55 protein-coding genes, 2 tRNA genes and 1 other RNA gene (2 of these 58 running past the window's edge) are annotated in these 56,255 nt (G+C 71.3%); 28 read left to right on the top strand and 30 right to left on the bottom strand.

All coding sequences use genetic code 11. The features are described 5' to 3' along the window. The 3 genes in view from ASG91_RS15110 to ASG91_RS15100 are tightly spaced (at most 56 nt apart) and all read left to right on the top strand, a layout consistent with a single transcriptional unit that may run on beyond the window. Window positions 1-1,234: the 3' portion of a replication initiator gene (locus tag ASG91_RS15110; RefSeq protein WP_157581850.1), read on the top strand. The gene continues 293 nt to the left of window position 1, outside the view; 1,234 of the gene's 1,527 nt are visible here — the last part of the coding sequence; the start codon falls outside the window, past its left edge; the stop codon is at window positions 1,232-1,234. Window positions 1,235-1,290: 56 nt separating this feature from the next. After that, window positions 1,291-1,470: an AlpA family transcriptional regulator gene (locus ASG91_RS15105; RefSeq protein WP_235543631.1), complete on the top strand. Its 180-nt coding sequence runs from the start codon at window positions 1,291-1,293 to the stop codon at window positions 1,468-1,470. Between the two features lies 1 nt (window position 1,471). After that, complete coding sequence (locus ASG91_RS15100) at window positions 1,472-2,587, top strand: site-specific integrase (protein ID WP_056923465.1); 1,116 nt, start codon at window positions 1,472-1,474, stop codon at window positions 2,585-2,587. A gap of 25 nt (window positions 2,588-2,612) precedes the next feature. On the opposite strand, the gene ASG91_RS15095 is transcribed toward ASG91_RS15100, so the two are convergent. Beyond that, window positions 2,613-2,686, bottom strand: a tRNA-Ile gene (locus ASG91_RS15095). 223 nt (window positions 2,687-2,909) lie between these two features. Here ASG91_RS15095 and ASG91_RS15090 point away from each other — a divergent pair. Both ASG91_RS15090 and ASG91_RS15085 read left to right on the top strand, forming a co-directional pair. Continuing rightward, window positions 2,910-3,425: a DUF3145 domain-containing protein gene (locus tag ASG91_RS15090; protein ID WP_082592443.1), complete on the top strand. Its 516-nt coding sequence runs from the start codon at window positions 2,910-2,912 to the stop codon at window positions 3,423-3,425. A 94-nt stretch (window positions 3,426-3,519) separates the two neighbouring features. Next, window positions 3,520-4,164 (top strand): hypothetical protein, encoded by a 645-nt coding sequence (locus ASG91_RS15085; RefSeq protein ID WP_056923464.1) that lies wholly within the window; start codon window positions 3,520-3,522, stop codon window positions 4,162-4,164. A 68-nt stretch (window positions 4,165-4,232) separates the two neighbouring features. Here ASG91_RS15085 and ASG91_RS15080 read toward each other — a convergent pair whose 3' ends face one another. The 6 genes from ASG91_RS15080 to ASG91_RS15055 all read right to left on the bottom strand — a co-directional run bounded on the left by ASG91_RS15080 (window position 4,233) and on the right by ASG91_RS15055 (window position 9,947). Beyond that, window positions 4,233-4,742 (bottom strand): hypothetical protein, encoded by a 510-nt coding sequence (locus ASG91_RS15080; RefSeq protein ID WP_162257546.1) that lies wholly within the window; start codon window positions 4,740-4,742, stop codon window positions 4,233-4,235. A 156-nt stretch (window positions 4,743-4,898) separates the two neighbouring features. Beyond that, a complete protein-coding gene (gene fabF / locus ASG91_RS15075) occupies window positions 4,899-6,143 on the bottom strand; it encodes a beta-ketoacyl-ACP synthase II (RefSeq protein WP_056923462.1) in 1,245 nt (414 codons plus the stop codon). A gap of 132 nt (window positions 6,144-6,275) precedes the next feature. Beyond that, window positions 6,276-6,524, bottom strand: coding sequence for an acyl carrier protein (locus ASG91_RS15070; protein ID WP_056923461.1), 249 nt, complete (start codon window positions 6,522-6,524; stop codon window positions 6,276-6,278). A gap of 92 nt (window positions 6,525-6,616) precedes the next feature. After that, window positions 6,617-7,636, bottom strand: a complete 1,020-nt coding sequence (locus tag ASG91_RS15065) for a beta-ketoacyl-ACP synthase III (RefSeq protein ID WP_056923460.1) — start codon at window positions 7,634-7,636, stop codon at window positions 6,617-6,619. 1 nt (window position 7,637) lies between these two features. Then, window positions 7,638-8,606, bottom strand: a complete 969-nt coding sequence (locus ASG91_RS15060; protein WP_056923459.1) for an ACP S-malonyltransferase — start codon at window positions 8,604-8,606, stop codon at window positions 7,638-7,640. Between the two features lie 132 nt (window positions 8,607-8,738). Then, a complete protein-coding gene (locus ASG91_RS15055) occupies window positions 8,739-9,947 on the bottom strand; it encodes a CdaR family transcriptional regulator (protein ID WP_056923458.1) in 1,209 nt (402 codons plus the stop codon). 126 nt (window positions 9,948-10,073) lie between these two features. Here ASG91_RS15055 and ASG91_RS15050 point away from each other — a divergent pair, with 126 nt between their 5' ends. Continuing rightward, window positions 10,074-11,255: a glycerophosphodiester phosphodiesterase gene (locus ASG91_RS15050; RefSeq protein ID WP_056923457.1), complete on the top strand. Its 1,182-nt coding sequence runs from the start codon at window positions 10,074-10,076 to the stop codon at window positions 11,253-11,255. Window positions 11,256-11,287: 32 nt separating this feature from the next. Here the strand turns inward: ASG91_RS15050 and ASG91_RS15045 are convergent, their stop codons facing one another. The 11 genes from ASG91_RS15045 to ASG91_RS14995 all read right to left on the bottom strand — a co-directional run bounded on the left by ASG91_RS15045 (window position 11,288) and on the right by ASG91_RS14995 (window position 24,244). Next, a complete protein-coding gene (locus tag ASG91_RS15045) occupies window positions 11,288-12,175 on the bottom strand; it encodes an NAD(P)-dependent oxidoreductase (RefSeq protein ID WP_056923456.1) in 888 nt (295 codons plus the stop codon). Window positions 12,176-12,323: 148 nt separating this feature from the next. Further along, complete coding sequence (gene aceE, locus ASG91_RS15040) at window positions 12,324-15,089, bottom strand: pyruvate dehydrogenase (acetyl-transferring), homodimeric type (RefSeq protein WP_056923785.1); 2,766 nt, start codon at window positions 15,087-15,089, stop codon at window positions 12,324-12,326. Between the two features lie 190 nt (window positions 15,090-15,279). Continuing rightward, window positions 15,280-15,969 (bottom strand): SDR family NAD(P)-dependent oxidoreductase, encoded by a 690-nt coding sequence (locus ASG91_RS15035; protein ID WP_056923455.1) that lies wholly within the window; start codon window positions 15,967-15,969, stop codon window positions 15,280-15,282. Beyond that, on the bottom strand, window positions 15,966-17,186 hold the full coding sequence (locus ASG91_RS15030; protein ID WP_056923454.1) for an exo-alpha-sialidase: 1,221 nt from the start codon (window positions 17,184-17,186) through the stop codon (window positions 15,966-15,968). The genes ASG91_RS15035 and ASG91_RS15030 overlap by 4 nt, the downstream gene beginning before the upstream one ends. Before the next feature lie 2 nt (window positions 17,187-17,188). Next, window positions 17,189-17,983: an HpcH/HpaI aldolase/citrate lyase family protein gene (locus ASG91_RS15025; protein ID WP_235545667.1), complete on the bottom strand. Its 795-nt coding sequence runs from the start codon at window positions 17,981-17,983 to the stop codon at window positions 17,189-17,191. A gap of 7 nt (window positions 17,984-17,990) precedes the next feature. Next, complete coding sequence (locus tag ASG91_RS15020) at window positions 17,991-18,968, bottom strand: aldo/keto reductase (protein WP_056923452.1); 978 nt, start codon at window positions 18,966-18,968, stop codon at window positions 17,991-17,993. Next, the gene (locus ASG91_RS21080; RefSeq protein ID WP_056923451.1) at window positions 18,965-19,855 is read right to left on the bottom strand and encodes a dipeptide/oligopeptide/nickel ABC transporter ATP-binding protein; all 891 of its coding nucleotides are present in this window, start codon (window positions 19,853-19,855) and stop codon (window positions 18,965-18,967) included. The genes ASG91_RS15020 and ASG91_RS21080 overlap by 4 nt, the downstream gene beginning before the upstream one ends. Beyond that, window positions 19,852-20,763: an ABC transporter ATP-binding protein gene (locus ASG91_RS21075; protein ID WP_056923450.1), complete on the bottom strand. Its 912-nt coding sequence runs from the start codon at window positions 20,761-20,763 to the stop codon at window positions 19,852-19,854. Before ASG91_RS21075 ends, ASG91_RS21080 begins: the two co-directional genes overlap by 4 nt. Further along, window positions 20,763-21,674 (bottom strand): ABC transporter permease, encoded by a 912-nt coding sequence (locus ASG91_RS15005; protein ID WP_056923449.1) that lies wholly within the window; start codon window positions 21,672-21,674, stop codon window positions 20,763-20,765. The genes ASG91_RS21075 and ASG91_RS15005 overlap by 1 nt, the downstream gene beginning before the upstream one ends. Then, window positions 21,674-22,606, bottom strand: coding sequence for an ABC transporter permease (locus ASG91_RS15000; RefSeq protein ID WP_056923448.1), 933 nt, complete (start codon window positions 22,604-22,606; stop codon window positions 21,674-21,676). The genes ASG91_RS15005 and ASG91_RS15000 overlap by 1 nt, the downstream gene beginning before the upstream one ends. A gap of 3 nt (window positions 22,607-22,609) precedes the next feature. Continuing rightward, window positions 22,610-24,244, bottom strand: coding sequence for an ABC transporter substrate-binding protein (locus ASG91_RS14995; protein WP_235545665.1), 1,635 nt, complete (start codon window positions 24,242-24,244; stop codon window positions 22,610-22,612). A 230-nt stretch (window positions 24,245-24,474) separates the two neighbouring features. Here ASG91_RS14995 and ASG91_RS14990 point away from each other — a divergent pair, with 230 nt between their 5' ends. Genes ASG91_RS14990 through ASG91_RS14980 form a run of 3 tightly spaced genes read left to right on the top strand, consistent with a single transcriptional unit; the run spans window position 24,475 to window position 27,616 of the window. Next, window positions 24,475-25,719: a four-carbon acid sugar kinase family protein gene (locus tag ASG91_RS14990; protein ID WP_056923446.1), complete on the top strand. Its 1,245-nt coding sequence runs from the start codon at window positions 24,475-24,477 to the stop codon at window positions 25,717-25,719. A 31-nt stretch (window positions 25,720-25,750) separates the two neighbouring features. Then, window positions 25,751-26,773 (top strand): 4-hydroxythreonine-4-phosphate dehydrogenase PdxA, encoded by a 1,023-nt coding sequence (pdxA, locus tag ASG91_RS14985; protein ID WP_056923445.1) that lies wholly within the window; start codon window positions 25,751-25,753, stop codon window positions 26,771-26,773. Between the two features lie 30 nt (window positions 26,774-26,803). Next, window positions 26,804-27,616: a DeoR/GlpR family DNA-binding transcription regulator gene (locus ASG91_RS14980; protein ID WP_056923444.1), complete on the top strand. Its 813-nt coding sequence runs from the start codon at window positions 26,804-26,806 to the stop codon at window positions 27,614-27,616. A gap of 24 nt (window positions 27,617-27,640) precedes the next feature. Here ASG91_RS14980 and fdhD read toward each other — a convergent pair whose 3' ends face one another. After that, window positions 27,641-28,477 (bottom strand): formate dehydrogenase accessory sulfurtransferase FdhD, encoded by an 837-nt coding sequence (gene fdhD, locus ASG91_RS14975; protein ID WP_056923443.1) that lies wholly within the window; start codon window positions 28,475-28,477, stop codon window positions 27,641-27,643. 62 nt (window positions 28,478-28,539) lie between these two features. On the opposite strand from fdhD, the gene ASG91_RS14970 reads away from it, so the two are divergent. Together ASG91_RS14970 and ASG91_RS14965 are read left to right on the top strand one after the other, a co-directional pair. Then, window positions 28,540-29,061: a PH domain-containing protein gene (locus ASG91_RS14970; protein ID WP_235545664.1), complete on the top strand. Its 522-nt coding sequence runs from the start codon at window positions 28,540-28,542 to the stop codon at window positions 29,059-29,061. Continuing rightward, the gene (locus tag ASG91_RS14965; RefSeq protein ID WP_056923442.1) at window positions 29,058-30,512 is read left to right on the top strand and encodes a PH domain-containing protein; all 1,455 of its coding nucleotides are present in this window, start codon (window positions 29,058-29,060) and stop codon (window positions 30,510-30,512) included. The genes ASG91_RS14970 and ASG91_RS14965 overlap by 4 nt, the downstream gene beginning before the upstream one ends. Here ASG91_RS14965 and ASG91_RS14960 read toward each other — a convergent pair. Next, the gene (locus ASG91_RS14960) at window positions 30,509-32,836 is read right to left on the bottom strand and encodes an FdhF/YdeP family oxidoreductase (protein ID WP_056923441.1); all 2,328 of its coding nucleotides are present in this window, start codon (window positions 32,834-32,836) and stop codon (window positions 30,509-30,511) included. The two genes, ASG91_RS14965 and ASG91_RS14960, sit on opposite strands and share 4 nt — an antisense overlap. Before the next feature lie 181 nt (window positions 32,837-33,017). Between ASG91_RS14960 and ASG91_RS14955 the strand changes: the two genes are divergently transcribed. From ASG91_RS14955 to ASG91_RS14915, 9 genes are all read left to right on the top strand, one after another. Continuing rightward, window positions 33,018-33,443 carry a DUF3052 domain-containing protein gene (locus tag ASG91_RS14955; RefSeq protein ID WP_235543652.1) on the top strand — a complete coding sequence of 142 codons (426 nt, stop codon included), beginning with the start codon at window positions 33,018-33,020 and terminating at the stop codon, window positions 33,441-33,443. 22 nt (window positions 33,444-33,465) lie between these two features. Then, window positions 33,466-33,936, top strand: coding sequence for a peroxiredoxin (locus ASG91_RS14950; protein ID WP_056923439.1), 471 nt, complete (start codon window positions 33,466-33,468; stop codon window positions 33,934-33,936). Between the two features lie 91 nt (window positions 33,937-34,027). Beyond that, window positions 34,028-34,100, top strand: a tRNA-Val gene (locus ASG91_RS14945). A gap of 1 nt (window position 34,101) precedes the next feature. After that, window positions 34,102-34,962, top strand: a complete 861-nt coding sequence (locus ASG91_RS14940; protein WP_056923783.1) for a Nif3-like dinuclear metal center hexameric protein — start codon at window positions 34,102-34,104, stop codon at window positions 34,960-34,962. Beyond that, window positions 34,959-35,699 carry a zinc ribbon domain-containing protein gene (locus tag ASG91_RS14935; RefSeq protein ID WP_056923782.1) on the top strand — a complete coding sequence of 247 codons (741 nt, stop codon included), beginning with the start codon at window positions 34,959-34,961 and terminating at the stop codon, window positions 35,697-35,699. Before ASG91_RS14940 ends, ASG91_RS14935 begins: the two co-directional genes overlap by 4 nt. 3 nt (window positions 35,700-35,702) lie before the next feature. After that, complete coding sequence (locus ASG91_RS14930) at window positions 35,703-36,875, top strand: bifunctional RNase H/acid phosphatase (RefSeq protein WP_056923438.1); 1,173 nt, start codon at window positions 35,703-35,705, stop codon at window positions 36,873-36,875. A 91-nt stretch (window positions 36,876-36,966) separates the two neighbouring features. Beyond that, window positions 36,967-37,425 carry a rhodanese-like domain-containing protein gene (locus ASG91_RS14925; protein WP_056923437.1) on the top strand — a complete coding sequence of 153 codons (459 nt, stop codon included), beginning with the start codon at window positions 36,967-36,969 and terminating at the stop codon, window positions 37,423-37,425. Then, window positions 37,422-38,621 (top strand): O-succinylhomoserine sulfhydrylase, encoded by a 1,200-nt coding sequence (locus ASG91_RS14920; protein ID WP_056923436.1) that lies wholly within the window; start codon window positions 37,422-37,424, stop codon window positions 38,619-38,621. The genes ASG91_RS14925 and ASG91_RS14920 overlap by 4 nt, the downstream gene beginning before the upstream one ends. Before the next feature lie 36 nt (window positions 38,622-38,657). Beyond that, window positions 38,658-39,893, top strand: a complete 1,236-nt coding sequence (locus tag ASG91_RS14915; RefSeq protein WP_056923435.1) for a low temperature requirement protein A — start codon at window positions 38,658-38,660, stop codon at window positions 39,891-39,893. A 67-nt stretch (window positions 39,894-39,960) separates the two neighbouring features. On the opposite strand, the gene ASG91_RS14910 is transcribed toward ASG91_RS14915, so the two are convergent. Both ASG91_RS14910 and ASG91_RS14905 read right to left on the bottom strand, forming a co-directional pair. Next, window positions 39,961-41,058: an SLC13 family permease gene (locus ASG91_RS14910; protein WP_056923434.1), complete on the bottom strand. Its 1,098-nt coding sequence runs from the start codon at window positions 41,056-41,058 to the stop codon at window positions 39,961-39,963. Beyond that, window positions 41,055-41,804, bottom strand: a complete 750-nt coding sequence (locus ASG91_RS14905; protein WP_056923433.1) for a YaaA family protein — start codon at window positions 41,802-41,804, stop codon at window positions 41,055-41,057. Before ASG91_RS14905 ends, ASG91_RS14910 begins: the two co-directional genes overlap by 4 nt. Window positions 41,805-41,878: 74 nt before the next feature. Between ASG91_RS14905 and ASG91_RS14900 the strand changes: the two genes are divergently transcribed. From ASG91_RS14900 to rnpB, 3 genes are all read left to right on the top strand, one after another. Beyond that, on the top strand, window positions 41,879-43,327 hold the full coding sequence (locus ASG91_RS14900; protein WP_056923432.1) for an RNB domain-containing ribonuclease: 1,449 nt from the start codon (window positions 41,879-41,881) through the stop codon (window positions 43,325-43,327). Between the two features lie 84 nt (window positions 43,328-43,411). Beyond that, a complete protein-coding gene (locus ASG91_RS14895; RefSeq protein WP_157581856.1) occupies window positions 43,412-43,726 on the top strand; it encodes a hypothetical protein in 315 nt (104 codons plus the stop codon). A 53-nt stretch (window positions 43,727-43,779) separates the two neighbouring features. Then, window positions 43,780-44,177: RNase P RNA component class A (gene rnpB, locus ASG91_RS16920), an RNA gene on the top strand. A 620-nt stretch (window positions 44,178-44,797) separates the two neighbouring features. On the opposite strand, the gene ASG91_RS14890 is transcribed toward rnpB, so the two are convergent. Together ASG91_RS14890 and ASG91_RS14885 are read right to left on the bottom strand one after the other, a co-directional pair. Then, complete coding sequence (locus tag ASG91_RS14890) at window positions 44,798-45,751, bottom strand: acyltransferase (RefSeq protein ID WP_056923430.1); 954 nt, start codon at window positions 45,749-45,751, stop codon at window positions 44,798-44,800. Between the two features lie 526 nt (window positions 45,752-46,277). Beyond that, window positions 46,278-47,075 carry a hypothetical protein gene (locus ASG91_RS14885; protein WP_157606375.1) on the bottom strand — a complete coding sequence of 266 codons (798 nt, stop codon included), beginning with the start codon at window positions 47,073-47,075 and terminating at the stop codon, window positions 46,278-46,280. Between the two features lie 207 nt (window positions 47,076-47,282). On the opposite strand from ASG91_RS14885, the gene ASG91_RS14880 reads away from it, so the two are divergent. The 4 genes from ASG91_RS14880 (at window position 47,283) to ASG91_RS14865 (ending at window position 50,606) form a co-directional block, all read left to right on the top strand. Next, the gene (locus tag ASG91_RS14880) at window positions 47,283-47,942 is read left to right on the top strand and encodes an MBL fold metallo-hydrolase (RefSeq protein WP_056923428.1); all 660 of its coding nucleotides are present in this window, start codon (window positions 47,283-47,285) and stop codon (window positions 47,940-47,942) included. A gap of 62 nt (window positions 47,943-48,004) precedes the next feature. Next, on the top strand, window positions 48,005-48,217 hold the full coding sequence (locus tag ASG91_RS14875; RefSeq protein WP_056923427.1) for a hypothetical protein: 213 nt from the start codon (window positions 48,005-48,007) through the stop codon (window positions 48,215-48,217). A 17-nt stretch (window positions 48,218-48,234) separates the two neighbouring features. Continuing rightward, window positions 48,235-49,059, top strand: a complete 825-nt coding sequence (locus ASG91_RS14870; RefSeq protein WP_082592448.1) for an ABC transporter ATP-binding protein — start codon at window positions 48,235-48,237, stop codon at window positions 49,057-49,059. Then, window positions 49,035-50,606, top strand: a complete 1,572-nt coding sequence (locus tag ASG91_RS14865; RefSeq protein ID WP_056923426.1) for a hypothetical protein — start codon at window positions 49,035-49,037, stop codon at window positions 50,604-50,606. Before ASG91_RS14870 ends, ASG91_RS14865 begins: the two co-directional genes overlap by 25 nt. Before the next feature lie 38 nt (window positions 50,607-50,644). Here ASG91_RS14865 and ppgK read toward each other — a convergent pair whose 3' ends face one another. Both ppgK and map read right to left on the bottom strand, forming a co-directional pair. Beyond that, the gene (ppgK, locus tag ASG91_RS14860) at window positions 50,645-51,418 is read right to left on the bottom strand and encodes a polyphosphate--glucose phosphotransferase (protein ID WP_056923425.1); all 774 of its coding nucleotides are present in this window, start codon (window positions 51,416-51,418) and stop codon (window positions 50,645-50,647) included. A 29-nt stretch (window positions 51,419-51,447) separates the two neighbouring features. Beyond that, window positions 51,448-52,311, bottom strand: coding sequence for a type I methionyl aminopeptidase (gene map, locus ASG91_RS14855; protein WP_056923424.1), 864 nt, complete (start codon window positions 52,309-52,311; stop codon window positions 51,448-51,450). A gap of 51 nt (window positions 52,312-52,362) precedes the next feature. On the opposite strand from map, the gene ASG91_RS14850 reads away from it, so the two are divergent. Beyond that, complete coding sequence (locus tag ASG91_RS14850) at window positions 52,363-52,545, top strand: hypothetical protein (RefSeq protein ID WP_056923423.1); 183 nt, start codon at window positions 52,363-52,365, stop codon at window positions 52,543-52,545. Window positions 52,546-52,610: 65 nt separating this feature from the next. Here ASG91_RS14850 and ASG91_RS14845 read toward each other — a convergent pair whose 3' ends face one another. The 4 genes from ASG91_RS14845 to panB form a co-directional block, all read right to left on the bottom strand. Next, a complete protein-coding gene (locus ASG91_RS14845; RefSeq protein ID WP_056923422.1) occupies window positions 52,611-53,237 on the bottom strand; it encodes a bifunctional 2-polyprenyl-6-hydroxyphenol methylase/3-demethylubiquinol 3-O-methyltransferase UbiG in 627 nt (208 codons plus the stop codon). 41 nt (window positions 53,238-53,278) lie between these two features. Further along, window positions 53,279-54,286, bottom strand: a complete 1,008-nt coding sequence (gene fgd / locus ASG91_RS14840) for a glucose-6-phosphate dehydrogenase (coenzyme-F420) (protein WP_056923421.1) — start codon at window positions 54,284-54,286, stop codon at window positions 53,279-53,281. A 114-nt stretch (window positions 54,287-54,400) separates the two neighbouring features. After that, window positions 54,401-55,465 carry a M36 family metallopeptidase gene (locus tag ASG91_RS14835; protein WP_056923420.1) on the bottom strand — a complete coding sequence of 355 codons (1,065 nt, stop codon included), beginning with the start codon at window positions 55,463-55,465 and terminating at the stop codon, window positions 54,401-54,403. Between the two features lie 121 nt (window positions 55,466-55,586). After that, window positions 55,587-56,255 carry the 3' portion of a 3-methyl-2-oxobutanoate hydroxymethyltransferase gene (panB, locus tag ASG91_RS14830; RefSeq protein WP_056923419.1) on the bottom strand. 231 nt of this gene lie beyond the right edge of the window, so the window shows 669 of its 900 coding nt (coding positions 232-900); its start codon lies off the right edge, out of view; its stop codon occupies window positions 55,587-55,589.

The raw sequence follows: 56,255 nt of genomic DNA, 5'->3' as shown, positions 1-56,255 counted from the left end.
CAACCGGCGTGCCTCCGAGTGCGAGTCCTGCTCGAGGTTGTACGCGGCGGACACGTTCCAGCTGATCCGGGCCGGGGTGAGTGGCGGCAAGGGCGTCCCCGAGCGCGTGGCGGAGAACCCGCTGGTGTTCGCGACCCTGACCGCGCCCTCGTTCGGGTCGGTCCACGGCACCCACCCGAACCACGGCCGGTGCCGGCCACGTCGCGACACCGGAGCCCGGTGCCCGCACGGAAGACCCCTGTCCTGCATGGCGATCCACGAACAGGACGACCCGGCGCTGGGGCAGCCGTTGTGCCCGGACTGCTACGACTACGCCTCGGCTGTGGTGTGGCAGTGGTGGGCGCCCGAGCTGTGGCGACGGTTCACCATCACCCTGCGACGGATGTTGGCCCACCACCTACGCGTGCTCCCCGCGAACCTCGGGCACGTGGCGAGCGTGCAGTACGCCAAGGTCGCCGAGTACCAGCTGCGCGGCGCGGTCCACTTCCACGCCCTGGTCCGCCTCGACGGCCCCCAAACGCCCGACGGGTTCGCCCCTGCCCCCACCACGGTCACGGCACCGGTGCTCTCCGCCCTAGTCGAGCAAGCCGTACAAGCCGTTCGGGTCACCGCCGATCCGGTCCACGACGACGACATCCAACGGGTGCTTGCGTTCGGCACCCAGGTCGACACCCGCCCGGTGCGCACCTCCTCACGCACCGACGACCCCGACCGCGAACTCACACCCGGACAGGTCGCCGGGTACCTGGCCAAGTACGCCACCAAGTCCGCGACCGACACCGAGTCCAAGGACAGCACCCACCTGCGGCGCCTGCACGCCACCGCCCGCAACATGGCCAGCCGCACCGTCAGCGCCGACCAGGACCCAACAGCGCCCTACGGGCTGCTCGGCAAGTGGGCGCACACCCTGGGGTTCCGCGGACACTTCGCCACCAAGTCACGCCGCTACTCCGTCACCCTCGGCGCCCTGCGGCGAGCACGGCAGCGCGCCCAGGCCCGGATCGCCGAAGCCAATCGCACCGGCACTCCTGTCGACCTGCGCCAGCTCGAGGCCGAGCTGCTGGCCGACGGCGCGGACGGGACCACCGTTGTGATCGGGTCCTGGGCCTACGCCGGCACCGGATGGGCCAACGACGGGGAAACCGCCCTCGCGACCGCAGCCGCCTCCCGAGCCCGCGAATACGCCCAAGAACGCGCACAGAGCAGGAAGCAGCAGTCATCAGGAGAGAAGTGAGACAGATGAGAAGAAACGACAGACCCGAGGCAAAGGCCTCGTCCGAGGTGAGGGTGTTGCCCACCATCGACCGCCTGTGGACGATCCACGACGTGTCGGCCTTCCTCGGCGTCCCGGTGGGCACCCTCTACCAGTGGCGGCATCGGGAGCAGGGGCCGCCAGCGATGCGGCTGGGCAAGCACCTCCGGTTCGACCCGACGCAAGTACGGGCCTGGGCAGCCGAGCAGGTGGCCTGAGGTGGCACACGTCGTCAAGGACAGCCGCGACGGCCGGTGGCTCGCCCGATGGCGCGATCCGTCGCACCGCCAGCGAAAGAAGTCCTTCCGCCGCAAGGTCGACGCCGAGAGGTTCCTGGCCAACCTCGAGGCCGAGATGAACCGAGGCCAGTACCTCGACCCGTCGGCGGGCAAGGTCCTCGTGGGGGACTACGCCCGGGTCTGGGCCGCGGGGTTGTCCCACCTGAAGGAGTCCACGGCAGAGCGATACCGGGGCATCGTCCGGACCCATGTCGAACCGCGTTGGGGTACCTACCGGCTGTCATCGGTGGCGACCTCCGACGTCGCGGCGTGGGTGGGGGAGTTGAGCGCCTCGGGCCGGACGGCCTCGACAGTCCGGCACATCCATCGGGTGTTCTCGCTGATCATGGGCATGGCCGTGCAGGACGGGCGGATCGCCCGCAACCCGGCGACTGGTGTGCGGCTGCCACGGGCGGTTCGTGACGAGCCACGCTTCCTCAGCGTTCCCGAGCTGGCCGCCCTCGTGCAGTCGGCCGGTCCGGGTGGTCTGGTCATCTGCGTCCTGGCGTTCACCGGGATCAGGTTCGGAGAGATGACTGCTCTGCGGGTCTCGCGCGTCGACCTGGAGCGGCGCAGGCTGCACATCGTTGAGAGCGCCTCGGAGGTCGGCGGTCGCCTGGTCTGGAGCACCACGAAGAACCACCAGACCCGGTCCGTACCGGTCCCGCCGGCCCTCATCCCGGACCTGGCTCGGATGTGCGAGGAGAAGCAGCCGGCCGACCTGGTATTCGCTTCACCCACCGGTTCGCCCATGCGGCTGGGCAACTGGCGTCACAGAGTGTTCGACCCCGCCTGCGCGACAGCCGGGATCACCGGGCTGACGCCGCACGACCTGAGACACACCGCCGCATCCTTGGCGATTGCGGCAGGGGCGAACGTCAAGGCCGTCCAGCGCATGCTGGGGCACTCGTCGGCGGCGATGACGCTCGACGTCTACGCCGGCTTGTTCGGCGACGATCTCGACTCGGTTGCGGCTCTGCTCGATTCGCATGTGCCACAAATGCGCCACATCACCGAGACCGAGGCTCGTAGCGGAGGTCACGATGACGCCGCTTAGGGCGCTGACCTGCATAAACGTCCTGTGGGGCAGGTCGGGCTTGAACCGACGACCGACGGATTATGAGTCCGCTGCTCTGACCGACTGAGCTACTGCCCCGGCACCAGCTCGGCTAGCACCGGCTGGGCGCCGTGAGCCTACCGTCGCCAGTGTGCCTGCGATGGAGGTGGTGAGAACGGGGTTCGTGGTGGTGCTGGTGCGGATGTGGTTCGTGGTGCACAATGGGACCCGCACAGCCAACTGAACAACGCGGCAACACGCCGAGCCAGCAGGTGACGAGGTTCGTGGGGAAGACGTCCCTCGCACACCAAGGAGGCCCGGAATGTCTGTCGCGATGCCGCGTGTCATGACCCGCGGGGTGGTTTTCATTCACTCCACCCCCAAAGCGCTGTGCCCCCACATCACCTGGGCCCTCGAGTCCGCCCTCGACGGCCGGTTGGCCATCGACTGGACCCCACAGCCGGCCGGTGCCGCACTCGTCCGCGCGGAGTTCCCGTGGGCAGGAGTGCAGGGCACCGGCGCCAAGCTCGCCTCCACCCTGCGCGGGTGGGACAACCTGCGCTACGAGGTGACCGAGGAGCCGAGCGCCGGCGCCGACGGGTCGCGCTGGTCGCACACCCCCGCCCTGGGGATCCACCACACCTGGACCTCGGCGGCCGGTGACGCCGTGATCAACGAGGACCGGCTCCGTGACGTGCTGCGGCTGTCGCAGGGGTCGCCTGAGGCGATGGTCGAGATGGTCGAGGAGCTGCTCGGCACCGACTGGGACGCCGAGCTCGAGCCGTTCCGGTATGCCGGTGACGGAGCCCCCGTGCGCTGGCTCCACAAGGTGGGCTGAGCGCTTTCAGGCAGCCGCGTGACCTGCACGTTTCGGGGGTTCGGCGGGGTCTTCGGTAGCCTTTGCGGCTGTCCGATCGACTCTGGAGGAACGTGTGACCCGCCCCAAGCTCATCCTGGGGGTGCTGGCCGCAGCCTGTGTGGGGACGCTGCTCTGGTACGCCTGGCTGATTCTGGCCGCCGACCTGCCCCGTGGCGCCACCATCGCTACGTGGGTGCTCTGGCTGTTCTCGGCCGCTGCCGTCGTGACCCTGGTCGCCTACGCCCGTGAGTTCCTCGCCCACCGGGAGGCCGTGGGGCGGGAGGCCTCGTGGAAGCCCTTGCCCAGCTTGGTGCTCCTGTGGATCGGCGGGCTGACCGCGATGGTGTCGTTCGCGTTCGTGCTCCCCGACAAGGCGCCGGCCGACGGTGCGGACGACCCGGCCGCCACCAGCACGTCGCTGACTGGCCAGCAGGTCGACTCGGCGAGCAGCTCCACGGATGGCACGCGGACGGCGACCACCGCCTCCCGATCCAGCTCTCAGCGGACGCCCGCGCCCGTCTCGACGGCGGCGTCGACGCACTCCTCGGCCACCAGCACCGGTCCCTCGAGCTCCACGTCGACCGATGCGTCGACGTCCTCCACGGCCACGAAGTCCAAGCCCACCAAGACCCACCCGGGCACGGGCTCGCCGACCCGGTCGACCACGAGCACCGGCGACCCGCTGGTCAGCATCACCATCCCGCCGCCGCCCGGCTGAAATCCAGCGCCCTGACCTGCGGCTCCAGGCGACCCGCGCCTGCCGACGCAGCCACGGTGTTCCGGCAGCTAGGCCTGCAGCTCGGGCCAGAGCTCGTTGCCGAGCGCCGGCCGGCCGGCGCGGGCGCGCAGCACCTCGAGGCTGACGCCATCGAGCAGCTCGATCGGCAGCGCCCAGAAGCGCTGGCCGAGGTCGACCACCACGACGTCCCGCAGCATCACGACGCCGGCGATGACCGAGTAGGCCAGCTCCGTGCACGAGTCGTGGTCGCGGAGGCGGATCGTCTGGCTCCCGACCGTCAGGCCGAGGATGCGTCCCGGCACGAACTCCCGGTCGAAGTGCCTGCCGATGGTGAAGACGGTGTAGCCGAGCGTCACGGCCGTCACCACCAGGTAGACGCCTGGCGCCGCCAGGGCCGTTGCGGACACGCCACGGGGCCGTCCGCCCAGGAGGTCCGGAGCCGAGACGCACAGCAGGAGCACGAGACTGGTCAGCACGGACGATGTCCAGGTCTGCCGACGGCGCAGCACGTGCCGGCGCCCAGCCCGTTTGAGCCGTCCCGCCAGGTGCTCGTCCACGATCACGATGCGCTCGCGACCCCCCAGGGTCCCCCCCGACTTGCCCACCATCGCTGACCTCCCGGGCCGCCCCTGCAGCGACCGTCGGCACACGATAGAGCGCCCACCCCGAGGTTCGGGGCGGGCGCTCCAGGTGTGTCGGCCGAACGGCTGAGGTCAGACCGAGGTGAAGACCACCGCGACGTTGTGACCACCGAAACCGAACGAGTTGTTCAGCGCCGCGATGTCGCCTGCGGGGAGCTTGCGGGCCTCACCGTGCACCACGTCGAGCTTGATCGCGGGGTCGAAGTCGTCGAGGTTGATCGTCGCGGGCGCGATCCGGTGGTGCAGCGCCAGGATCGTGAGGACGCCCTCGAGCGCCCCGGCCGCACCGAGGAGGTGACCGGTCATCGACTTCGTGGCGCTGACCGGCATACCGTCGGTGTCGTCGCCGAAGGCGCGCCGGATGGCGTTCGACTCCGCCACGTCGCCCACCGGGGTCGAGGTCGCGTGCGCGTTCACGTGGACGATGTCCTTGGGCGTCAGGCCGGCCCGCTCGACGGCCTCGACCATCGCCCGGGACGCGCCCGCGCCCTCAGGCTCCGGCGCGGCGATGTGGTGGGAGTCCGAGGACATGCCCACGCCACCGATCTCGGCGTAGATGGTGGCGCCACGGGCCTTGGCCGCTTCGTACTCCTCGAGCACGATCACGGCGGCGCCCTCACCGAGGACGAACCCGTCGCGGCCGGTGTCGTAGGGGCGCGACGCGCGCTCGGGGTCGTCGTTGCGGGTCGAGAGCGCCTGCATGGCGGCGAAGCCGGCAATCGGCAGCGCGTGCACCGCGCCCTCCGTGCCACCCGCGACCGCGATGTCGGCCCGGCCGTTGCGGATCATCTCGTAGGCGTAGCCCATCGCCTCGAGCCCGGAGGCGCAGGCGGAGACGGGGGTGTGGGCCCCGGCCCGGGCGCCGATCTCCAGGGAGACGGCGGCGGAGGAGGCGTTGGGCATGAGCATGGGGACGGCGAGCGGGAAGACCCGGCGCGGGCCCTTCTCGCGCAGGTTGTCCCACTGGTCGAGCAGGGTCCAGACGCCACCGATGCCGGTGCCGATGCAAGCAGCGAGGCGCTCGGGCTCGACCTCGGGGGCGCCGGCGTCCGCCCAGGCCTCACGCGCGGCGATCAGGGCGTACTGGGCGCTCGGGTCGAGCCGGCGCACCTCCACCTTGGTCAGCACGTCGGTCGGCTGGGTGTGGATCGTGGCGGCGAACTTGACCGGGAGCTCGTACTTCTCCACCCAGTCGAAGTCCATCATCTTGGCGCCCGACCGTCCGGCCAGGATGGCGTCCCACGTCTCGGGGACGGTGCCGCCCACAGGGGTGGTGGCTCCGAGGCCTGTGACGACGACGCGTCGTTCGGCGGTCATGGCTGGGTCTGCTCCTTCGTCGGTCGTGCGGTGCGGCTGGTGGCCGGTGCGGGGTGGCGGCTGGTGCGACGGGGTCACTGTCCGGCAGTGGTGTGCCGCGTGGCCGCCACCCGCGCAGGGGAACTGCTGGGCTCAGCCCTGGTTCTTGGCGATGAAGGACACGGCGTCGCCGACCGTCTTGAGGTTCTTGACCTCGTCGTCGGGGATCCGCACGCCGAACTTCTCCTCGGCGTTGACGACGATGGTCATCATCGACAGCGAGTCGATGTCGAGGTCGTCGGTGAAGGACTTCTCGGACTGCACCGACTCGGTGTCCAGACCGGTCTCCTCGTTGACGATCTCGGCCAGACCCTCGAGGATCTCCTGCTCGCTCTGCGCCATCCGGCTCAGCTCCTTCTGTTGGTGTGACAGTTGGTCGTCACGTGGTGTGGTCACTGCGGTGGCCCGGTTCACCCGCGGGCCGACGGGAGTCTTCAGGGAAGGACGACGACCTGGGCCGCGTAGACCAGGCCCGCGCCGAACCCGATCTGCAGGGCCAGGCCACCGTGGGGCACCTCGCCCTCACGCAGCATGCGCTCGGTGGCGAGGGGGATCGAGGCCGCAGAGGTGTTCGCGGTCTCGGCGATGTCGCGGGCCACCGCGATGTCGCTGGGCAGCTTGAGCTGCTTGATCATGGCGTCGATGATCCGCATGTTGGCCTGGTGCGGGATGAACGCGTCGAGGTCCTCGGCGCGCACGCCGGCGGCGTCGAGCGCCTTCTGGGCCACTGGGGCCATGCCCCAGACCGCCCAGCGGAACACGGACTGACCGGCCATGCCGATCGCCGGCCAGCCGAGGTCGCCGTCGCGCACGTCGACCCACGAGTCGCGCTGCGAGATGGTCTTCCACTGCGAGCCGTCGGAGCCCCAGACCGTGGGGCCGATGGCAGGGGTGTCGGACGGGCCGACGACCGCCGCGCCCGCGCCGTCGCCGAAGATGAACGCCGAGCCGCGGTCGGTCGGGTCGGTGAAGTCGGACAGCTTCTCGACCCCGACCACGAGCACGTGTCGGGCACTGCCACCGCGGACCATGTCGCTGGCCAGGCTGATCGCGTGGCAGTAGCCGGCGCAGGCGGCGGAGATGTCGAAGGCCGCGCCGCGGATGCCCAGCCGGTCGGCGAGGATCGGTGCGGCGGCAGGCGTCTGGTAGGGGTGCGTGACCGTGGCGACCACGACGGCGTCGACGTCGGAGGCCTCGAGGCCCGAGGCGGTGAGGGCCTCACGGGTGGCCTCGACGGACATGTCGACGACGGACTCGTCCTTGGCGGCGAAGCGACGGCTCTTGATGCCGGAGCGCTCCTGGATCCACTCGTCGGAGGAGTCGATCGCCTCGATGATCTCCGAGTTCATCACCACGCGCTCGGGCCGGTAGCCACCGACACCCATGATGCGGGCGTAGGTGGCCCCGTCGGACGGGGTGATGGAGCCGGTGCCCTTGGGGGCTGGTGTGCTCATGTCAGGCCTCTTGCGCGTCGGTCGGGAGGGATCCTGCGTCGGCGGGGTCTCCGCCGTGGTCGCGAACCAGCTGCTGTGCCGCCTCGAGGTCGTCGGGCGTCTTGACTGCCAGTGTGGCAACTCCGGGCATCGCCCGCTTGGCGAGCCCGACGAGGGTGCCGGCCGGGGCCAGCTCGACCATGGCGGTGACCCCGAGGTCGACCATGGTCTGCATGCACAGGTCCCAGCGGACCGGGCTGCTCACCTGCTTGACCAGACGCGCCAGGGCGTCGGCGCCGTCTGCGACGGGCTGGCCGTCGGCGTTGGACAGCAGCGTCACGCCCGGGTCGCTGACGTCGAAGTCGGCCGACAGCCGCTCGAGGGCCTCCACGGCCGGGGACATGTGCGAGGTGTGGAACGCACCGGCGACCTGGAGCGGGATGACCCTGGCCTTGGCCGGCGGGTCGGCGGCGAACGCCGCGAGCTGCTCGAGGGTGCCGGCGGCGACGGTCTGGCCCGCGCCGTTGGCGTTGGCGGCGGTGAGCCCGTACCGGGCCAGCGCCTCGGCCACCTCGGCAGGGTCGCCACCGAGGACCGCGCTCATGCCGGTGGGGGTCAGCGCGCTGGCGGCAGCCATGCCCGCGCCGCGCTCGCGGACGAACACCATGGCGTCGTGGTCGGACAGCACGCCCGCGAAGGCGGCGGCGGTGATCTCGCCGACCGAGTGCCCGGCGGTGACGCCGACCGTGCCGGTGGGTCCACCGGGCAGGACCACCGCAGCGGCGGCCAGGCCGGCCGCCACGATGAGCGGCTGGGCCACGGCGGTGTCCTTGATCGTCTCGGCGTCCGACGTCGTGCCGTGCGCGACCAAGTCGAGGCCTGCCACGTCGGAGAGCGACTCGAGCCGCGCACGGAAGGCCGGGAGCTCGAGCCAGGGCGCGAGGAAGCCGGGGGTCTGGGAGCCCTGTCCGGGGCAGACGATTGCGATCACGTCTCCACCCTTGCGGTCGGACGGGGACCCCCGCGTGACCGTTTGGCACGAACATCGACGGGGTCTTTTGGAGGATGTCTACAAAAGCCGCAGGGAATGGCGCCCGCGGCTGGGCGTCGTGTGAGCAGGGTCTCAGCCACGCGCGGGTCGGTCGGTGTAGGGGATGGCCCGCTGTGTGACCGGGCGGCTGAGCCGTCCGAGGGCGAGGGCGATGCGCGCGGTGTGGGCGTCGTGCGGGTCGGTCAGCTGGTAGCCGGTGAGCTCGGCGATCTTGCCCAGGCGGTAGCGGACCGTGTTCGGGTGCACGAACAGGACCCGGGCGGTGCCCTCGAGGCCACCGCCGGACTCGAGGTAGGCCGAGGCCGTCTCGAGGAGGGCGCCGCTGCTGGACGACAGCGGGTGCCAGATGCGGTCGAGCAGGAGGGCACGCGCGGGCGCGTCGCCGACCAGGACCCGCTCGGCCAGGAGGTCGTCGGCCGTGACCGGCCGCGGGGCGCCGGGCCACGCGTGTGCGCACGACTGGCCGGCCAGTGCCGCCCGCGCTGACCGCCCGGCAGCGAACAGGTGGGGCACCGTCGGCCCCACCACCAGCGGGCCGTCGCCGAAGTGGTCGGCGACCGCACGGGCCGCCGCCAGCGGGTCGTCGACGTTGCCGAAGATGCAGACCAGCCGGCGTCCCTGCACCGCGGCCAGGGTGTCCACTCCCACCCGCTCGGCCGCACGACGCAGGCCGTCGACGACGCCCTCCGACCCACCCGAGGGCGTGCTGCCGGCGATCACGGCGACCCGTGTCGTCGAGCCCCACCCGAGCGCGGCGGCCCGGGACTGCATCGAGTCGTCGGCCTCGCCACGCAGCACGGCGTCGACCACGAGGCCCTCGAGCCGCGCGTCCCAGGCACCGCGGGCCTCGGCCGCGTGCGCGTAGACCTCCGCGGCGGCGAAGGCGATCTCGCGGGAGTAGCGCAGCACCGACTCGCGCAGGGCCTGCTCCTCGCCGGGCTCGGCGAGGGCGGTGGCGTCCTGCTCGACCACGTCGACGACCGAGCGCACCAGGTCGAGGGTCTGGCGCAGCGTGATCGACCGGGTCAGCTCCCGGGGCGCCGTGCCGAAGACGTCGGCCGTGACCGGGGTCTGGTCGCCGCCCTCGCGCAGCCACGCGATGAAGGCCGCGATGCCGGCCTGCGCGACCAGCCCGACCCACGACCGGTCCTCGGCCGAGAGCACGCGGTACCAGTCGTGCGCCGACTCCATCCGCCGCGTCGCCGCCGACGACAGCTCGCCGGCGGACCGCTCCACCCGCTGCAGGGTGGCGGCCGAGGTGGTGACGCGAGTCGGCGGCATACGGGGAGTCTATTTGTATGCCGCCGACAACCCACCCCGCGTCGCTGGTCAGAGTTCGGCACCCCTTCACCCTCGCGTCACCGCGCGGTCGCCCCCCGCCGCGCGGCGCTTCCTAGCGTCGCGGGCATGACCAGAATCCTCCCCGTCCTCGCCGTCGCCGGACTCCTCCTGGTGGGCTCCACCGCCGTGGCGGTCAGCACCGCCCAGGGAGCCACCAGCTCACCCGGCGCGGTCGCCGCCCACGCCGCGGCCCACGCCGCCGATCGGCCCGCCACCGAGCAGCGCTGGACCACGACCACGCCGCTCGTCCTGGCCCACCGCGGTGCCTCGGGCTACCGGCCCGAGCACACCATCGCCGCCTACGAGCTGGCCGTCGCCATGGGGGCCGACTACATCGAGCCCGACCTCGTGATGACCCGCGACGGGGTGCTCGTCGACCGCCACGAGCCGGAGATCTCCGGGACCACGGATGTCGCGGCCCACCCGGAGTTCGCCGCGCGCAGGACGACCAAGGTCCTCGACGGGGTGAGCACGACGGGATGGTTCACCGAGGACTTCACGCTGGCCGAGCTCAAGACGCTGCGCGCCGTCGAGCGGCTCCCCGCTGTCCGGCAGGAGAACACCCTCTACGACGGCAGGTACCAGGTGCCGACCTTCGAGGAGGTGCTGCGCGTGCGCGAGCGGCTGTCCAAGGAGTACGGCCGTGAGATCGGCATCATCCCGGAGCTCAAGCACTCGACGTACTTCCATGCGGCCGGGCTCAACCCCGAGCGGGCCCTCATCGACGCCGTCTCCCGACACCACCTCAACCGGCCCAACGCGCCGTTGTGGGTGCAGAGCTTCGAGCTGACCAACCTGGTCGCGCTCCGCGAGGAGTACCGCTACCGCGCCAGCTCCGTCTTCCTCACCAGTGCCGCTGGTGCGCCCTACGACCTCGTCGTCGCCCACGACCCGCGCACCTACCGCGACCTCATGACGCCGTCAGGTCTGGCATCGGTCTCCCGCTGGGTCGACGGCATCGGCCCGGACAAGTCGTTGGTCATCCCGCGGCGAGCGGACGGGACCCTGGGGAGCCCCACCCGCCTCGTGGCTGATGCCCACGCGGCGGGACTGAAGGTGACTCCCTACACGTTCCGCGCCGAGAACACCTTCCTCCCGGTCGACTACCGGGTCGGCACCAACCCAGCCGACTTCGGGCGGGCCATCGACGAGGTCGTCGCCTTCCTGCGCACCGGTGTCGACGGCGTCTTCTGCGACCAGCCGGACATCTGCGTCACGGCCCGCAAGGAGTTCCTCGGCCGCGACTGACAACTCCGGCGACGCGTGGGCTGGCCTCCTGGTCAGCCCACGTGATCGCGCCATGAGTGTGCCGGCGGGTAGCCCAGCAGCCTGCGGGCCTTGTCGATACCCAGCAGCGTCTCGTGCTCGCCGAGCTCCTTGCGCACCTCGACCCCGGGGAACACCTCGGCCACGAGGTCTGCGCTCGAGCGGCTCATCACGGTGTCGGCGTTGGCGATCACGAAGACCTCGCAGCCCGGCTCGGTCCGCTCGAGCCCGAGGCGCACCGCCTGCGCTCCGTCGCGGCCGTCGATGTAGCCCCAGAGGTTCCACTTGCGCAGGGAGGGATCAGCGTCGAACGACGGGAAGGCTGCGTAGTCCTCGGGATCCATGACGTTCGAGAACCGCAGTCCCACCATCACCAGCTCGGGGTCCCAGCGGCAGAACTGCCGGGCCATCTCCTCCTCGAGGGCCTTGTTCAGCGAGTAGGTCGACTCCGGCCGGGGGTGGTACTCCTCGTCCACGGGGACATAGGGCGGGGGAGCGTCGAAGGGCAGGCCGAGGACCGTCTCGCTCGACGCCCACACGACGCGGCGCACCCGGAGGGCCCGGGCGGCGGCGAAGACGTTGTAGGTCGCGGCCGAGTTGTTCGCGAAGGTCGCGGCGTTGGTGGTCAGCCCCGGCGCGGGGATCGCGGCCAGGTGCACCACCGCGTCCACCGGACCGGCGTGCTCGTCGACACCCCCTGACAGCGCCTCGACGACCTGGCCGTAGTCGGTGAGGTCGACGGCCACGAACGGGGTCGTGGGGCTGGCCGGCCGCACCCGGTCGAGCGCGAGGACGTCGTAGCCCTGCTCGACGAGGTGGGCGACGACGGTGCGGCCGAGCTTGCCGGTGGACCCGGTGACGGCGACGCGGACGGGACGGGAGGGTGTGGTGGGGGAGGTCACCGCACCATCCTGCCCCACGCTTTCACCCACCAACAGCTGTACCCACCGACAGTCGGACCCGCCAACAGACAGGTATGCCGCCCGCTCAGGCGAGCGGGCGGCATACCTTGTCGTGCAAGGGCTTTCGTTAGTTCAGCACCGCGAGAGGTCAGCTCTCGCCGCCGGCGTTGCCGGACGTGCCGGCGGTGACGTCGAGCAGGCGGTAGCGCGTGGCGGCCTCGCGAGCCACCCCGCCCTCGACCTCGCCGCGCTGGACGAGCATCTGCAGCGCGCGCACCGCGACCGAGGGGCCGTCGATGTGGAAGAAGCGCCGCGCGGCCGGACGGGTGTCGGAGAACCCGAACCCGTCGGCGCCGAGCGAGGCGAAGTCTCCCGGCACCCACGGCTGGATCTGGTCCTGCACCTGCCGCATGTAGTCCGACACCGCGATGACCGGACCGCGCGCGTGCCGCAGCCGCTCGGTGACGTAGGGAGTGCGGGCCTCGCCGTCCGGGTGGAGGAAGCGCTGCTCGTCGCAGGCCATCCCGTCGCGGCGCAGCTCGCTCCACGACGTGACCGACCAGACGTCGGCCACGACGCCCCAGTCGTTGCGCAGGAGGTCCTGGGCTTCGAGGGCCCACGGCACACCGACACCCGACGCCAGCAGCTGCACCCGGGGGGCGTCGTCCGGCAGACCGTCCGGGATGCCCGGGGCGAAGAGGTGCATGCCGCGCAGGATGCCCTCGCGGTCGACGTTCTCCGGCTCCTGCGGCTGGCTCATCGGCTCGTTGTAGACCGTCATGTAGTAGATGACGTTCTCGGGGTCGTCGCCGTACATCCGGCGCAGCCCGTCCTCCATGATGTGGCCGATCTCGAACGCGAAGGCCGGGTCGTACGACACCACCGCGGGGTTGGTCGCGGCCAGCAGTGGTGAGTGGCCGTCGGCGTGCTGCAGCCCCTCACCGGTGAGGGTCGTGCGACCCGCCGTGGCCCCGATGAGGAAGCCGCGCGCCATCTGGTCGGCGGCCGCCCAGATCGAGTCGCCGGTGCGCTGGAACCCGAACATCGAGTAGAAGACGTAGATCGGGACCATCGGCTGGCCGTGCGTCGCGTAGGACGTGCCGGCCGCGGTGAACGCCGCCAGCGACCCTGCCTCGTTGATGCCGAGGTGCAGGATCTGGCCGTCCTTCGCCTCCTTGTAGGCCAGCATCAGCTCGGCGTCGACCGAGGTGTACTTCTGGCCGTGCGGGTTGTAGATCTTGATCGTCGGGAAGAACGAGTCCATGCCGAACGTGCGGGCCTCGTCGGGGATGATCGGCACCACGCGCTTGCCGAACTCCTTGTCGCGCATCAGCTCCTTGAGCAGTCGCACGAACGCCATCGTCGTGGCGACCTGCTGCTTGCCGGTGCCCTTCTTGACGATGTCGTAGGCCGAGTGGTCCGGCAGCTTGAGCGGCTCGTGCTGCACCCGACGGATCGGAATCGGCCCGCCGAGCTTCTCGCGCCGCTCGCGCAGGTACTGGATGCTCGGGTCGTCGGGTCCGGGGTGGAAGTAGGGCGGGGCGTAGGGGTCGCGCTCGAGCACCTCGTCGGAGATCGGCAGCTTGAGGCTGTCGCGCAGGCCCTTGAGATCGTCGAGGGTCAGCTTCTTCATCTGGTGGGTCGCGTTGCGGCCGGCGAAGTGGCTGCCCAGGCCATAGCCCTTGATCGTCTTGGCGAGGATGACGGTCGGCTGTCCGGTGTGGTTCATCGCGGCCTGGTAGGCGGCGAAGACCTTGCGGTAGTCGTGGCCACCGCGCTTGAGCTTCCACCAGATGTCCTCGTCGGACCAGTCCTTGACCATCTCGCGGGTCCGCGGGTCGCGGCCGAAGAAGAAGTCGCGGACGTACTTGCCGTCGTTGGCGCGGAAGGTCTGGTAGTCACCGTCGCTCGTGGTGTTCATCAGGTGCACCAGGGCGCCATCGCGGTCCTGCGCGAGCAGCGGGTCCCAGCCGCGGCCCCAGACCACCTTGATGACGTTCCAGCCGGCCCCGCGGAAGAAGGCCTCGAGCTCCTGGACGATCTTGCCGTTGCCCCGGACCGGGCCGTCGAGCCGCTGCAGGTTGCAGTTGACGACGAAGGTGAGGTTGTCGAGCTCCTCACCCGCGGCGAGCTGCAGCAGGCCGCGCGACTCGGGCTCGTCCATCTCACCGTCGCCGAGGAAGGCCCAGACGTGCTGCTGGCTGGTGTCCTTGACGCCACGGTTGTGCAGGTACTTGTTGAACTGCGCCTGGTAGATGGCGTTCATCGGGCCGATGCCCATCGACACCGTCGGGAACTGCCAGAAGTCCGGCATCAGCCGCGGGTGCGGGTAGGACGGCAGGGCGAGCGGCTGGCCCGCGACGATGTGGCTCTTCTCCTGGCGGAAGCCGTCGAGCTGGTCCTCGGTGAGGCGACCCTCGAGGAAGGCCCGGGCGTACATGCCGGGGGAGGCGTGGCCCTGGAAGAAGACCTGGTCGCCGCCACCCGGGTGGTCCTGGCCGCGCCAGAAGTGGTTGAAGCCGACCTCGTAGAGGGTCGCCGCCGAGGCGTAGGTGGAGATGTGGCCGCCGACGCCGATGCCGGGTCGCTGGGCGCGGTGCACCATGACCGCGGCGTTCCAGCGCAGGTAGGCGCGGTAGCGACGCTCGACCTCCTCGTCACCGGGGAACCACGGCTCCTGCTCCGGCGAGATGGTGTTGATGTAGTCGGTGGCCGTCAGCGACGGCACCCCGACCTGCATCTCCCGAGCCCGCTCCAGGAGCTTGAGCATCACGTAGCGCGCCCGCTGCCGACCGCCCTCCTCGATCACCCCGTCGAGGGAGTCGAGCCACTCCTTGGTCTCCTCGGGGTCGATGTCCGGGAGCTGGCTGGGGATGCCGTTGAGAATCGGTCCGGCTTCCTCGCGTGCGGCCACGGTCGTGAGTCCTTTCTCGCGCCAGTGTTGACGAGGGGCCGCGGGGTTGCCTGCGACCTCCGCGTCCATCTTCCACCCGAAGGAGTCGCCGGTCACAACCGGACCGGCCTACTGGCCAGTATCCGGAGCGTCCGCGACATATATCTGCGCCGGTCGGTCCGCCGACTCCGGACCGGTGGGGCCGGCCGGGTCAGAGCGAGGCACCGGCGCAGATCACCACGTGCTGTCCGGTGACCATCGCGCCGGTGTGCTCGAGGAGGAACGATGCGTAGGCCGCGACCTCTTCGGCCCGGACCAGCCGGCCGAGGGGTGGGGTCCGGGGCGGCGTCGCCGCGCGCCGGGGGTCAGCGGTCATCGCGGTCCCGGTGGGCCCGGGCTCGAGGACGTTGACCGTGATCGCCCGGTCGGTGAGCTCCATCGCCCACGACCTGCTGAGCGCCCGCAGCGCGGCCTTGGTGGCGGCGTACTGGCTCTTGCCCCAGGCCCCGTCAGCGGTTCGGCTACCGATGAGCAGGATCCGCCCGCCGTCGGCCAGCCGTCCCTCGAGGCAGGAGGCAAGACGCACGGCAGCGCCGACGTGGACGGCGTGCATGCGCTCGCTGGCCCCGGGGTCGAGGTCGGTCAGCGGACCGGACTCCTGGAAGCCGGCCGCATGGACGAGGGCGTGGACCACGCCCAGGTCGGCGACGGCTGCCGCGACACCCGTCGCGGGACCGGTGTCGGCCAGGTCCGCGGCACGCCAGTCGAGCCCGGGCAGGTCGCCGCGTGCCGGCCGGGTGCGGGACAGCCCCACGACCGACCAGCCGTCGTCGAGCAGGCGACGGGCGATCGCCCTCCCGATGCCGGAGCTGACGCCGGTGACGACGGCGGTCCGACTCATGCGGAAGGCGGTGCTGCAGCGGCTCGGGCGTCGAGGGCGGCCGCCCGGATGCGGAGGTGCCGGATGGCGCGGCGGTGGTACGTGAATGCCACGTGCACCGTGCCCGAGGCGTCCTGGCAGACGGACGGGTAGCTCAGCTCACGGTTCACGCCGTCGCGGGAGTTGTTGCTCAGGCAGTAGCCGTCGCCGTCCTCGAGCACCCAGCGCAGCGGCCAGGTCGCTCCGTCGTCACCCGACACGGCCAGGGTGAGGGGCGCGCGGGGTGCTCCCCAGAAGGCGCCCTGCACCGCGACCAGGTCCTCCTGCGACACGGTCTCGGGCTCGGCTGGGGCCGCATCGCTGATGCCGTCGTCGTCGATCTCGTCGTACAGCGAGACCCGGCGCGCGACGGCGTCGAGGCGGCTGCTCTCGTTGAGCACCAACGCCGTTCGGTGACCTGTCAACGGCGCCGCCTGGATCGACGAGTTGTTGTTGGGCAGCTCGGTGGGCTGCGGTGCGGTCCAGTCGAGTCCGTCGTCGGAGACGCTGCGGTAGACGTGGTCCGCCCACCGGCTCCGGTAGTACGCGGCATACCCCCCATCGGCCCTCGGCACGATGCTCATGTGGACGCACCCCGTCGAGTCCGGCACCTCGCGCTCGGTCCACGAGCCGCCCTCGTCGGTCGAGACCCACACGCTGCTGGTGTCGCTGTCGCCGACCCACTTCTCGCCGGGCACCCGCACGCACGTGAAGGTGGGGAGCACCCAGGTCCCCGAGGGAAGCACGACGGGGGGCTGGCGGACAAAGACCCCGCCGCGCTCGGCCTCGAGCAGGGTCCGCGCCGGACCCCACGTCGCGCCGTGGTCCGGCGAGGTCCGCGCCCGGACGAAGGACGTGTCCTGGTCGCCGGCGTGCTGTGCGGTGTGGAACAGCCAGAGGCGGCCGTCGGGGGCGGGAAAGAGCACTGGGTTCTGCTCGGAGCGGGTGGGGTCGTCGGACAACCGGATGGGTTCGGTCCACTGGTCGGCCCCGGGCGCGAGTCGCGAGAACCACACGTCGATGTCGGCCACGCCCTCCTGCGTGCCGCCGAACCAGACGCAGCCGAGGCTTCCGTCACCGAGCACGGCGAGGTTGGCCGCGTGGGACTGGACCGTCGGTGCGGGCAGGAAGGCCTCCTCGACCCCGTCGTCCCCCTCGCGCGAGCGGAGGACGCCGTCGGTGCCGAGCGCGGTGGCCATGGTCACGGGGTCGCGCTGGCGGCGGCCAGGTGGTCGGCAGCAGCGCGCTCGAGGTGGACCAGGTCGGACGAGACCGTGGCGAAGGTGAAGCCCTGTCCGAGCCGCCGGGCCGCATCGGCGCCAGCGGGGGTGTGGATGCCTGCAGCCACACCGGCGGCCTCGGCGGCGGCGCTGATCCGGGTCAGGGCGGCCTCGAACTCGTCGCCGACGGCCGGATCGCCCGGGAAGGCCCCGCCGACGGCGAGGCACAGGTCGGACGGGCCGACGTAGATGCCGGTCAGACCGGGGACGGCGCAGATCTCCTCGACGTTCGCGAGCCCCTCCGGGGTCTCGATCATGGCGAGGCAGGAGACCGCGGCGTTCGCCTCCGCCGGGACCGGGCCGATGCGCAGTCCTGACCGCATGGGGCCGTACGACCGCACCCCTGTCGGCGGGTAGGTCGCGGCCGCCACCGCCCGTCGGGCGTCGTCAGCGGTGTTGACCAGCGGGACGATGACGCCCGCTGCTCCGGCGTCGAGGGCCTGGCCGATGTGGAAGGGGTCGTTGGCGCCCACCCGGACCAGCCCGACCGAGGCTCGGCCGGCGTCGACCGCCATCAGGCCCGCGAGCAGCCCGCTGTAGCCGAGCAGCCCGTGCTGCGCGTCGAGGCAGACGTAGTCGTAGCCGAGGCGGGCGATCCGCTCGGTGGCCACGGGGGCGTCCAGGACGACCCAGTAGCCGACGGCGCGTTCCCGTGCACCCAACCTCCGGGTGAACTCCTGGGCGGTCGGGTTGGTCTGCGGCACAGGGGAACTCACGGTGCTCCTATCGGTTGTAGGCCGGCATGGGGCCGGCCAGGGTGGCGCCGACCTCGTCGCACGCCGCGACGGTGTCGGCGGACAAGGGTCCACGGTCGGCCGCGGCGATGTTGGCCCGGAGCTGGTCGGGCTTCGACCCGCCGAGCAGGACGGCGGAGACCACCGGTCGGGAGAGGAGCCACCGCAGTGACAGCTCCGGGAGGCCGATCCCGGCGTCGCTCGCGATGGCGGCCAAGGCGTCGACCGCCTCGAACAGACTGCGGTTCCAGTAGCGGTCGCGGTACATGGTCGACAGCGACGACGAGCCGAAGCGACCTTCACCGGGCGCGGCGTCGAAGCTGTGTCGGCCGGTGAGGAGGCCGCCACCCAGCGGGTTGTAGACGATCGTGGCCAGCCCGTGCGTCGTCGCGAACTCGGCGTACTCGTCCTCGACCCGTCGGGCGACGAGGTTGTAGAGCTGTTGGGCCACGACCGGGCGCGGCGCACCTGCCCGCTCGCACGCCCCGGTGAGGTCGGCGATCTGCCAAGCGGCGAAGTTGGACACCCCGACGGCCTTCGCCATCCCCGAGGCGACGACATCGGCGAGGGCGTCGGCGGTCTCGTCCACGGACACCGACCGGTCGGGCTGGTGCAGGTAGAAGAGGTCGACGTGGTCGGTGCGCAGCCGACGCAGGCTTGCCTCGAGCGACGTGCGGACTCCCTTGCGGGACAGCAAGGGTTCGCCACCGGCGTCGCCCGCGTAGATGCCGGCCTTGGTGGCCACGGAGAACTGGTCCCGACGCCCTGCGAGGACCTCGCCGAGGATCTCCTCGGTGCGGGTCGCGGCATACCCGTTGGCAGTGTCCAGCCAGGTGATGCCTGCCTCGAGGGCGGCGTCGACCATGGCGCGTGAGGTGTCGGCGTCGGCGGTGTCACCGAACGTCATCGTGCCCAGCACCAGCTGGGGGAGCGGGGTGTCCAACCCAGCGAGCTCGGTCGGGCTCATGCGCTCGCGGCGCTCTCGGCGATGCGGGCGGCGGCCACCCCGCGCACGACCTCGCGCGGCTTGCGCCCCACCATCCGCGAGGGCTCGAGCGCCGAACGTCGCAGCCGGCGGGTGTAGGGGTCGGCGGGCGAGGCGAGCACCTGCTCCGTCTCACCTCTCTCGACGACCGTCCCAGCGCGCAGCACCAGCACCTCCTCGGAGATGGCCCGCACGACCCCGAGGTTGTGCGAGATGAAGAGATAGGTCAGCCCGGTGTCCTGCCGCAGCTGGGCGAGGATGGCGAGCACCTGGGCCTGCACTGACACGTCGAGGGCACTGGTCGCCTCGTCGAGGACGAGCAGGTCGGGCTCGGAGGCGAGGGCACGCGCGATACCGATCCGCTGTCGTTGTCCTCCCGAGAACTCGTGCGGCTTGCGCTGGAGCGCGGAGGTGGGCAGCCCGACCCGGTCGAGGAGCTCGGCCGAGCGCTTGCGGCGCACCGTGGCGGAGCGCTCGCCGCGGACCTGCATCGGCTCGGCCACGATCTGCTGCGCGGTGAGGTGCGGATCGAGCGACCCGTAGGGGTCCTGGAAGACCATCTGGATCCGGTGCCGCATCGGGCGCAGGTCGCGCTCGGACACGGTGGCGAGGTCCGTGCCGTCGAACACCATGGAGCCGGCCGTCGGCTTGACCAGCCGGACCAGGGCCTTGGCGATCGTGGACTTGCCGCAGCCGGACTCACCGACGACCGCGAGGCACCCGCCGCGGGGCACCGAGAACGACACGTCGTCGACGGCGCGGAAGGTCTCCCGACCACGGCGGTACTCGACGACCAGTCCGGACACCTCGAGCAGGGGAGCGCCGGGTGCGGGCGCCGTCGCGTCCTGGTGGCTCTGGCTGGGGCTCATGCTCGTGGCCCTCCGTTCGTGGCGGGTGTGCCGGCCGGCTCGGGCAGCGGCGCGTCATCGGGGTGCGGTGAGTCCGCGCGCTCCGACTCCCCGACCTGCGAGGGGGCCTCGGGGTCGGTCCAGTCGCCCAGCTCGGGAATGGCCGCGAGGAGGGCTCGGGTGTAGTCGTGCGTGGGGTGGTCGACGACCTGCTCGACAGGTCCGTCCTCGACGAACACCCCGCGGTGCATGACGTGGATGCGGTCACTCATGAGCCGGGCCACGCCCAGGTCGTGGGTGATGAGCAGCACGGCGACCCCGGTGCGCTCCTGCATCTCCAGCAGGAGGTCGAGGATGCCGGCCTGGACGGTGACGTCGAGGGCCGAGGTGGGCTCGTCGGCGACGATGAGCCGGGGCTCGGTCGACAGGGCCATCGCGATGAGCACGCGCTGGAGCATGCCGCCGGAGAGCTCGTGCGGGTAGGACTTGATCCGTCGCTCGGGGGCGCTGAGGTGCACCTGTCGCAGCAGGTCGAGGGCGCGTTCGCGGGCCTGCGCCTTCGACAGCGACGGGTGGGCGTGCCGGATGGCCTCGACCATCTGCTTGCCCACGGTGGCGATCGGGTTGAGCGCCGTCATGGGGTCCTGGGGGATGAGCGCCACGGAGCGCCCGCGCAGGGTGCCGATGTGCTTGCGCGTGCCCACGACGTCCTGGCCGTCGATCTGGGCCGAGCCGGAGATGACGGCGAGGTCGTCGGGCAGCAGCCGGAGCAACGCCATGGCGGTGGTGGACTTGCCGGAGCCCGACTCACCGATGATGGTGACGGTCTCCCCGGCGTCGAGGTCGAAGCTCACGCCGTCGACGGCCCGGATCACCCCGCGGGGGGTCATGAGCTCCACGACGAGGTCGCGGACGGTGAGGACGGACATCAGGCGTCACCGGCCTTGGCCCGACGGGTGCGGTCGCGCAGCCCGTCGCCGAGGAGGTTCACGCCGATGACCAGCAGTGCGATGGCCACACCGGGGAGGGTGACGAGCCACCACTTGCCGGTCACGAAGAGCTCGCGGCCGTCCGAGATGATCCCGCCCCACGTGGGGTAGGGCCGTTGCACACCGGCACCGAGGAAGCTCAGGGCACTCTCGAGCAGGACGGCCTGCGCCAGGAGCAGGAAGACCACGACGAGGACCTGCGGGAGGATGTTCGGGATGATGTGGCGGCCGATCACGGTCGGGCGGCGCAGGCCCAGCACCTGGGCTGCGGCGACGTAGGGCTTCTCGCGTTCGACCAGGACGAGGGCGCGCGTGAGGCGCGCTGGTTCGGGCCACTGGGCCAGGGCGATGACCACCGTGATGACCGGGACCGACGGTCCGAAGAGGGCCACGACGAGCAGGAGCATGAGCAGCAGCGGCAGGGACATCTGGGCTTCGAGCGCCCGCGACACGAGCGTGTCGACCCAGCTGCCGTAGTAGCCGGCAACTGCCCCGAGGATGATGCCCACCAGCCCCGAGATGACGATGGCCAGCAGGCCGATGACGAGGCTGGTCTGGCCGCCGTGCAGGATGCGGGAGAGCAGGTCGCGACCGTTGGGGTCGGTGCCCAGCAGGTGCCCCTCGGAGAGTGGGGGGAGGGAGCTCTCGCGGAGCACGCCCCGCACCGGGTCGGGCAGCGGCAACACCCGCGCGAGCGCGACGGGGATCACGATGACGGATGCGCAGATCGCACCCAGCCAGATCTTGATCGTGCTGTGCCGGGCCTTGCGCTGCGCCGCGGAACGACGCAGCTGCCGCGGGGTCACCGCCGTGGGGGTGGCGGTCTGGTCGTTGGTTGCGTGGATGGCCATCAGCGGGCCGCCTCTCCAAGCCGGACCCGCGGGTCGAGCAGCGGGTAGATCAGGTCGACCGCGAGCTGGACGAACAAGGCCAGGAGCACGGTGACGAGGACGGTCGCCTGGATGACGGGCAGGTCGCGGCGCTCGAGGGCGTCGACGACCAGCTGGCCGACTCCTGGCCACCGGAACACCACCTCGACGATCACCACACCGTTCAGCATGGCCGCGAACCGGGTGCCCAGCGCGGTGACGACGGGGATCGCCGAGTTGGAGAACGCGTAGCGCCAGGTGAGCCGGCGCTCCGACACCCCACGGGACCGGGCGATCGTGACGTACGGCGCCCCCAGGTTCGCCGACATCTCCCGCCGCACGAGGCGGGAGATGAGGGCGACCTGGAGGACGACGATGGTGACCGTCGGCAGGACCAGCGACGAGACCGAGGTGAACCCGGACGACGGGAACCAGTGCAGGTTGACGGCGAACAGGATCAGCAGGACGAACCCGATCCAGAAGTCCGGCATCGACTGGCCGGCGATGGTCGCGATGTTGGCCCCGAGCTCGGCTCCCGTGTTGGCCCGTCGGGCCATCCAGACCCCGAGCGGGATCGCGAGCAGTGCGGTGAGGACGATGGCCGCCACCGCCAGGGTGATCGTGTAGGGAAGCCGGTCGAGGACCACCGTGAGGGCGGACTGCCGGAACTGGAAGGACTGGCCGACGTCCCCGTGGAGCAGGTGACCGAGGAAGGTCCAGTACTGGCCCAGCAGTGGCTGGTCCAGGCCGAACTCCTTGCGGATCGCGTCCAGCTGTTCGGAGCTGGGGTTGGGCGGCGCGTAGCTGACCGCAGGGTCGCCGGGGGCGAGCCGCAGCAGAACGAACACGACCGTCACCGTGAACCAGGCGGTCAGGATCGTCTGCGCGACCCTCTTGAGGACGTAGCGGCCCATCGGTCAGCCGGAGACCTTGACGGTGGACAGGTCGTAGAAGTTGCCCGGCGACAGGTCCAGCGTGGTGACCCGCTTGCGACGCGCGAGCAGGTTGTTCGGGGTCCAGGCCCACATCGCCGGCCAGAGCGCCCAGATCTTCTCCTGGGCCTCCTTGAGCTGGGCGTTGCGGGCTGCCACGTCGGGGTTCTGCGACGCCTGGTCGAGCAGGGCGGTCACCTCGGGGAAGACGAACCCGTGGTAGGTGTCGCGGGTCTTCTCCTTCTGCGCGGTCCCGCCGTACTGGCCCTGGAGGTTGGTGATGGCCAGACCGGTCTGGTTGCCGTAGCCGTTGCCGAGGATGTCCCAGTCGCCGGCCTCGCCGCGACGCCAGGCGTTGATGTCGCCGCCCTTGGGGATCTGCTTGAGCTCCAGGGTGACGCCCACGTCGGCGAGCATCCCGACGATGGCCTCCATGACCCGCGCGGCACCCGCGAACTCCGAGTCCTCCCAGATGGCCCGGAGCTTGAGCCCGGAGACTCCCTCGGCCGCCAGCATGGACTTCGCCTTGGCGACGTCGAAGGTGTAGGTGCCCGTCGCGGCGAAGCCGGCGAGGGTGGAGGGGACCACGCCTTCGGCGGAGGTCACCTGCCCCGCCATCAGCGAGCTGATGAGGGCGTCGTGGTCGATCGCGTGGGACAGCGCCTCGCGCACCGCGGGCTTGGTCAGCGGGTGCCCGGCGGGCTTCCGGAAGTTGTAGAAGAGGTGGATCAGTCGCGTGCCCTTCGTCTGCAGGACCTCGATGTCCTTGTTCGTCTTGAGGCTGTCGGCCGACTCGGGGGTGATCGTGTCGATGACGTCGGTCTGGCCCGAGGTGAGGGCGATGACTCGCGCACCCTCCTCCTCCTGGTAGCTGACGTTGACCTCGTCGAGCAGGGCCTTCTCGCCCCAGTAGTTCTCGTTGCGGACCAGGCGGTAGGTGCCGGTTCCCGAGTCCGCGGCAGCCACCGTGAACGGGCCGGAGCCGATGCCCTCGCGCAGCTCCTCGGCCTTGTTGGCCGCGGCGGGCGTGATGAGGATGTTGGACATCAGCGAGTCGAGGGTGACGACCGGCTTCTTGGTGGTGAGCGTGAAGCTCTTGTCGTCGACCTTGGCGAAGGTGGGCTGCTCCGGGAACTGCGAGGCGACGTAGCCGGCCTTGACCTGGAAGTAGAGCTTGATCGCGGTCTCGACGTCGGCGACGGTGACCGGCGACTTGTCGGAGTAGTGGATGTCGTCGCGCAGGGCGACCGTCCACACCGTGGGCGAGGTCTGGGTGAACGACTTCGCCAGCACCAGCTCGGGCTTGAGGTCCAGGCCGATCCGCGTCAGCGCCTGACGCACGGCCCGCTGGACGGTCACGGCGGCGTCGTACTGGTTGAGCTTGTTGTCCAGGCTCACCAGGTTGCGGTTGAGCGTGATGCTCAGCTTGCCTCCGGTGCCGCCAGCGGCAGACCCACCACCACCGGTGGTCTGCGGCCCGGCACACGCGGCGATGGTCGGGCCGAGCAGGGTGCCGGCGCCCAGGAACGCGGCCAGCTGCAGGATCGAGCGGCGGGACACGCCGCCCTCGGCGACCACCTCTGCACCGCTCGTGCCACCCATGGGAATGTTGTGGGTCATCGAACTTCCTCCTTGAAGTCTGTGAGCGGCCCTGACGACGGGCGCCGTGTTTCGCGTTCCAAACACTGGCACAGTTGCGCGTTGTGCGCAATACCTGTAGCGTCATTCGCGTCGGAATTCTCCTCCAGTCGACCGCCCAGTGTGGTTCCAGGCAGCATCGAGAGGCCCGCCTACAGCATCAAAGATGTTGCTGTACATAGAGATTGCGCGACAGTCCGAAGGAGGTCACGGTGCTCGAACGGCTGGTCGTCGCCGACGATCTCTCCGGAGCTGCCGAGTCCGCAGCTACCTTCCTCCTGCGCACAACGCGCATCACGGTGCAGCTTGCGCGGGACGACTTCGACGCCGCGGACCGTGGCGACGAGAGCCCGCGGGTCGTCGTCCTCGACTCGGACACCCGGCACGCCGCCCCCGCCGTGGCGGGCGCCCTCGTGGCCCGGTATGCCGCGCAGCTCGTGGGCGCGTCGCCGACCACTCGCGTGGTCAAGAAGGTCGACTCACTCCTGCGCGGCAACCTGGCTGCCGAGGTACGAGGCCTGGCGTCGGCGCTCGACGCCACGGTCGTCGTGGCCACCGCCCTGCCGACGGCGCAGCGCACCGTCGTGGGCGGCGTCCCGCTGGTCGACGGCTCCCCGCTGACCGCCACGAACCTCTGGGATGCGGAGGAGGGCCCGGCTCCCGCGACGGTCGCCGACGCGCTGCCCGGTCTCGACCACGTCCTGGTCCCGTTGGAGGTCGTGCGCGACCGCGCGCGTCTCCGCGCCGCGCTGGCCGCGGTCGAAGCCGCCGGCGCATCAGCCGTCTGTGACGCGGAGACCGACGCCGACCTCGACGCCGTCGTGGCTGGCGCCACGGTGCTGCGGAACGCCCTGCTCGTGGGCTCGGCCGCGCTCGTCGCCGCAGACGCCCGGCAGCTCGAGCCGGACCCGGCCCCCGAGCCCGTGGCCGACACCACGGCTGACCACGTGGTCGTCGCCGTCGTCGGTTCCGCGGCGCCGGGGATCACGGAGCAGGTGGCCGCGCTGGCCGACCTGGGGCTCACGGTCGTGACGCTGGACCCGCACCGGCTCCTCGAGTCGCCCGAGGAGGCGGTCGGACTGGTCGCCGAGGCGCTGACCACCACGGGGCTCGTGCTCAGCCTCGACCAGGCCGTCACCGTGGACCCGCGGTCCGCTCGAGGCCTCAGCGCGGCCCTGGCCGCGGCGGCCGCGCCCGCGACGGCGCGGGCCACGGTCCTGCTGGCGACCGGCGGAGAGACCGCCCGCGCCGTCCTCGACTCCCTCGGCGTGCGGACGCTCACGCCTCTCTCGACCCACGCGGCGGCCGTGACGTCACGAACACCCGACGGTCTGGTCGTGGTCACCAGGCCCGGGAGCCACGGGGCGTCCACGTCGTCGCTGCGCGAGGCGCTGGCGCCGTTCGCCACCCAGGCCGCCTCACCCCAGACCGATCCGCACCAGACCCACCTCCACTGATCTCGACCGCACACCTGACCTAGGAGCCACGATGACCGCCCTGCCCCGTATTGCCGTGACGATGGGGGATGCCGCCGGCATCGGCCCTGAGGTGATCGTGCGTGCCCTGCTCGACCCCGAGTGCGCGGGTCGGTCGAACTCCGTCGTCGTGGGTGACGCCGCCCGGCTGCGTCGCGCGGCCGAGCTCGTCGGGCTCGAGCCCGACATCGTCACGGTCGCCGACGTGTCCGAGTGCGAGTTCGTCCCCGGCCGGATCAACGTCATCGACCTGGGCCTGATCCCCGAGGACCTGCCGTTCGGTGAGCTGTCCGCCGTCGCGGGTGACGCGGCCTACCACTATGTGCGCGTGGCGTCCGAGCTCGCGATGGCCCACGAGGTGCAGGCCATCTGCACCGCACCCCTCAACAAGGAGGCGCTCCACGCCGGGGGCCACATCTTCCCGGGGCACACCGAGCTGCTGGCCAAGCTGACCGGCACCGAGGAGGTCTCGATGATGCTGGCCACGCCGCGAGTGCGCGTCATCCACGTCACCACCCACATCGGGCTCATCGACGCGGTCGACCGCATCGAGCCCGGCCTCGTCGAGCGCACCATCCGTCGCGGCCACGGCGCGCTCGTGGACGCGGGCGTCAGCAACCCCAAGATCGGCGTGTGCGGGATCAACCCCCACGCCGGTGAGGGCGGCCTGTTCGGGCGCGGCGAGGAGGAGGACAAGATCGCCCCGGGTGTCCTGGCGGCGCAGGCCGACGGCATCGACGTCGTGGGGCCGCTCCCCGCGGACACCCTCTTCTTCCTCGCCGGTCGGGGCGACTACGACCTGGTCGTCGCGATGTACCACGACCAGGGGCACGGACCGGTGAAGATCCTCGGCCTGGAGGCCGGTGTCAACATCACGGTCGGCCTGCCGGTGATCCGCACCTCGGTCGACCACGGCACGGCGTTCGACATCGCCGGCAAGGGCATCGCCGACCACCGGTCGATGGTCGAGGCGATGCGACTCGCCGCCGAGATGGCCCCGACGCCCACGACGCCCACCCCTGAACTCGCCCGATGACGTGACGAAGTCGGATAGTGTGCGCCCCTGATGGCACGGTTGAGGTCTGAGCACCGCCGCAACGAGATCGCCCGGCTCGCGGCGTCCCACGGGCTGACCAGCGTCGAGGAGCTCTCGGCCCGGTTCGGCGTGACCGCGTCCACGATCCGTCGCGACCTGGCGCTGCTCACGGCCCAGGGCAAGCTCGCCCGTACCTACGGCGGCGCGCTCAGCCTCGAGCCGCACCCGGAGGCGTCGCTGCGCCAGCGGCTGGGCGAGGCGCACGAGGCGAAGCAGGCCATCGCGGCCTGGGCCGCGACGCAGGTGGTCCCCGGCGAGAACGTCGTCCTCGACGGCGGGTCGACCAATGCCGCGCTCGCCGCCGAGCTCAAGGACTTCCGCGGCCTGTCCGTGGCGACCATCGGCCTGACCTCGCTCGAGGCCCTCACTGAGGCCGAGGGCATCGAGGTGATCCTGCTCGGCGGACGGCTGCGGACCGTGAGCCAGAGCTTCGTCGGACCCGTCACCGAGGCGGCACTCGAGCGGATGACGTTCGACCGGGCCTTCATCGGCGCCGACGGTGTGCGCGCCGACCGCGGGATCTGCGAGAAGGACCTCGAGCAGACCAGGCTCAAGGAGCTCATGATGAGCCGCGCCGACCACGTCTACGTCCTGGCCCACGGGGCCAAGCTCGGCGTGGCGCCGTTCCACGCCTGGGCGGTGATGCCGGCCCGCTGGACGCTCGTGACGGACGACTCCGCGACGCCGGAGCAGCTCCGCCCCTTCGAGGCCGCAGGCGTCGAGGTGGTCGTCGTCGACGTCGTCGACCTCGCCCCGGAGGGCCTCGAGGACACCGGCGCCTGACCTGGGGGCCCAGCCGGTGGGCGCTCAGAGGCCCAGCCGGTGGGCGCCGGCGTAGACGGTCAGCCGTGGCGGTCGGGCGAAGCCCACCAGCGTCAGCCCGCTGTGCTCCGCGAGCTCGGCCGCCAGCGACGACGGCGCGGACACCGCGACGAGTGCGGGCAGGCCGGCCATGACCGCCTTCTGCACCAGCTCGAAGCTGGCCCGGCCGCTGACCACCAGCACGTGTCCGGACAGCGGCAGCCGCCCTTCGCGCGCCGCCCAGCCCACCACCTTGTCGACGGCGTTGTGCCGGCCCACGTCCTCGCGGACGACCAGCGGCTCGCCGTCGGCGGTGAAGATCCCGGCGGCATGCAACCCGCCGGTCCGGTCGAAGACCTTCTGGCTGGCCCGCATCCGGTCGGGCAGCCCGGCGACCACGACCGGTGAGAGGACGACGGGATCGTCGGCCACCGCATACTGGCCGGTCGCGGTGATGGCGTCGATGCTGGTCTTGCCGCAGACGCCGCAGGCGCTGCTCTGGTAGCCGGACCGGGCGCTCCGCTCGAGGTCGGGCACGACCCCGGGGGCCAGCGTGACGTCGACGACGTTGTAGGTGGGGGAGCCGGACTCGTCCTCGTCGAGGCAGTGCATCAGCTGGGCCACGTCGTCGCCCCGGCGCAGGACTCCCTCGGTGAGCAGGTTGCCCAGCGCCAGGTCGAAGTCGTCACCGGGGGTGCGCATCGTCACGGTGACCGACGTTCCACCCACCCGGATCTCCAGCGGCTCCTCGACGGCGAGCGTGTCCGGGCGGGTGGTGCTGCGCACGCCCTCCGGGGTCACCTCGACCCTGACCGCTGGCGTCCGCCTCGTCACCCGTCCCACGCCTGCAATGTATGCCGCGCGGTGCCTGCCGGGTGTGCGGGGTCGCCGGATAAGTTGGAGGGGTGAGCGACGCCCCGCAGGACCAGCCCCCGTCCCCGACCGAGGTGCGCCTCTTCGGCGACGTCGGCATGCCGTGGCGGCCGGTGTCACCCAAGCTCGCCACGGCCCGGCTGCTCGTCCTCTCCGTGTTCCTGGTGCCGCTCCTGCTGGTGCTGCTGGGACTGGCAGCCTTCGTGTGGGAGGGCTTCTGGGTCGGCGCCCTCGTCGTCGCGGCCGCGCTCGCCTTCGGCGCCTGGCTGATCCGTCGACAGGTCCCGGCGATCACGTGGGCCGAAGGGGCCGAGGAGCTGGTGGTCCGGCGCGGCCGGATGTTCCGCACCCTGGTCAGCGTCCCGTACGGCCGGCTCCAGTTCGTCGACGTGCAGTCCGGTCCGCTGGAGCGCCGGTTCGACATGGCGACGGTCGAGCTGCACACCGCCTCGCCCCAGAGCGGTGGCCAGATCCCGGGGCTGCCCACAGCCGAGGCCGAGGCGCTGCGCGAGCGGCTCGCCGCCCGAGGCGAGTCGCAGCGAGCCGGTCTGTGAGCACCGCGGCCCCCGGAGCGGCTGGACCCGGCGACGACGCCGGGGAGTGGCGCCACCTGCACCCGCTCTCGCCCTTGCTCAAGGGTGGGATCGCCTTCCTGGCGGTGCTGGCGTACATCGTGTCGCAGCAGGCGGACTCGTTGTTCGGCGCCGATCGCGACGACCCCACCCAGGGGCACCTCGGACTCGCGGCCCTCGGGGTCGTCGTGGTCCTGCTCGCCATCATCGCGGGGGCATGGGTGTCGTGGCGGTTCTCGCGGTTCCGGGTCGCTGACACGCTGATCGAGCTGCGCACCGGCGTCCTCTTCCGGCAGCACCGACAGGTCCGGTTCGACCGGATCCAGGCCGTCGACCTCGGGCGTCCACTGCTCGCCCGCCTGACCGGGCTGTCCGAGGTCGTGGTCCAGTCGGCGGGTGGCAAGGACTCCCACCTCAAGCTCTCGTTCCTCACCGACGCGCAGGCCCAGCAGGTGCGCGAGCAGCTGATGGCGCTGGCCGGTCGCAGCGACGAGGCGGCCGGCGCGTGGGCTTCGGCCGCCGACGAGGACGCGGGCCACGTCCGCGCCGACGCGTCGGGCCTCACCGAGGCGGACTACGCCGACCTGCCGGCACCCGCCCCCGTCGGCGACCGGGTCCTGGCCATCCCCAACTCGCGCATCCTCCAGTCGGTCCTCTACAGCGGTCCCGGCCTGGCCATCGTGGTCGCCGTGCCCGCGCTGGTGGTCTCGGTGGCGCTCGGGGTGCCGGAGATGGTGGCCTGGCTCGGGCCGATGACGCTGGCGATCGGCAGCGCCCACCTCAAGCGGCTCACCCAGGAGTGCAACTTCGAGCTCGTGCACCAGGGCGACCGGCTCCGGATCCGGCACGGCCTGACCGACCTGCGCACGACGACCGTGCCGATCCACCGCATCCAGGCGGTCGAGGTCAGCCAGTCGCTGCCCTGGCGGCTCACCGGCTGGTGGCGCATCCAGGTCAACGTCGCCGGCGCGGGCACCGGTGACGCCGAGACCCAGACCGTCCTCATGCCGGTGGGCAACCGTGAGGAGGCCCTGCGCGTGCTCACGCTGGTGCACCCCGGCATACCTCGCGATGCGGCCCTGGCTGCGCTGGAAGGGGCCGGCACGGCGCACGGCTTCGTCACCTCGACCGCGCGGGCTCGCCGCCTCGACCCCCTCAGCTGGGGCCGCCAGGGGTATGCCGTGCTGCCCGACGGCCTGCTGACCCGCCGCGGCGCGTGGTACCGCGCGGCGCAGTTCGTGCCGCACGCCCGGATCCAGTCGCTGAAGCTCGAGCAGGGGCCGGTGCAACGGCGCAGGGGCGTGGCCACCGTCCGCCTCGTCTCCACGGTCGGTCCGGTGTCACCGGCGGTCGCCCACCTGGACGAGACCGACGCGGTCCGGCTGCTCAACGAGCAGGTGGTGCGCTCAAGCCGCGCCCGGCAGCGGGCCTAGCGGGCCTCGAACCGGACGACCAGTGCCTTGGCCACCGGGGTGTTGGAGCGCAGCGCGACGTGGTCGGCCGACATGAGCACGTTGGTCTCCGGGTAGTAGGCGGCGGCACAGTCGGCCGCCGTGGGGTAGGCGACGAGGGTGAAGCCCTCGGCCCGCCGGTCGACGCCTTCGAACTCGCTCACCACGTCGACCACCTGACCCGCGTGGAACCCCAGCCGGTGCAGGTCGTCGGGGTTCACCAGCACGACCCGGCGGTTGCCGGAGATGCCGCGGTAGCGGTCGGCGTGGCCGTAGATCGTGGTGTTGAACTGGTCGTGGCTGCGGATCGTCTGCAGCAGGAGCCGCCCCTCGGGGACCTCGAGCAGGGAGACGCTCCCGGCGAGGAACTCCGCCTTGCCGCTCGGGGTGTCGAACTCACGCAGGTCGCGCGGCTTGTGGGGGAGCAGGAACCCGCCCGGCTCGCGGACCCGGTCGTTGTAGTCGGCGAAGTTCGGGACGACGCGCGAGATGTGGTCGCGGACGAGGTCGTTGTCCTCGCCGAGGGCCCGCCAGTCGATCGTCCCGACGCCGGGCACGATGCGGTGGGCGAGGCCGGCGACGATCGCCACCTCGGACCGGCAGTGCTCCGAGGGCGGGTCGAGCCGCCCTCGCGAGAGGTGCACCTGTCCCTGGGAGTCCTCGACCGTGACGCCCTGGTCACCCTTGGGGGTCGAGTCGCGGTCGGTGCGGCCCAGGCACGGCAGGATCAGCGCCTCGGTGCCGGTGACGGTGTGCGAGCGGTTCAGCTTGGTGGAGACGTGCACCGTCAGGTCGCAGGCGCGCAGGCCCGCGTGGACGACCGGGGTGTCGGGCGTGGCCATCGCGAAGTTGCCGCCCATGCCGAAGAACACCCGCACCGACTTGTCGCGCAGCCGCTGGACCGTGGCCGTCGCATCGACGCCGTGCCCGGTCGGAGGGGTGAAGCCGAACTCGGCCCCGAGCGCGTCGAGGAACGACTGGGGCATCTGCTCCCAGATCCCCATCGTGCGGTCGCCCTGCACGTTCGAGTGGCCGCGGACCGGGCACGGTCCCGCGCCATCCTTGCCGATGTTGCCCTGGAGCAGCAGGACGTTGACGATCTCCTGGATCGTCATGACGGCGTGCACGTGCTGGGTCAGGCCCATCGCCCAGCAGACCACGGTGGCCTTCGACTCGGTGAAGCGCCGGGCCAGCGCCTCGATCTCCGGGCGCTGGAGCCCGGTCGCGAGCTCCGTTGCGTCCCAGTCGACCTCGCGCACCGCATCGACGTACGCGTCGTAGCCCGCCGTGTGGGCCTCGACGAAGGCGCGGTCGACGACGGTGCCGGGGGCCGCCTCCTCGGCTGCGACCAGCAGGTGACCCACGGCGCGGAACAGCGCGTGGTCACCGCCGAGGCGGATCTGCAGGTGGTCGTCGGCGAGCGCGGTGCCCGCGCCGACCAGGCCGCGCGGGGTCTGGGGGTTCTTGAACCGGATCAGCCCGGCCTCGGGCAGCGGGTTGACGGCCACGATGACCGCGCCGTTCTCCTTCGCCCGCTCCAGGTGGGTCAGCATGCGCGGGGCGTTCGTGCCGGGGTTCTGCCCGGCGATGACGATCAGCTCGGCCTGCTCCAGCGACTCGAGCGTCACCGCGCCCTTGCCGATGCCGATCTGCTCGCTCATCGCGGTGCCGGAGGACTCGTGGCACATGTTGGAGCAGTCGGGCAGGTTGTTGGTGCCGTAGGCCCGGACCATCAGCTGGTAGAGGAACGCGGCCTCGTTGCTGGTGCGCCCGGAGGTGTAGAAGACGGCGTCGTCGGGGGACGGCAGGGCGCGCAGGTGGCGGGCCATGATCGAGTTCGCCTCGTCCCAGGACACCGGCTCGTAGTGGGTCCCGCCGGCGCGCAGGTGCATCGGCTCGGTGAGCCGACCCTGCTGTCCGAGCCACCACTCGCTCTGCTCGTCGAGGTCGGCCACCGAGTGCTTGGCGAAGAAGTCGCGGTCGACCCGTCGCTTGGTGGCCTCCCACGCGACCGCCTTGGCCCCGGACTCGCAGAACTCCGCGACGTGGCGGTGGCCGGCCTCCGGGTCGGGCCACGCACAGGACGGGCAGTCGAAGCCGTGGTCCTGGTTGAGCCGGCCGAAGACGCGCGCGGTGCGCGGCAGCCCCATCTGCTCGATGCCGTGGCGGAAGGAGTTGGCCACGGCCGGCAGCCCGGCCGCCCACTGCTTGGGCTCGTGGGCGTCGACCGCACCGGTCGGGTCGACGACGCTCAGGGCGTCGGGAGCGGTCTCGGGATCCCCGGCGGAACGGTGCTGGTCAGCCATGGTTCCGACCCTAACCCCGGCGACAACCCGGTCCACGCGGTGGGACTGTGCCGTCCATGCAGGGGCCTGTGCTTGTCCACACGGTGGAATAGGGTGCCTATTCCGGCGACTCGGTTGAAAAACCCGGCCCAACCCGATGGACTTACCCGCAACTGACCGCTTCGAGGGGATGGAGAAGGGTGTGACCACGCCAGCGCAATCTGCGCTGCAGACATCGGTGGGCCGACTTGGCTTCACCGCCGGACAGGTGATCCAGGAGTTCGGCTACGACTCCGACGTCGACGACGACTTCCGCTTCGCCATCGAGGACCAGACCGGCACCGACCTCGAGGACGAGGACTACCAGGACGTCGCCGACTCGTCACTGATCTGGTGGCGCAAGGACGACGGAGACCTCGTCGACGCGGTCGTCGACGCCCTGACCAACCTCGGCGACGGTGGCTCGGTCGTCGTCCTGACCCTCAAGGCCGGTCGCCGCGGCCACGTCGAGGCGAGCGACATCGAGGAGGCTGCGACCACCGCTGGCCTGCACACCTCGGGCACCGTCAACGCCTGCGACGACTGGACCGCGACCAAGCTGGTCGCACCCAAGACCGGACGGCGTTGACCTCGCTGGCAGACTGCCGACCATGACGTCACCGATCGCAGTGGGCACCCCGGCCCCGGACTTCAGCCTCAGGGACCAGAACGGCCAGGAGTTCTCGCTGGCCGAGTTCCGTGGCACCAAGAACGTCGTCCTGGTCTTCTACCCGTTCGCCTTCTCGGGCATCTGCACGGGCGAGCTCTGCGAGATCCGCGACGACCTCGGGGGGTTCGTCGGCGATGACGTGCAGGTGCTCGCGGCCTCGTGCGACCACATGTTCAGCCAGCGTGCGTGGGCCGACAAGGAGGGCTACTTCTTCCCCCTCCTGTCCGACTACTGGCCGCACGGAGCGGTCGCCCGGCAGTACGGCATCTTCAACGAGCAGGCCGGCGCCGCGCTGCGCGGCACCTTCCTCATCGACACCGAGGGCATCGTGCGGTGGAGCCTGGTCAACGAGATCGGTCAGGCCCGCGACTTCACCGGCTACCACGCCGCCCTGGCTGAGCTGCGCGGCTGACACCCGGCAACGACTGGACGCGGCGGACGCGGCGACCTGACAGAATGACGCCGCTGTCCGATCGTGGCGTGTCCCGCGACGTGACGACACGGGGCCTGTAGCTCAGTTGGTAGAGCGCCACGTTTACACCGTGGATGTCGTCGGTTCGAGCCCGGCCGGGCCCACATGCAGACCACCCTCGCCGAGGTCGTCCGGGTGCTCGACCACCTCTACCCACCGTCGACCGCCCAGTCCTGGGACCAGGTCGGGCTGGTGGCCGGTGACCTCAGCCAACCCGTCCGCCGGATCCACTTCGCGGTGGACCCGACGCTCGCGGTCGTCGAGGAGGCGCGAGCCCTCGGGGCCGACCTGGTGGTGACGCACCACCCGTTGCTGCTGCGCGGCATACACAGCGTGGCGACGACCGGCGCCAAGGGCGCCACGGTCACCGCGCTCGTGGTCAACGACCTCGCGCTCTACGTCGCGCACACGAACGCCGACGTCGCGCAGCCGGGCGTCAACGACGCGCTGGCGCAGGCCTGCGGCCTCACCGACGTCGAGCCCCTCGCCGTCGTCGAAGGACAGGCGCTGGGCCGGGTGGGCCGGCTGAACCCACCCGTCACGCTGGCCGAGTTCACCGCCTCGCTGTATGCCGCCCTGCCGCCCTCCCCGGGTGGGCTCCGGGTCGCCGGGCCACCCGACGCGCGGGTGGAACGCATCGCCGTGATGGGGGGCGCCGGCGACGACCTCTTCGACCACGTCCGGGCCAGTCGGGCCGATGTCTACGTCACGGCCGACCTGCGGCACCACCCCGTCCTCGAGGCGCGGGAGGAGGCCCGGGGCGGCCCGCCCTACATCGTCGATGCCGGCCACTGGGCGACCGAGTCGCTGTGGCTGGCCGGCGCCGCGGAGCGGGTGCGGGCGGCGATTGCGGCGACCGGCGACGGCACCTCTAAGGTGGAGACCCACATCTCAACACTGCGCACCGACCCGTGGGACTTCGTGGTCGGAGCCGAACCGCCCGCTGGCCCTGGAGGTACGTCCTGAAAGCCGACCCGTCCCGTCAGTGGCGACTGCTCGACCTGCAGGCGATAGACACCCGTCTCGACCAGATCGAGCACGCCCGCAAGAGCCTGCCCGAGCACGCCCGGCTGGCCGACCTCGAGACCAAGGCCGAGGGCCTCGACTCGCTGCTGGTGCGGGCCAGGACCGAGCTGGGCGACATCCAGCGCGAGGTCGCCAAGGCCGAGGGCGACGTGCAGCTGGTCCGCGACCGCGCGGCTCGCGACCAGGCCCGCCTCGACGCCGGCACCGGCTCCGCCAAGGACCTCCAGGCGATCCAGCACGAGCTCACCTCGCTGGTCCGGCGGCAGTCCGAGCTGGAGGACGTCGAGCTCGAGGTGATGGAGCGCGCCGAGGACGCGGAGTCGGCGGTCACGCAGCTGGACGCCGAGCGCGCGACGCTCACCGAGCAGCTGACCGCGGCCACCGAGGCCCGCGACGCCGCGCTCGCCGACCTCGAGGCCGAGGCCGTCAGGGTCGCCGCGCCGCGGGCGGACATCGTGGCCGGGGTCGGCGAGGACCTGGTCGCCCTCTACGAGAAGATCCGGGCGCAGAGCGGTGGCCTCGGTGCCGCCCCGCTGCGCCAGCGCCGGTGCGGTGGCTGCCAGCTCGAGCTCAACAACGTCGACATGAACCGCATCAAGGCGGCTCCTGCTGACGAGCTGCTCCGGTGCGAGGAGTGCCGCCGCATCCTCGTGCGCACCGCCGAGTCCGGCCTCTGACCCGTGCCGGCGAGTGGACGCACCCTCGTCGTCGAGGCTGACGGCGGCTCCCGCGGCAACCCCGGGGTCGCGGGCTACGGCGCACTGGTGCGCGACGGTGCCAGCGGCCGGGTGCTCTGGGAAGGCGCCGCCCCACTGGGCAAGGAGTCGAACAACGTCGCGGAGTACTCCGGGCTGATCGCCGGGCTCGGCGCGGTGCTGCGGATCGACGCGAGCGCCGACGTCGAGGTGCGGATGGACTCCAAGCTGGTCGTCGAGCAGATGGCGGGGCGCTGGAAGATCAAGCACCCCGACATGCGCCAGCTCGCGCTCGAGGCGCGCGACCTGGCCGCGCAGATCAGCGCCGCCGGCGGGTCGGTGTCGTTCACCTGGATCCCGCGGGAGCGCAACAAGGACGCCGACGCGTTGTCCAACGACGGCATGGACGGCCGGACCATCGACCGGATGCTCGTCGGTGGGGGCGCGGGCGAGGGCGAGGGCAGCTCGTCCGACGCCGCGACCGTGGCCGAGGTGGTCGACGAGGTCATCGACCCCGCGCCCAGCCCGGCCCCACCCGGCCCGGGGGAGGGCACGCCGACCCGCATCGTGCTGGTGCGCCACGGCGTCACCGACTTCACGGAAGCCTCGCGCCTCGACGGCCGGGGTGGCTCCGACCCCTCGCTCAACACCGCCGGGCAGGCGCAGGCCGCCGCCGCCGGTCGGGCCACCGCCCACCTGCTGGGTGGCTCCCCGGCCCGGGTGGTCACCTCGTCACTGGCCAGGGCCAGGGAGACCGGCGCGGCGGTCGCGGAGGCCATCGGCGTGACGCCGTCGGTCGACGCCGACTGGGACGAGCAGGACTTCGGCGACTGGGACGGCGCCAGCATCCCTGACCTGGTCCGCGACCAGGCCGAGGCGCTGACCGCGCTCCGGGTCGACGCGGCATACGCCCGTCCGGGTGGGGAGTCGCACGACCAGCTCGCCGCGCGGGTGGTGGCGGCCTTCGACCGCGTCGTCGCCGCGGGCGGCACCACCGTCGTCGTGTGCCACCGCAAGCCGATCATGTGCGTGCTCGCGCACGTGCTGGGCATCCCGCACGACAAGGTCTGGCGGCTCGCCGCAGCGCCCGGCTCGCTGACTGCGCTCGAGGTCTGGCCGGACGGCAACGTCTCGGTCGCCTTCACCAACCGGACCTGACAGCTTCCGCGCCCGGTGTGGACGTCGCGCGAAGACGTCCACGAGGTGGGCCCCTCGTCTCGCCATGTGGCGAGAGTTCTAGGCTGGCGGCATGAGCGCGGAGTCCATCGACGCTGACCCCACCCCCGCCGTCCCGAGCAGCTACGCCGGCGACGTCACCCCCGACGACGCGTATGCCGCCCTGGCGGCCGACGACGACGCGGTCCTCGTCGACGTGCGCACGACCGCCGAGTGGAGCTACGTCGGGCTGCCCGACCTGAGTGCCCTGGGCAAGCGCGTCGTCTGTGTCGAGTGGCAGCGCTACCCCGACGGGGCGGTCAACGGTGACTTCGTCGAGCAGCTCCAGGACGCCGGCCTGCCGGACGGTGCGCCGATCTACTTCATCTGCCGGTCCGGGGTGCGGTCGGTGGCCGCGGCCAAGGCGGCGACCCGGGCCGGGCTCGGCCCGTCCTACAACGTCCTCGAGGGCTTCGAGGGACCGCACGACGAGCAGCACCACCGGGCCGTCTCCGGGTGGAAGAACGCCGGACTGCCCTGGCGGCAGGGATGAGCGAGCTGACCCCGGAGACCGGGGCGGGCCAGGCGTTCCGCCCCGACACGGTGGCCGTGCGAGGCGGTCTGGCGCGCAGCAACTTCGACGAGACCGCCGAGGCGCTCTACCTGACGTCGGGCTTCGTCTACGAGAGCGCCGAGCAGGCCGAGGCGGCGTTCAAGGACGAGGTCGACCACTTCATCTACAGCCGCTACGGCAACCCGACGGTCACCATGTTCGAGGAGCGGCTGCGCCAGCTCGAGGGCGCCGAGGCCTGCTTCGCCACGGCCTCGGGGATGTCGGCGGTGTTCGTCGCGCTGGCCGCCCTGTTGGGCCAGGGCGACCGGGTCGTCTCGTCGCGCGGCCTGTTCGGCTCCTGCTTCGTCATCCTCGACGAGATCCTCCCGCGGTGGGGCGTCGAGACGGTGTTCGTCGACGGGCCCGACCTCGACCAGTGGCGCGAGGCGCTGTCGGTGCCGACCCAGGCGGTGTTCTTCGAGACGCCGAGCAACCCGATGCAGGAGCTCGTCGACATGCGCGCGGTGTCCGACCTCGCCCATGCGGCCGGCGCCCAGGTGGTCGTCGACAACGTCTTCGGCACGCCGGTCTTCTCCAAGCCGCTCGACCACGGCGCCGACATCGTCGTGTACTCCGCGACCAAGCACATCGACGGCCAGGGCCGCACGCTCGGTGGCGCGGTGCTCGGCACGTCGGAGTTCGTCAACGGTCCGGTCAAGAACCTCATGCGGCACACCGGACCGTCGATGTCGCCGTTCAACGCGTGGGTCCTGGTCAAGGGGCTCGAGACGCTGTCGCTGCGGGTCGAGAAGCAGGCCGCCAACGCGCTGGCCGTCGCGGAGGCGCTCGAGGCCCACCCCCGCGTGACGAAGGTGCTGTTCCCGTGGCTGCCATCGCACCCCCAGCACGACCTGGCCCGGCGCCAGATGCTCGGCGGGGGCACGGTGGTGACGTTCGAGATCGACGGCGGCAAGGACGAGGCGTTCGCGCTGATGAACGGGCTCCGGGTCGTCGACATCAGCAACAACCTCGGTGACGCCAAGTCGATGGTGACCCACCCGGCCACCACGACCCACCGACGGCTCACCCCCGAGGCGCGCGCCGCCGTCGGCATCACCGACGGCACGGTCCGGATCTCGGTCGGGCTCGAGGACCCCCTGGACGTGATCGAGGACCTCGTCCGCGGCCTCGGCTGACCGGCACCCGGCACCCGGCACCCCTAGGCTGCCCGCATGGCCACGACGCACCGGCTCAGCAGGATGACCGGTCGGAGCGAGGACGAGTCGCACCGCACCGCGACGCCGCTCGAGCTGTTCTTCGACCTCAGCTTCGTCCTCGCGTTCAGCGCTGCCTCCGCGCAGTTCTCCCACGCCGTCGCGGCCGGCCACCTCTCCAGCGGGCTGGTCGGCTTCGTCTTCAGCATGTTCGCGATCGTCTGGGCGTGGATCAACTTCACCTGGTTCGCCTCGGCCTACGACACCGACGACTGGCTGTTCCGCGTCACCACCATGGTCCAGATGGTCGGGGTGCTCGTCCTGGCCATCGGCATCCCTCCGCTGTTCGCCTCGCTCGAGCACGGGGAGCACCTCGACAACGGCCTGATGGTGGCCGGCTACGTGATCATGCGCCTCGCGATGGTCTTCCAGTGGCTGCGGGCCGCGAAGCAGGACCCGGCCCGGCGGTCGGCCTGCTTGGCCTACGCGAAGGCCATCGCCCTCGCCCAGGTCGGCTGGGTGGCCCTCATCGCCCTGCACACGACCCCGTGGCAGACCTTCGTCCTGATGCTCCCGCTCTACGTCGTGGAGCTCGGCGGGCCACTGTTCGCGGAGCGGCGTCGCGGCGGCACGCCGTGGCACGCGCACCACGTGGCCGAGCGGCACGGCCTGCTCGCCATCATCGCGCTCGGGGAGTGCCTCCTCGGCACCATCGCCGCGCTGTCGGTGCTGGTGGAGAAGCAGCACGGGCTCAGCGTCGACGTCGTCGTGCTCGGTCTGGCCGGCACCGGGCTGGCCTTCAGCATGTGGTGGCTGTACTTCACGCTGCCGTCCGCGGAGGTGCTGCACCGCAGGCGCCCGCTCGGCTTCCGCTGGGGCTACGGCCACATCGCCGTCTTCATGTCGATCGCCGCCACGGGCGCGGGCCTGCACGTCGCCGCCTACTACCTCGAGGGCGAGTCGGAGCTCGGCCCGGTCGGCGTGGTCCTGGCCACGGCCGGGCCGGTGGCGGTCTTCGGCCTGTGCCTCGCCGCCCTCTACGCCGTGCTCGTGGGGCTGGACCAGGCGGCCCTGCGCAACGGAGCCGCGGCCCTGGCGCTCCTCACGCTCGCCGTCGTCCTCGCCGCCGCCGGTGTCGGGGTGCCGTGGTGTCTGCTCGTCGTGATGCTCGCGCCGGTGCCGGCCATCGTCAGTGACGAGCGAGTCGTGGCCCGTCGTCGCGAGGAGGCCCTGGCCAGGCTGCTCGACGACTGAACCACCTGGGCCCGCCACCTGAGCGCTCCCGAGGGTGCCCAGGTTGCGGGGTCGGCGGATCCCCCAGTCAGGAGGTGACGACCAGGGCGCCGAGCGACAGGCCGCCCGCCACGACGCTGCACAGGAGCCCTTGCACGGCGAGCGAGCGCATCGAGATCTGGAGGCCCCGGGCCCGGCACCGCTGCGCCCACAGCAGCGTCGCCAGCGAGGCCCACGGTGTCACCAGCGGCGCGACGTTGACCCCGATGAGCAGCGCCATCAGGCGTTGCGGGGCGTCCGAGGTCACCGACTCGAGGGCGATGTAGGCGGGCAGGTTGTTCACGGCGTTCGCGGCCACCGCGCCCGCACCGGCCACCTGCGCCAGGTCTGCGGCCGACGTGCCTTCTCCGGCCAGCGCGGCGAGGGCGGGCTCGAGGCCGAGCTGGAGGGCAGCGTCGATCACGACGAAGAGGGCGGCCACCGCCAGCGCCATCTTCCATGGCACCTTCAGGTGCCGCACGAGGTCGCGGTCGCGCGACCACGCCGCGACGACCAGGACGATGGCGGCCACACCCGACACCCAGGCAGGCGGCAGACCCACCGCGAAGAGCGGACCGACGGCCACGCACACCGCCGCCGAGACCCGCAGCAGGACCTGGTCGTGCGGGTCGGGCGGGGCGTCCGGCAGGTAGCGACCCGTGAGCTCGCGCCGGTGCACGACGTAGAGGACCAGCACCGTCCCGACCACCGCGGCCACTGCCGGCAGGACGGCCAGTCGGATGTAGCCGGTATGCCCGACTCCCAAACGCTCGAAGTGATGCAGGGCAAGGAGATTGGTGAGGTTCGAGACTGGCAGCAACAGGCTGGCCGTGTTGGCGATCCACAAGGTCGTCAGGGCGAACGGCACGGGGGAGATCCCGAGCTGGGCGGCGATGGCCAGGCCGACCGGGGTGAGCAGGACTGCCGTCGTGTCGAGGCTGAGGACGACCGTGCACGCCACGGCGACGAGGACGAACAGCAGCCACAGCACGGGCGTGCGATGCCGCCCGGCCCGGGACGCCCAGTGGCCCGCGACGTCGAACACCCCTGCGGCGTCGGCGATCTCGGCCACCACCGTGATCGCCACGAAGAAGATGAGGACGGGGAGCACCCGCAGCAGGACGTCACCCAGCTCGGCGCCGTTCACCTGCGAGCTGCGGCGTCGAGGATCCAGGGTCGGCCGGCCTTGCCCGGCGGGGTGAGCTCGACGTCGAACGACTGCTCGAGCACCGTGGCCAGGTCGCGCACCCGCCTGACATCGCGTCCCACCTGGCACAGCTCGCGCGCGACCAGACCCCTGGTGTGCTTGGCCATGTGGGTGGCGCCCGGGACCCGGACCTGCACCCAGCGGTCGGCGAGGTCGCCCGTGGGCGTCCACGCCGCGGCATACGTGCTGGAGCGGCAGTCGACCACGACGCCACGGCCGGCGACCTCGGGGAGGACGGCGGTGAGCTCGGGCTTCCAGGCGCTGGCGAGCGGCCCCACGCCCGGGAGGTTCACGGCCATCGACAGGCGGTACGGGGCGATCGCGTCGGTGGGGCGGACGGCGCCGTAGAGGGCCGAGACGACGACGACCCACCGGTTGGCACGACGCTTCGCGGCGGGGTCGAGGTCGGCGTAGGCCAGCGCGTCGTACAGCACCCCTGAGTAGACACGGGACGCGGGCAGGGCCGGTGCGGTGTGGAGCACCAGGTTGCGGGCGATCTCGGCGGTGAGGTTGGCACTGACGCCCAGGGTGGCCGCTGCATCGGGGTGCGCACTGACCTTCGCGACTGCCTCGGCGACGGCCTGGCGGGTCGGCGCGAGCTCGGGGAAGGAGAGGTGCTCGTGGGCCACCGGCCGGCCGCGGGTCCGCCCGGTCTTCGACTCCGACGGCGGCAGCAGGATGAGCACACGGACAGCCTAGGACCAGCGGGGCGGCGGTCCGCCGACGGCTCCCGGCGCCGGGTGCTGGTTAGGTTGGGGTCATGCCCAAGCGCAGCATCCACGTCCAGGAACCCACGCGCGAGCAGACCGCCAAGCAGTCCGCTGCCCTGGTGGCGAGGTTCGACGCCATCCGGGCCGAGCTGAAGGTCCCCGAGGCCTTCCCGCCCGAGGTGGAGTCCGAGGCGAAGGCTGCCGCCGAGGCTCCCGACCTGCCCGAACGCGACGAGACCGCCCTGCCGTTCCTCACCATCGACCCCCCGGGGTCGATGGACCTCGACCAGGCGCTGCACATCGAGCGCGCCGGTGACGGCTACCGCGTCCGCTACGCCATCGCCGACGTGCCGGCCTACGTCCGGGCCGGGGGAGCCGTCGACGCCGAGACCCGGCGCCGCGGGCAGACCATCTACGCCCCCGACCAGCGCACACCGCTGCACCCACCGGTGCTGAGTGAGGACGCGGCCAGCCTTCTCGCCGGCCAGACCCGCCCGGCGTTCGTCTGGGACATGGCGCTCAAGGCCGATGGTGAGGGCACCGAGGTCGTGGTCTATCGGGCGATGGTGCGCAGCACCGACCGGCTGGACTACGAGGGAGTGCAGCAGGCCATCGACGACGGCTCGGCCGACGAGCGGCTCCTGCTGCTCAAGGAGGTCGGGCTCAAGCGGATCGAGTTCGAGCGCCGCCGGGGCGGGGCGAGCCTGCCGATGCCCGAGCAGGAGGTCAACGAGGACGACCACGGCCACTACCGGCTGTACTTCCGGCCGCCGCTGGAGGTCGAGGACTGGAACGCCCAGATCTCGCTGATGACCGGCATGGCGGCAGCCGAGATGATGCTGAAGGCCAAGGTCGGCATCCTGCGCACCATGCCAGCACCCGACCAGAACGCCGTCGGGCGGTTCCGCCACGCGAGCCGGGCGCTCGGCGTCGAGTGGCACAAGGGCACGCCCTACGGCGAGTTCCTGCGCACGCTCGACCGGACCAACGCCAAGCACCTCGCGCTCATCCACGAGGCGACGGCGCTCTTCCGCGGTGCCGGCTACACGCCGTTCGACGGGGAGCTCCCCGAGCAGGCCGAGCACGCCGCGGTGGCCGCTCCCTACGCCCACGTCACGGCACCCCTGCGCCGGCTCGTCGACCGGTTCGGGCTCGCGATCTGCGAGGCCCTCAGCTCCGGCGCCGAGGTGCCCGCGTGGGCTCGCGAGGCGCTGCCCTCGCTGCCCGAGGTGATGGCCGCGTCCGACAAGGTCGCCCACGGTGTTGAGCGCGCCTGCGCCGACGCCGTCGAGGCCGCGGCCCTCGAGGACCGGGTCGGCGAGGTGTTCGACGCGATGGTCGTGGACAAGCGCGAGAAGGGCGGGGCCGTCGTGCAGATCCAGGACCCGGCCGTGCTCGCCAACGCCGATGGGCAGAACGAGCTCGGCACCGCGGTGCAGGTCAGGCTCACCGAGGCCACCGTCGCGACCGGCACGGTCCGGTTCGAGATCGTCCACTAGCCCTCGACCCTCCCCGCCCTGTTGGGAGCGCTTCTTCCGAGCCTGTGCCGAGTCAACGGCCTGCCCGAGCCCACCCGTCAGGTGGTGCGCCGCGGACCCCGAGGACGGATCTACCTCGACGTCGCCTGGGAGGAGCACGGAGTGGTCGTCGAGATCGACGGCGCCCAGCACCGCCAGGGGCTCGCCGTCACGTCGGACAACCTCCGGCGCAACGCGTTGCAGCTCGGCGGCGCGATCGCGCTGACGATCGACCTGGTCGGCCTGCGGCTCGAGACCGCCGCGTTCCTGGGTCAGGTCAAGGACGCCCTCGCTGTCGCGTCCGGGGTCCGAGCGAGAACTTCCGGAGTTCCGGGCGTTTCGCTTCCAACAGGGCCGTCTCGGGGCGCAGGGCGGGGGTGAGGTATGCCGCGTGGCCGGCCACGCGGCATACCTGCCCTATCCTTGGCGACGGATGAGTCGGTCAGGCGGTCGCGTCGGTGAGCAATCACCGCCGAGGAACGTCCGGGCTCCGAAGGGCAAGGTGGTGGCTAACGGCCACCCGGGGTGACCCGCGGGACAGTGCCACAGAGAACAGACCGCCACGGTGGACCACCCGGCCTCGGCCGGGCCGGCACCGCGGTAAGGGTGAAACGGTGGTGTAAGAGACCACCAGCGGGCCAGGTGACTGGTCCGGCTAGGTAAACCCCACCTGGAGCAAGCTCAGACAGTGCACGTTCGAGGGCGGCCCGCCCGAGTGCACGGGTAGGGCGCTGGAGGCAGTCGGCAACGGCTGTCCTAGATGGATGACCGTCCCCCGCTGGTTGGTAACGACCAGCGGTGACAGAACCCGGCGTATCGACCGACTCATCCACCCACTGCGTGCTCGAGAGGCTTGTCAGCCTCTGACCTGCACGAATGTCGCGTGAGCGTTGGGGAGTCGCAGGGAACAATCGACCGCGATTCAGACGGACCCGCCACGGACCTGTGGCCCGCGGTCGTCGCTCGGACGGACCTGGGACGGACCAGCAAGGCACCGTCGCAAGCTGAGCCGTCGCACCTCGCGCCCCTCCTGCTCGACGACGGCGCCGATGCCCGCGTCCCAGAGCTATCACCCGTCCTCAGCGAGCCGGGCGCACCAGGTCTCGAGGGCGCCTTCGGACCCGTCCATGCGGAAGTCAAAGAGGGAGTAGCGCCACACGGGGTCAGAGTACGTGGGCTGAATCGGCCGCGTGGCATGTCCCGGTCTGAGAGGGTCAGGCATGAGACGACGTGACTTGTGAGCCCCGAAGCGCTCGGGCTACTGCTCGGCATCGCAGGTGGGGCCGTCACTTGGTACAGCTATCGAGCTATCGAGAGGCGCCGTGCCAGGCGCGAAGCAGGAAACCCTGCACCGCCGATCGGCGCCGACACGAGTCCCCGGGTCGATCCATCTGAGCGGCGTGCTCTGGCTGAGTACCTCGAGGCTCAGAAGGCACGCGAGAAGCGCCGGCCCTAGACAAGCTGGTTGAGGGCCTGGCTGGCTGCCGGCGCTGCCACCACCTGGGCGCGCCGAGGCAAGAGCCTCCGCTCGAGCAGGAACCAAGACGCGGTGCCTGCGAACATCGCGACGCCGACCGCGACGGGGAGGAAGATGCCGATCCCTTGGGCGTCGACGCCGAGGACGATGAGCAGCTGCTGGGTGGGCCACCCATACAGGTACGTGCCGTAGGAGATGTCGTTGGTGCGGAACTGCCGGACGGGTAGGAGCGCGCCGCCGGCGAGGATCGCGTAGGCCAGCGGTATGGCGGCCAGCGCGGGGTGCACCATCGCCATCGCAACGGCAAATGCCAGGGCGATCCGGGTGGTGCCGCGGGTTGGGCGGATGTGGTCGGCGCGGGTGGAGATGACCCAGCCGGCGGCGAAGAGGGCGACGAACCAACCGAGGCCGTGCTGGTTGTCGGTCGTGATGGCGGATGTCGTCGCGATGGCGTAGGTCGCCAGCGCGACCGTCGTCTGGTGTCGGCGGGCCGTAGCGAGAGTCAGCGTGCTTCCTGCGATGAGGTAGCAGAGGAGCTCGAACACGAGGGTCCACGCTGGGCCGTTCCACATGACGAGGCCGGCCGGGGCGCCCGCCGTTTCGTCGCCGATGGTCTGCTGGGTGATGAAGGTGCTGGCGTTGGTGACGACGTAGGTGAGGGCGGCACGCGGCAGGTAGGTGGCGCCGGTGAGGTGTGCGGCGATCGGTGAGGCGATGAGGGCGATGATGGCGCAGCAGGCCCAGAACGCGGGGTAGATGCGGCGTGCCCGGCGCAGGAGGAAGGTGCCGAGGTCGGTGTGGAGGCGGGCGCGGGGGATGAGGTATCCGGAGATGGTGAAGAAGCCGGCGACTGCCCACCCGCCCAGGGGGACGCCGGCGTAGATGGGCTCTGGGTGGCCGAGCAGGGAGAACGAGTGCGACACGATCACGAGGACAGCGAAGGGTGACGTGGGCCTCCCCACCGGACACGGCCACGACGGGCACCGACTCGGCTGCTGCTGCGGCGCGATTGGTCCACGTGTGGTGAGCAGGCGCACACCGTCCTGCACCATCACAGGGCGGTGTCCTTCAGGTCGGTGAAGTCCGTCGGTCGGGCCATGCAGAAGTTGAGGCGGGTGCGCGTGAAGCTGACGCCTCCGGCGCGTGCAGCCCCTCAACCAGCCTGAGCAGCAGGACGTCGCCGGGCAGCAGGTCACCGGCCGCACCCGTCTGGGGCACGCAGATCCCTCAGGGACGCTGCGCACCTACGGCCACCTTTGGCTCTCGGATCAAGCACGGATCGTGGGCGCGATCGAGTTCGCTCACGGACTAGAGACGGATCAGGGGAAGGAAATGCGCAGGTCAGGGGCTAGTTGTCGCTGGACCGGGCGTATCGACCGACTCATCCACCCAAGGCCATGGCTGTCCTGACGCCGAGCGAGCGTCCCGTGGTGACTCACGACCCGTTGAGGAATGTCAGAAGTCGACACCATGAACAGGGAGCTTGAGTGGTGCGATGCGGGTGCTGCGTTTCGCCGACTCCAGGAGAGCGGGGATGTCGCCGTTGAAGCGGTCGACGCCAAGGGCCATGGACACCAACATCATCTCCACCGACCGCAACGGCTGGGTCCACTTCAGCAGGACCCTGTCGGGGAGGCAATGGCGCATCGCCTCGATCTGCGAGAACGTCGCGCGGTCGCCGCGGAACGACCCACCTTGGACGAGCGACGGCCCCAGTCCGCCGACCAGAGCCGTGCACTCTGTCATCTGCTCCTTGGACGTGTCCGTGGTGTTGAGCATGACGCGAACCTTGCCGCCTGCAGGCGCGACAGCATCGACCACGGCTTCGACCTGCTCCTGGACCAGGTGCAGGCAGCCCTGGCGGTCGAGTCCGGGTGCCACGACCAAGGCCACCTCTGAGGCCCCCGCAGCCACGAGTTCAAGAGCTTCGGCAGCGAGGTCGGCGGGGTCCTGGAGCCTCGTGGTGTCATGGAAGCCCAGGGTCGTCACTGTCGCCGTGCTGCTGCCCAGCAGCCTCCGGGCGGCTATGGAGACGTGTTCGGGGCGGCACACCACTGCGGCAAGTCCGGCGTCTGCGGCGTAGTCGCATCCTCGCTGGAACCGCCCCCTGTCGACCTCGGGACCGAACAGGCGGTGTTCGAGAGCGCCGGCGACGGTCTCGCGGCTCACGACCTCGCGATCCAGGAGGACTCTTGCGCGCATCCACGGACTGTCCCGTGTGAGCACATGCCTCTGTTCTGCCATCGAACCCACCCCCTAGGCCGGCAGTCTGTCACCTTTCACCAGATTTGCCGCGAATGCTCGGATTCGTCGCGGGCCAAGCGCGACGTGACTGCGGCTTGCAGCCCGCCCCGACCCAGTACGGCGGGGGTGCAGTCACAATGTCGTGGAGACCGCCGGCATCGGCAGTTCGGACGGAGACCGGGTGCTGGCCGGGAGGTTTGTGCCTACGGTGAGGACATGCGAATCACCCACCTCGGACATGCCAGCCTGCTCGTCGAGGTCGCCGACACCCGCCTCCTGCTCGACCCCGGCGGCTGGTCGCCCGCGGCCCAGGAGGTGCGCAACCTCGACGCGGTGCTCGTGACCCACCAGCACCCCGACCACCTCGACCAGGACCGGCTTCCCGACCTGCTGAGGGCCAACCCCGGCGCGCAGGTCCTCACCGACCCCGACACCGCGACGATCCTGCGCGACAAGGGCATCGACGTGACGGCGTTCGCGGCGGGCGACACCACGACGATCGAGTCGGTGACGGTGCAGGGGGTGGGGGACCTGCACGCGCTCATCCACGAGGAGATCCCCAGGATCCACAACACGGGCATGCGGGTCAGCGCGGACGGCGAGCCCACCTTCTTCCACCCGGGTGACTCCCTCGATGCCGAGCCCGAGGGAGTCGACGTGCTGGCCTTCCCCCTCAACGCCCCGTGGGCGCGCAGCCGCGAGATGACCGCCTTCCTGCGACGCCTGGCGGCACCGCACGCGATCCCGGTGCACGACGGGCTGCTCAGCGCCGCCGGCCGCGCCCTCTACCTGGGCCAGGCGGCGAACCTCGGGTCGAAGGACACGCAGATCCACGACCTCGCCGGGGGAGCGCCGCAGGAGTTCGACGCCGGCTGACCGCGCAGTCCGGTGAGTGAGTCGAATTTGGTTCTTAGGATAGCCTCACCTACTCTCCTTCCGTGCCCAAGAACTCCAAGGCCCCCAAGGGAGCCAAGGTCGCCAAGGCGAAGAAGAAGTGCTGCAAGGACAAGCCGCGGTGCGCGTCGTGTCCGGTGGTGCTGATGCGCCTGGAGAAGATGGGCTACGCCGAGCGCGACGAGGACAAGCCGCGCCGCTACGTCGTGGAGCAGAACGTCCCGAAGAAGGCAATGCTCATCGCGCGACAGCGGTGACGGGTTAGCGTCGTCCCATGCAGGACGCGCCGACCACTCCCGAGCCCGCCGCAGGGCCAGCACCGGTGACCACGCGCCAGCCCGAGATCGCCCTGGGCCTGCGTGGACTGACCAAGCGCTTCGGCCAGACCACCGCGGTCGACCACCTCGACCTCGACGTGCCCAGGGGCTCGTTCTACGGCCTCGTCGGCCCCAACGGTGCGGGCAAGACCACGACGCTGTCGATGGCCACGGGACTGCTGCGCCCGGACTCCGGCACCGCCCACGTGCTCGGCGTCGACGTCTGGGACGACCCGGTCGCCGCCAAGTCCCAGATCGGCATCCTCCCCGACGGCCTGCGCCTGTTCGACCGCCTCACCGGACACCAGCTGGTGACGTATGCCGGCCTGTTGCGTGGGATGGACCGTCAGCTCGTCGCGGAGCGCACCGCCGAGCTCTTGGCGGCACTGGGGCTGACCGACGCCCAGGACAAGCTCGTCATCGACTACTCGGCGGGCATGACCAAGAAGATCACCCTGGCCTGCGCCCTGATCCACGCCCCACGCCTGCTGGTCCTCGACGAGCCCTTCGAGGCCGTCGACCCGGTGTCCGCCCGGACCATCCGGGGGATCCTCGAGGACTTCGCGGCCAGTGGTGGCACGGTGGTCCTCTCGAGCCACGTGATGGACCTGGTCGAGCGGATCTGCACCGACGTGGCGATCATCGCCGCCGGCGTGGTGCGCGCCTCGGGCACCCTCGACGACGTGCGAGCCGGCGCGAGCCTCGAGGACCGCTTCCTCGACCTGGTGGGTGGCAGCACCAACGTGGAGGGGCTGGCGTGGTTGCGCACCTCGTCCGACTGAAGCTGCACCTGCTCCGCAACGGCCTCCGGCGCAGCGTCGCCGCCGTCGTCGGCATGGTGATCGGGGTCATCTACGGCGGCGGGTTCGTCGTCCTCGCCCTCGCCGGGCTGGTGGCCTTGCGCGCCCAGGGCGACCTCGAGCTCCCCGGGTCCGTGGTGGTGGTGACGGGGTCAGTGCTCGTGGCCGGCTGGTCGCTGCTGCCGATCATCCTGTTCGGCGTCGACCCGACCCTCGACCCCACGCGGTTCGCGACCTTCGCCGTCCGCGAGCGGACCCTGGCCGTCGGGCTGGTCCTGACCGCCCTGGTCGGGCTGCCTGGCGTCGCCACCATCCTGCTGGTGCTGGGGACCGTGGTGGCTGGTTCGCGCTCGGTCGCGGCCACCCTGGCCGCCCTGGTCGGAGGGTTGCTCGGGCTGGTGACCTGTGTCCTCCTCAGCCGGATCGTCACCGCCGCGGCCGCGGCCGTCCTCGCCACGCGGCGCGGGCGCGATGTGGCCGGGGTCGGGGGCCTGCTGCTGTTCATCGTCGCCGGCCCGATCATCGGCGGGCTCTCCGACGGAGGCATCGACCGCGCCACCCTCGACAGCACGGCCCTGGTGCTCGCCTGGACACCGCTGGGCTGGGCCTGGGCAGCGGCCGGTGACGTCACGCTGGGGGAGTGGAGCACGGGACTCACGCACCTCGCCCTGGCGGCGGCCCTGGTCCTGGTCCTCCTCGTGGTCTGGGAACGGCTGCTCGTCTCCGTCCTGCGCAACCCACGGTCGGCGTCCGCGGACGGCGGCAAGGTCTCGGCGGGTCTGGGCCTCTTCGGACGGCTCCCGGCGACGCCGATGGGTGCGATCGCAGCGCGGGCGGGCACCTACTGGGTCCGTGACCCCCGCTTCAACGTCCCCGCCATCATGACCATCCTGCTGCCGGCCGGGCTGCTCATCCCGGGCCTCGGCTCCGGGTCCCAGCTGGCCCTCCTCGGGATGCCGCTGGCGTCCGCGTACCTCATCGGCTGGGGGCAGCACAACGACGTCGGCTACGACTCCACGGCGTTCTGGTTGCACGTCGCGTCCGGGGTCGACGGCGTGAGCGACCGGCTCGGCCGGCTCTTTCCGTCGGGGCTGATGGCCGTGTTCTGCATCCCTGTGTACTGCCTGCTGGGACCCCTGTTCGGTGCGCCGTGGCGCATGCTGCCGGCGACGTTCGGCACCGCAGTCGCGTTGGCGCTCAACGGTTTCGCGGTCGCCTGTGTCACCAGCGCGGTGAAGCAGTATGCCGTGCCGGCACCCGGCGAGAACCCGTTCACCAGCCGTCCGGGATCGGCGGGGGTGACCCTCGGCGTGCAGGCCGTCTGCGGCGTCGCCGTGTGGACGCTGTCGCTCCCGGCGCTGGGGCTCGCGGTCGCGGCATACCTTGGCGTGGGCTGGGCGGCCTGGGCCGCGCTCGTGCTCGGCCCCGTGTTGGGCGGGGTGGCGCTGCTGGTCGGGACCCGGCTCGGCGCCGACCTGTTCCGTCGTCGCCAGGCGCTGCTCCTGCAGGACCTCGTCGCGATGCGCTGAGACCGGCGGCGGCGCCGCCGGTCCCTCGAGCGTCCTGCCTACTTGTGGGCGGCGAGGTGGGCGGCGCCGATGATCCCGGCCTTGTTCTCCAGCGTGGCCGGCACGATCGGGGTCTTGAGCTTCAGGAGCGGCAGGAACTGCTCGGCGTCCTTGGAGACCCCGCCACCGACGACGATGAGGTCGGGCCACAACAGGGCCTCGAGGTGGCTGTAGTAGCGCTGCAGCCGCTCGGCCCAGACGGGGTACGACAGGCCTTCCTTGTCCTTGATCGAGGAGGCTGCCCGCGACTCGGCGTCGAAGCCGTCGATCTCGAGGTGCCCGAGCTCGGAGTTCGGGATGAGCACGCCGTCGTAGATCAGCGCCGTCCCGATGCCAGTGCCGAGCGTCGTCATGACGACCAGGCCCTTCTGGCCCTTGGCCGCGCCGTAGTGGATTTCGGCGACCCCCGCGGCGTCGGCGTCGTTGACCAGGACGATGTCGTGGCCCAGGACCTTCTCGAGCATCGGCTCGGCGTCGAAGTCGAGCCACGACTTGTCGATGTTGGCGGCGGAGCGGACCATGCCGTGGGTCACCACCCCGGGGATGGTCACCCCGATGGGGGAGTCGCCCCGCACGGCGTCGAAGTGGTCGACGATCTGGTCGATGACTGCCGCCACGGCCTCGGGGGTCGATGGCGTGGGGGTGTCGATCCGCATCCGCTTGGACGCGAAGGCTCCCGCGGCCAGGTCGACGGGCGCGCCCTTGATGCCGCTGCCGCCCACGTCGATCCCCAACGGGAGTCCGTGCTTGGCCTGCTTGGCTTCCTTCGCCATCGGTCCGCCTTCCTTGCGGTGTTGCCGTGCTACGCCAGCGTGAGGATCTCGTTGCCGTTCTCGGTGATGAGGATGGTGTGCTCGAACTGTGCCGAACGACGGCGGTCTGCCGTCACGACTGTCCACCCGTCGGCCCACATCTCCCACTCAGGGGTGCCGAGGTTGAGCATCGGTTCGATGGTGAAGGTCATACCAGGCTCGATCACGGTGCTGTAGGAGGGCGCCGCGTCGTAGTGGGGGATGACCAGCCCGCTGTGGAACGTGCGACCGATCCCGTGGCCGGTGAAGTCGCGGACGACGCCGTAGCCGAAGCGCCGGGCGTAGCTCTGGATCACCCGCCCGATCACGTTGATCTCACGACCGGGGATGGCGGCCTTGATCCCGCGCATCATCGCCTCGCGGGTGCGGTCGACGAGGAGCCTCGACTCCTCGTCGACATCACCGCAGAGGTAGGTGGCGTCGGTGTCGCCGTGCACGCCGCCGATGAAGGCGGTGATGTCGATGTTGACGATGTCGCCGTCCTCGAGCCGGCGGTCGTCGGGGATCCCGTGGCAGACGACCTCGTTCACGGAGGTGCACAGCGACTTCGGGAAGCCCTTGTAACCCAAGGTCGAGGGGTACGCCCCGTGGTCGAGGAGGAACTCGTGGCCGACGCGGTCGACCTCGTCCGTCGTGACCCCGGGGGCGATCACCGCTGCGGCCGCCGCCATGGCCTGGGCGGCGATCCGCCCCGCAACCCGCATCCGCTCGATGGTCTCCGGGTCCTTGACCTCCGAGCCGGTGTCCCGTGCCGGCGCCGGCCGGTCGACGTACTCGGGCCGCGCGATCGAGGCGGGCACCGGCCGGCGTGGAGAGACCACGCCCGGCGCCACGCTTGCGTACGTCAACGGCATACGGTGGAGTCTAGGGACGTACGCAGATCCGTCGAGTTGGAGGGCACCCCCATGGCCTACTGGTACAACGTCAGCAGCGGTCAGGTCGAGAGCGATGACAACAAGAGCCAGGGAGACGACCTGATGGGTCCCTACGACTCGCAGGAGGCGGCGTCCAACGCCCTGCAGACCGCTCGTGAGCGCACCGAGAAGTGGGACGCCGAGGACAAGGCGTGGGAGGACGGCGAGGACTGAGCCGCTCGCGGGTCCCACGCTCCGCGTGGGCGGACTGAGCTGCCGGCGGACTGCTGAACCCGGCGTCAGCCGCCCAGGCGGTGCACCGACACGGCGTAGCCGGAGTCGGGCCGCCACGACTCGCGGTCCCACGTGCCGTGCCGACGGACGAGGGTCAGTCCGGCGACCTCGCAGGCCCGGTCGTAGTCGTCGAGCGGGGTCACCGGGCAGCCCTGGGGCAGGTGGGCGGCGTCGAGCCCGAAGCCCGCCACGAGCAGGCCGCCGGGCTGGAGGTGGGCGGCCAGCCGTTGCACGGCGGCGAGCAACGTGCCGGGGGCCAGCAGCGGGATGACGTTGCCGGCCAGCACGGCGAGCTCGAACGCCTGCGACCGCAGCTGCAACCGGCTGAGGTCCTGGCGCACCCACGTCGTCGCGGGGTCGCGTTGTTCGGCCACCTCGATCATGGCGGCGTCGGCGTCGACCCCGACGCAGTGGTAGCCCAGAGCGGTGAGCTGCGTGGCGACCCGACCAGTGCCGCAGCCGGCGTCGAGCACCCGGGCCGGCGGTGACAGGACCGAGGCCACGAAGGCCGCCTCACCGTGGATGTCCATTCCCTGGGCGGCCAGGTCGTCGAACCGGCGCTGGTACGCGGTCGCGGCACCCGGGCCACCGGACACCTCGGACCACCGCGTGCGGGGCTCCATCTCGGTCATGTCATCCAGCGTAGATTCGGTTGGGGCGCAGGGGAACCCGGTCAGCCCAGCTCACGCAGCCCGGGCAGGACCCGGTCGGCGAACGTGGTGAGGAAGCGGGCCTGGTCGTGGCCCGGCCCGTGGAAGACCAGGTGGTTGAAACCCCAGTCGACGTAAGGCTTCACGGCGGCGACCACTTCCTCCGGGTCGTCGGAGACGATCCACCGGGAGGCGACCTGCTCGTCCGAGAGCTCGTCGCCGAGCCGACCCAGCTCGACCGGGTCGGTCGTGCCGTGCTTCTGCTCGGCGGTGAGCGACAACGGCGCCCAGAAGCGGCAGTTCGTCACGGCCTGCTCGCGGTCCGGGTCCCACGAGAGCTTGATCTCGATCATCCGGTCGAGGTCGTCGCGGGTGCGGCCGGACTTGGCCAGCCCCTCGTCCACCGCGGGGAGCAGCTTGTCGCGGTAGAGCTCCTCACCCTTGCCCGAGGTGCAGATGAACCCGTCACCGGACCGGCCGGCATACCGGGCCACCAGCGGGCCGCCTGCGGCCACGTAGACGGGCACAGGCTGGTCCGGGCGGTCGTAGACGGTCGCGTCCACGACGCGGTAGTAGTCGCCGTCGAAGGTGACCCGCTCCTCGGTCCACAGCTTGCGCATCAGCGTGACCGCCTCGCGCAGCCGCGCGAAGCGCTCCTTGAACTCCGGCCACTCCTCGACCGACCCGACGACGACCTCGTTGAGCGCCTCGCCGGTGCCGATGCCGAGCAGCACGCGACCGGGATACAGCGAGCCGAGGGTGCCGAAGGCCTGGGCCACCACCGCCGGGTTGTACCGGAACGTCGGCGTCATGACCGAGGTGCCGACCTGCACGCGGTCGGTGCGCTCGCCGAGCGCCGCGAGCCACGCGAGCGAGAAGGGGGCGTGACCCCCTTCGTGCCGCCACGGCTGGAAGTGGTCGGAGATGAGCACGCTGTCGAGTCCCACCTGCTCGGCCAGCACCCCGAAGTCGAGCAGCTCTCGAGGGGCGAACTGTTCGGCGGAGGCCTTGTAGCCGATGCGCAGGGTCATGGCCCCACCGTATGCCGGGCCTCCGGCAGCGTCGTCGGCTGGGACCCGCCTTGGTTCGGAAGTTCCGCCGGGCCCTGACCCGGCGGAACTTCCGTACGAAGCGGTCTTGCCGGTTTAGAACGTGATGCCGCGCGCGGCGAACCGCGCCTTGACCAGCGCTGCGGCGGCTGCTCCGTCACGGGCCAGGGCGGTGTCGTAGGTCGCCTTGGCCGCAGCCGAGAACGACGTGTCCGGCGCGAACCGGAACTGCGCGTCGATGAGGGTGGTGTCCCAGGCGCGGGTCGTCTTGCCCATGGCGACGTAGCCGAGCCGGATCTCCCAGAGCGCCTGGCTCCAGATCTGGCCGTCGGCGTGCACCTCGCCCTCGCGGGTCTTCACCGTCATGCCAGTGTCGAAGCGCCGGATGCAGTGCGGCGCCTTGGTGTACGACGTGGCGTCCCAGTCCATCGGGCAGGCTTGTTCCGCCTTGACCGGCCAGCCGTACTGACCAGCGGCGTCCAGCCCCACCGACACCGCGAGGTAGTCGCCGAACGACTCGCCGATCGAGCCCGCGTCCAGGCTGGCGCCGTAGCCGGGGACCTGGGAGGCGTGGACGGCGTGGCCGTACTCGTGCACGATCACCTCGGCGTCCTCCGCGTCGTCGACCCCGCCCTTGCCCAGCCGGATCCGGTAGGGCTTGTCGGTCTGGTAGGAGTTGTCGCCGCCGTACTGGTCGATCTTGACCACGAAGGGCTGCTTGACGATGCCCGGCAGGGTCGACCCGAACCCGAGCGACTGCAGGTACTCCTGCGCCTGGTTGACCCAGAAGTAGCCCATCACCTGCTCGAACTGGTCCTGGTGCCGGGTGTACGCGAAGGTGTTCGTCGTGCTGAATGCCGGTGTGCCCGTTGCGGACTGGACGGTGGCCCACTTGCCCCGCAGATAGCCCGAGCCGTCGAGGTTGCGAAGCGGCACGGTGGCGTACGCGCTGGCCGGCACCGCGGCGTCGGAGTCCTTCTGGTCGGTCAGCGTCTGGTCGCCGGACGACTGGACGGGGTTCACCATGAAGACCGACCCGGTACCGGTCGAGCTGCCGCTCCCGGTCTTGGTGGCCGCGGCCGGGGTGGCGGCAGCCAGCGCCAGGGCGGTGCAGGCAGCGGTGACGGTGACGAGCGCGGTGGTGCGTAGTCGCTGGGGCACGGGTGTCCTCCTCGTGGTGGGGTCGGGTCCGGTCGGGACCCACCGGGGGACGCTAGCGGGTGAAATGCCCGGGTCAGGTCCTACCGATGCACGAGTTTCGGGAGACCTGACGACGCTTCCCTCACTCGAGGAAGGAGTTCTCCGAGGCGGGGAACGAGCCGGAGGCGACGTCCGCGGCATACGCTGCGGCCGCTCGGCCGAGCTCGCCGCGAAGGTCGGCGTACTTCTTGACGAACCGCGGCGCCTTGCCACCGCGCAGGCCGGCCATGTCCTGCCACACGAGCACCTGGGCGTCGCAGTCCGGTCCGGCCCCGATGCCGATGGTCGGGATGGACAGCACCTCGGTGACCCGCGCGGCCAGTGGCGCGGGCACCATCTCCATGACGACGGCGAAGCAGCCGGCCTTCTCCAGCGCGACGGCGTCCTCGACGAGCCGGTCACCGGAGTCGCCGCGGCCCTGGACGCGGTAGCCGCCGAGGACGTGCTCGCTCTGCGGCGTGAAGCCGATGTGGCCCATCACGGGGATGCCGGCACGGACGAGGAGCTCGACCTCGGGCACCATCGGCTTGCCGCCCTCGAGCTTGACCGCATGGGCCAGGCCCTCCTTCATGAAGCGGGTGGCCGTGGCCAGGGCCTGCTGCGGGCTGGCCTGGTAGGAGCCGAACGGCAAGTCGGCCACGACCATCGCGTGCTTGGCCGCTGACGTGACCGCGCGGACCAGCGGCACGAGGTGGTCGACCGTGACCGGCACCGTGGTCTCGAAGCCGTAGACGTTGTTGCCGGCCGAGTC

Origin of the sequence: Phycicoccus sp. Soil802, from assembly GCF_001429605.1 — a bacterium.
In the GTDB taxonomy this organism is placed as follows: Bacteria; Actinomycetota; Actinomycetes; order Actinomycetales; family Dermatophilaceae; genus Pedococcus.
This window is presented reverse-complemented; position numbering and strand designations above follow the sequence as displayed.

Coding starts and splice junctions, on each gene's coding strand:
- ASG91_RS15055 (WP_056923458.1), bottom strand. CDS start 9,947: ATGCCGCCGACTCGCGTCACCACCTCGGCCGCCACCCTGCAGCGGGTG.
- ASG91_RS14980 (WP_056923444.1), top strand. CDS start 26,804: ATGGCACGGTTGAGGTCTGAGCACCGCCGCAACGAGATCGCCCGGCTC.
- ASG91_RS14920 (WP_056923436.1), top strand. CDS start 37,422: ATGAGCGAGCTGACCCCGGAGACCGGGGCGGGCCAGGCGTTCCGCCCC.
- ASG91_RS14850 (WP_056923423.1), top strand. CDS start 52,363: ATGGCCTACTGGTACAACGTCAGCAGCGGTCAGGTCGAGAGCGATGAC.
- pdxA (WP_056923445.1), top strand. CDS start 25,751: ATGACCGCCCTGCCCCGTATTGCCGTGACGATGGGGGATGCCGCCGGC.
- ASG91_RS15030 (WP_056923454.1), bottom strand. CDS start 17,186: ATGGCCACCGCGCTCGGCACCGACGGCGTCCTCCGCTCGCGCGAGGGG.
- ppgK (WP_056923425.1), bottom strand. CDS start 51,418: ATGGCGAAGGAAGCCAAGCAGGCCAAGCACGGACTCCCGTTGGGGATC.
- ASG91_RS14960 (WP_056923441.1), bottom strand. CDS start 32,836: ATGGCTGACCAGCACCGTTCCGCCGGGGATCCCGAGACCGCTCCCGAC.
- ASG91_RS21075 (WP_056923450.1), bottom strand. CDS start 20,763: ATGTCCGTCCTCACCGTCCGCGACCTCGTCGTGGAGCTCATGACCCCC.
- ASG91_RS14940 (WP_056923783.1), top strand. CDS start 34,102: ATGCAGACCACCCTCGCCGAGGTCGTCCGGGTGCTCGACCACCTCTAC.
- ASG91_RS21080 (WP_056923451.1), bottom strand. CDS start 19,855: ATGAGCCCCAGCCAGAGCCACCAGGACGCGACGGCGCCCGCACCCGGC.
- map (WP_056923424.1), bottom strand. CDS start 52,311: ATGCCGTTGACGTACGCAAGCGTGGCGCCGGGCGTGGTCTCTCCACGC.
- ASG91_RS14995 (WP_235545665.1), bottom strand. CDS start 24,244: ATGACCCACAACATTCCCATGGGTGGCACGAGCGGTGCAGAGGTGGTC.
- ASG91_RS15020 (WP_056923452.1), bottom strand. CDS start 18,968: ATGAGCCCGACCGAGCTCGCTGGGTTGGACACCCCGCTCCCCCAGCTG.
- ASG91_RS15070 (WP_056923461.1), bottom strand. CDS start 6,524: ATGGCGCAGAGCGAGCAGGAGATCCTCGAGGGTCTGGCCGAGATCGTC.
- ASG91_RS15065 (WP_056923460.1), bottom strand. CDS start 7,636: ATGAGCACACCAGCCCCCAAGGGCACCGGCTCCATCACCCCGTCCGAC.
- ASG91_RS14915 (WP_056923435.1), top strand. CDS start 38,658: ATGGCCACGACGCACCGGCTCAGCAGGATGACCGGTCGGAGCGAGGAC.
- ASG91_RS14900 (WP_056923432.1), top strand. CDS start 41,879: ATGCCCAAGCGCAGCATCCACGTCCAGGAACCCACGCGCGAGCAGACC.
- ASG91_RS14870 (WP_082592448.1), top strand. CDS start 48,235: ATGCAGGACGCGCCGACCACTCCCGAGCCCGCCGCAGGGCCAGCACCG.
- ASG91_RS14925 (WP_056923437.1), top strand. CDS start 36,967: ATGAGCGCGGAGTCCATCGACGCTGACCCCACCCCCGCCGTCCCGAGC.
- ASG91_RS14950 (WP_056923439.1), top strand. CDS start 33,466: ATGACGTCACCGATCGCAGTGGGCACCCCGGCCCCGGACTTCAGCCTC.
- ASG91_RS15005 (WP_056923449.1), bottom strand. CDS start 21,674: ATGGCCATCCACGCAACCAACGACCAGACCGCCACCCCCACGGCGGTG.
- fabF (WP_056923462.1), bottom strand. CDS start 6,143: ATGACCGCCGAACGACGCGTCGTCGTCACAGGCCTCGGAGCCACCACC.
- ASG91_RS15000 (WP_056923448.1), bottom strand. CDS start 22,606: ATGGGCCGCTACGTCCTCAAGAGGGTCGCGCAGACGATCCTGACCGCC.
- ASG91_RS14880 (WP_056923428.1), top strand. CDS start 47,283: ATGCGAATCACCCACCTCGGACATGCCAGCCTGCTCGTCGAGGTCGCC.
- ASG91_RS15035 (WP_056923455.1), bottom strand. CDS start 15,969: ATGAGTCGGACCGCCGTCGTCACCGGCGTCAGCTCCGGCATCGGGAGG.
- fgd (WP_056923421.1), bottom strand. CDS start 54,286: ATGACCCTGCGCATCGGCTACAAGGCCTCCGCCGAACAGTTCGCCCCT.
- ASG91_RS15090 (WP_082592443.1), top strand. CDS start 2,910: ATGTCTGTCGCGATGCCGCGTGTCATGACCCGCGGGGTGGTTTTCATT.
- ASG91_RS15050 (WP_056923457.1), top strand. CDS start 10,074: ATGACCAGAATCCTCCCCGTCCTCGCCGTCGCCGGACTCCTCCTGGTG.
- ASG91_RS14845 (WP_056923422.1), bottom strand. CDS start 53,237: ATGACCGAGATGGAGCCCCGCACGCGGTGGTCCGAGGTGTCCGGTGGC.